This window comes from Pseudomonas sp. GW821-FHT07G06 (assembly GCF_058986625.1).
Genome location: NZ_JBYSVW010000015.1, coordinates 57,672 through 111,754 on the forward strand (window position 1 = coordinate 57,672; position 54,083 = coordinate 111,754).

Sequence of the window (54,083 nt, forward strand, 5' to 3'; positions counted from 1 at the left end):
TCTTTACGCTGCTGGCGATCCGCGACCAGGTCGTGCCGGCGACCCTCAATTTCGAAAACCCGGACCCCGCGACTGAAGGCGTGGACATTGTTCATGGCAACGCACGGCCGATGGCCATCGAATATGCGTTGTCCAACGGCTTCGGATTTGGCGGGGTCAATGCCAGTGTGCTGTTCAAGCGTTGGCAGGGTTAATCCTGCGGGTGTTTGAGGTGTTCGCGTGCGACGTCGAGAATCCGTTGGGCAAACCCGGCGTCGGCCACGCTGCGCGATAACAGCAAGGCGCCGACCAGCGTAGACATGATGACGATGCTACGGTCGGCGGAGCGCTCTCCGTCAAGGGTGTGCCGGATCTGATCGAGTCGCGCCTTGAGTACGACGTCGCTGGTCGGACTCGGTTGACCACGCAGCCCCAGTTCGGAAGAAATGGTCAACAGCGGGCAGCCTTCGTGGGGTGAGGTCTGATGCCATTCGGAAAGGTAAGCGTCGATGAAGGCATCGAGTGGATGCTCCTCGGCGAAGATTTGCGCGCACAATTCGTCGACTTGTGCGCCAGCCTCTTGCAAGGCTTTCTCTACCAGTTCGTCTTTGGACTTGAAGTGCGAGTAAAAGCCACCGTGAGTCAGGCCCAGTGCTTTCATCAGGGGTTGCAGCCCGGTCGCGCCGATACCGTCGCGTCGAAATCGCGCTGAAGCTTCCTTGATTATGCGTTGGTGGGTCTGAGCTTTATGGTCCTGCGAGTAACGCATCTGATATCTCCGCATCAATGCGGCCCATATTACCCAATGAAAATTGCATGGTGACTGTACTTCTACTTCTAAAAAGCATGCAGATGCTTCGATATGGGTACAAAGCGGCATAAGTTCAGGGGAAACCACGCAAAAACAAACCCCGCCGTCGAAGGCGGGGTTTTCATTCAGCGGTCCTGCGCTTCCTTGGCGTCCATTTCCGCATTGCGTTCGGCGACGCGTTTACGTTGCTCTTCGGTCAGTTCGACTTTGTGGGCGGTGTCGCGCAGCATCATCAGACCACCAACGATCGAGCCAATGGCAACGACCAGAATCAACCAGGCATACCAGGGCATAGGACTCTCCTTGAAAAGCAGGCGGGTCGACGAGGGTTCGCCAACCGATCGCGTATAGCACTTTGAGTGACGGGGTTTCATCGCAGTTCCATCGCTATCACCCCCATTCTATGCCTGTTGTTCAAGCTTCACTTGAACGCTTTCAAAGTCCGGTCAGCATTGCATCCGCCGGAGCGTCGGCGCGCAATTGCGCGGTGAGCGTGAAGTACACGAAACCTGCGGCCATGAAGCCCAGGAAGATCAGGCCGATCAAGGTGTTGAACCAGGCCATCGCCACCAGGCACACCACCGCCAGCATCAGCGCAATGAACGGCACCAGCGGGTAGCACGGGGCGCGGAAGGTGCGCTCCAGGTTCGGCTCGGTTTTGCGCAGCTTGAACAGGCTGAGCATGCTCATGATGTACATGACGATGGCGCCGAACACCGCCATGGTGATCATCGCCGCCGTCAGCGTCATGCCGCCGAGGTTGATCAAGCCGTCGCTGTAGATCGCCGCGATGCCGATCACGCCGCCGGCGATGATCGCCCGGTGCGGCGTCTGGAAACGCGACAGTCTGGCCAGGGACGCCGGCAGGTAGCCGGCGCGGGCGAGGGCGAAGAACTGACGTGAATAGCCAAGGATGATCCCGTGGAAACTCGCCACCAGGCCGAACAGGCCGATCCACACCAGCATGTGCAGCCAGCCCGAGCTTTCGCCGACCACGGTTTTCATCGCCTGGGGCAGTGGGTCGTTGATGTTCGACAGGGTGCGCCAGTCGCCGACACCACCGGCGAAGAACATCACGCCCATCGCCAGCAGCACCAGGGTCAAAATACCGCTGATGTAGGCCTTGGGAATGGTGCGTTTCGGGTCCTTGGCTTCTTCGGCGGCCATGGCGGCGCCTTCGATGGCCAGGAAGAACCAGATGGCAAAGGGGATCGCCGCGAACATGCCGGCAATCGCCGGAGCACCGAACACGTCGGTGCCGGCCCAGCCATTGAGGGCGAAGTTGCTGAAGCTGAACGCCGGCGCGACCACGCCCATGAACACCAGCAGTTCAGCGACCGCCAACACGCAGACCACAAACTCGAAGGTCGCCGCCAGTTTCACGCCGAGGATGTTGAGCCCCATGAACAGGAGATAGGCACCGACTGCCGCGTGTTTCGGGTCCAGGGCTGGAAACTGGACATTGAGATAGGCGCCGATGGCCAGGGCAATCGCCGGTGGGGCGAAGACGAATTCGATCAATGTCGCCAGGCCGGCGATCAATCCGCCTTTTTCCCCAAACGCGCGACGACTGTAGGCAAAGGGACCTCCAGCGTGAGGAATGGCAGTGGTCAGCTCGGTGAAACTGAAGATGAAGCAGGTGTACATGGTGGCGACCATGAAAGAGGTCACCAGAAAGCCCAAGGTCCCGGCCACGCCCCAGCCATAACTCCAGCCGAAATACTCCCCGGAAATCACCAGCCCGACGGCAATGCCCCACAGATGCAACGTGCCCAGCGTGGGTTTGAGTTGTGTGTTCATGCGCTTGCTCCCTGAGTGGTTTGGAACGCTCGGGGGGAGGCCTGTGCAGTGGGCGTGCCATTTCGCGAGGGTGCGTCGTAATGGGCTGAAAGGCGTCGTATCGGAGATGTTCGCGACTGATTGTGCGAATTTTGTGCGTCAGTCAGGGGCGTCGTTGCTACAAATGCCGCTTTCGCGAGCAAGCCCGCCTGTCTGCTACACGACGCCGCTGCGATGCGGGTACGTCGTATTTCAAAGCAGGTGCGGGCTGCCGTTGATGTTCAGGTCTGTTCGGACAGGCACTCGCGCAGTGCCGTCTGCCAGTCAGGTTGACTGACGCCCCAATCGCGTTGCAGGCGACTGCAATCCAGGCGCGAGTTGAGCGGCCGGGCGGCAGGCGTCGGGTAGTCGCTGGACGGGATCGGTAACAGGGCGGCGCAGGGTTTGCCCTGTTGTCGCAATGCTTCGCCGATTGCCTGGGCGAAGCCGAACCAGGAGGTCTCACCTTGAGCGCTCAGGTGATAAGTACCCCAGTTGGCCACTTCGTTCGCCTGCCAGTGTTCAATCAGGGCAAGGGTGCTGTTGGCGATTGTACCGGCCCAGGTAGGGGCTCCGATTTGATCGGCGACTACACGCAACTCCGGTTTCTCTTGCAGCAAGCGCTGCATCGTCAGCAGAAAGTTGCGGCCATGGGTTGAATAGACCCAACTGGTTCGCAGGATCAGGTATTTGCCTTGCACGTCCCTGATGGCCTGTTCACCGGCCAGCTTGCTCTTGCCGTATACCCCGAGCGGATTGGGCGTGTCGTCCTCGTTGTACGGTCCGGCTTTCAACCCGTCGAAAACATAGTCCGTGGAGTAATGTATCAACGGGATGTCCAGAGCCAGCGCCTCTTCGGCGAGGATGCCGGGAGCGATCGCATTGATGGCAAAGGCTGCTTGCGGCTCGCTTTCTGCAAGGTCGACCGCTGTATGGGCTGCCGCGTTGATGATCAGGTCGGGCCTGACGTTTTGCACCTGGCGGCGAATCTGATCGGGTTGCGCGAGATCGAGCTGATCGCGACCCAATACGATCAGTTCGCCGACAACCCCCAGCCGCCCTTGCAGCTCATGCGAGACCTGACCGTTGCGACCATTGATGAGTATTTTCATGGCTGCAGTCCAGTCTCTTCACGAGGCAAATCGGGCTCACACAGGTTCACTGCTCTTCCCCTGCCAGTTTGGCCAGGTACTGGCCATAACCGGTCTTGCCAAAGTACCGGGCGCGCTCCAGCAGTTGTTCGCGGTCGATCCAGCCATTTTCATAGGCTATTTCTTCGAGACAGGCGACTTTGAGACCTTGGCGGTGTTCGATGGTCTGCACGTATTGAGAGGCTTCGAGCAAGCTGTCGTGGGTGCCGGTGTCGAGCCAGGCGAAACCTCGACCAAAACGCTCGACCTGCAGGTCGCCACGTTGCAGATAGGCGTTGTTGACGTCGGTGATTTCCAGCTCGCCGCGAGGCGAAGGTTTCACCGCCTTGGCAATCTCGATCACGTCGTTGTCATAGAAATACAGGCCGGTAACGGCATAGCTGGATTTCGGTTTTTTCGGTTTTTCCTCGATCGACAGCGCACGGCCATCGCTGTCGAAGTCGATGACGCCGAAGCGCTCGGGGTCCTTGACCCAGTAACCGAACACGGTGGCGCCGGAGCAGCGTTTTGCCGCGTTCTGCAATTGTTCGCCAAAGTGCTGACCATGGAAGATGTTGTCGCCCAGGATCAGGCACACAGGGTCATCACCGATGAACTCCTCGCCAATCAGGAAAGCCTGGGCCAGACCGTCCGGTGAGGGCTGTTCGGCAAAGTTGAAGTTCACCCCGAACTGGCTGCCGTCACCCAGCAGATTGCGATACTGCGGCAGATCCTGCGGGGTGGAGATCAGCAGGATGTCCTTGATGCCGGCCAGCATCAGCACCGAGATCGGATAGTAGATCATGGGCTTGTCGTAGACCGGCAACAGTTGCTTCGACACGCCGAGCGTAATCGGGTGCAGGCGCGTGCCCGAGCCACCCGCCAAAACGATGCCTTTCATCATGCGAGCAGCTCCTTGGGATTGATGGCGCCAAGGCGTTCACCTTGATAGCTGCCGTCCTGGACACGGCGGCACCACTCCAGGTTATCCAGGTACCATTGAACGGTTTTGCGCAGGCCGGTTTCGAAGGTCTCTTCGGGCACCCAGCCCAGTTCGCGTTCAATCTTGCCGGCGTCGATTGCGTAGCGTAAGTCATGACCAGGACGATCCTGGACAAACGTGATCAGATCGGCGTAATGCGCAACGCCTTCCGGTTTGTGCGGTGCCAGTTCTTCGAGCAGGGCGCAGATGCCACGCACCACGTCGATGTTCTTTTGCTCGTTGTGCCCGCCGATGTTGTAGGTCTCGCCGACGGTGCCGGTGGTCACTACCTTGAGCAGTGCCCGGGCGTGATCTTCGACGAACAGCCAGTCGCGCACTTGCAGGCCGTTGCCATACACCGGCAGCGGCTTGCCGGCCAGGGCATTGAGGATGACCAGCGGAATCAGTTTCTCGGGGAAGTGGAAAGGCCCGTAATTGTTCGAACAATTGGTCAGCAGCACCGGCAAGCCATAGGTTCGCTGCCAGGCGCGGACCAGATGGTCGGACGCGGCCTTGCTGGCGGAGTAGGGCGAGCTGGGGGCGTAGGGCGTCGTTTCCGTAAACAGGTCGTCGACACCGTGCAGGTCGCCGTAAACCTCGTCAGTGGAAATGTGATGAAAGCGGAACGCGCTTTTCTCGGGCGCCGGGAGGGCTTGCCAATACGCGCGGGCGGCTTCGAGCAGGCTGTAGGTGCCGACGATGTTGGTCTGGATGAATTCCGATGGTCCGTCGATGGAACGATCGACGTGGGACTCCGCTGCCAGGTGCATGATCGCGTGAGGCTGGAAACGGGCCAGCACGGCACTGACGGTGGCCTGGTCGACAATATCGGCCTGAACGAACTCGTAGCGCGTGTCGTTGGCGATGCTGGTCAGCGATTCGAGATTGCCGGCATACGTCAGTTTGTCCAGGTTGAGCACTTCATGCCCGGTGTGTTGAATCAGCTCGCGAACAAGGGCCGAGCCGATGAAGCCGGCTCCGCCGGTAATGAGGATACGCACGTTGGGCCAGCCTTTTTCAGTAATGCGAATGGCGGTAGCTTGCAGGCGCGAGCGGGGAGGTGCAAGAGTTCTTGATCCATTTGGTTGCGTCGCGCCGTTCAGGCTCGATTATCCATGAGTTGCAGCCGTCACTCACTACCCTCGCGCGCAATTTGGAGCTCTGCGTACGACCCTCGCGGTTTTCTGCGTACCGGAACGCTTTCCATCACCCCGTAACCCCAGCGTAAACCCACTCTTTACGCTTTCTTTATGCCCGGCCCGCACCCTCGGTCTCGTTCCTTTACAGCCTCTTTTCCGACAATGACTCCACACGCGGCAATACGCCGTAATACGGAGAACTTCCATGAGCGTTCTGGACGGGGTGTCACTGCTGTTGGCAGTGGGGCTGTTCATTTATCTGTTGGTTGCGCTGTTGCGCGCGGACCGGAACTAGGAGCGGCTATGCACAGTTATGACTATTGGCTGATCCTCGGGTTTTTCGCCCTGGTATTGGTCCCGGCGCCGTTTCTCGGGCGCTTCTACTACAAGGTAATGGAGGGGCAGCGCACGTGGCTGTCGCCGGTCCTCGGCCCGGTCGAACGCGGATGCTATCGCCTGGCCGGTGTCGATCCGCACGCCGAACAGAGCTGGCAGAAGTACACGCTGGCCTTGCTCGCCTTCAACCTTGCGGGTTTCCTGCTGCTGTTCGCGATCCTGTTGTTCCAGGACCATTTGCCGCTGAACCCGCAAAACCTGCCGGGCCAGGAGTGGACGCTGGCGTTCAACACCGCCGTCAGTTTCATGACCAACACCAACTGGCAGGCTTACAGCGGCGAAGCGTCCTTGAGCTACTTGAGCCAGATGGCCGGCCTCACCGTGCAGAACTTCGTCAGCGCCGCCACCGGCCTGGCCGTACTGGTTGCGCTGTGCCGCGGCATCGGCCGCAAATCCACGACGTCGCTTGGCAACTTCTGGGTCGACATGACCCGCGCCACCCTCTACGGCCTGCTGCCGCTGTGCCTGTTGCTGGCGCTGTATCTGGTCTGGCAGGGCGTGCCGCAAACCTTCGCGCAGTACGTGAATTCGGTGACGGTGCAAGGCGTCGACCAGGTCATTCCACTGGGCCCGGCTGCCAGCCAGATTGCGATCAAGCAATTGGGTACCAACGGTGGCGGCTTCTTCGGCGTCAACTCGGCGCATCCGTTCGAGAACCCGACGGCCTGGAGCAACCTGTTCGAAGTGGCCTCGATCATCCTGATCCCGGTGGCGTTGGTGTTCACCTTCGGCCACTACGTGAAGGACCTGCGTCAGAGCCGCGCGATCATCGCCTGCATGCTGGCACTGTTCCTGATCGGCGGCGCGACCTCGCTATGGGCTGAATACCAGCCGAACCCGACCCTGAACAACGTAGCCGTCGAGCAGACTGCGCCGCTGGAAGGCAAGGAAGCGCGTTTCGGCACTACCGCCACGGTGCTCTGGTCGGTAACCACCACGGCGGCGTCCAACGGTTCGGTCAACGGTATGCACGACAGCCTCAATCCGCTGAGCGGCATGGTCGCGCTGGTCAACATGATGGTTGGCGAGGTGATCTTCGGCGGTGTCGGTGCCGGGCTCTACGGCATGTTGCTCAACGTGCTGATCGCGGTGTTCCTCGCCGGCCTGATGATCGGTCGGACGCCGGAGTACCTCGGCAAGAAACTGCAAGCCAGGGAAGTGCAATTGCTGGTGGTGACCCTGATGGTCATGCCGATTGGCGTACTGGTGCTCGGCGCGATTGCCGCCAGCCTGCCAGGCCCGGTGGCCTCGGTAAGCAACCCGGGCGCCCACGGTTTCAGTCAGTTGCTCTACGCCTACACCTCGGCCAGTGCCAACAACGGTTCCGCGTTCGGTGGTTTCGGTGCCAACACGCCGTTCCACAACCTGATGCTGGGCCTGGGCATGTTGATTGGTCGCTTCGGTTACATCCTCCCGGTCCTGGCCCTGGCCGGCAGCCTGGCAATGAAGAAAACCGCACCGATCGGCCAGAACAGCTTCCCGACCCACGGCCCGCTGTTCGTGACCCTGCTGACCGTGACCATTTTGCTGGTGGGCGGCCTGACATTCCTGCCGACCTTGGCGCTGGGCCCGATTGCTGAACATCTGAGCATGGCCTTCTGAGGAAGTTGAAGATGAATATGCCCGTATCCAAAACCGTCGCCGTCAAGGCGTCGGAACAACCGAAAACCGCAATCTCGGCCCTGTGGCGCCCGGCGCTGGTGCAAGCCTTCGTCAAGCTCGACCCACGGCAATTGCAGCGTGCGCCGGTGATGCTGGTGGTCGAACTGACCGCGATCCTGACCACCGTGCTGTGCTTCATTCCCGATACGGCCGTACCGACCTTCGTCGCCGCGCAAATTGCCGTGTGGCTGTGGTTCACCGTGCTGTTCGCCAACTTCGCCGAAGCCTTGGCCGAAGGTCGTGGCAAGGCCCGCGCCGACAGCCTCAAGGCCGGTAGCGAAGGCCTCAGCGCCCGGCGCAAAACCAGCAATGGCACCTTTCAGGTAGTGCCGGCCACCAGTCTGCGCAAGGGCGATGTGGTGCGTGTCGAAGCCGGGGAGATGATCCCCGGTGACGGCGAAGTGCTCGAAGGCATCGCAGCGGTCAACGAAGCGGCGATTACCGGTGAGTCGGCACCGGTGATTCGTGAGTCCGGCGGCGACCGCTCGGCCGTCACCGGCAACACACGGCTGGTGTCCGACTGGCTGTTGGTGAAGATCACCGCCAACCCTGGCGAGTCGACCCTGGACCGCATGATCGCCCTGGTCGAAGGCGCCAAACGCCAGAAAACCCCGAACGAAGTGGCGCTCGACATCCTGCTGATCGGCTTGACCCTGATCTTCCTGCTGGTGGTCGTGACCCTGCAACCGTTCGCTCACTTCGCCAACGGCAGCCTGCCGCTGGTGTTTCTGGTGGCGCTGTTGGTCACGTTGATTCCGACCACCATCGGCGGTTTGCTGTCGGCCATCGGTATCGCCGGCATGGATCGTCTGGTACGGCTGAACGTGATCGCCAAGTCCGGTCGTGCGGTGGAAGCGGCGGGGGACGTGCACGTCCTGCTGCTGGACAAGACCGGCACCATCACCTTCGGTAACCGTCGTTGCTCGGCGGTGTATGCCGCGCCAGGCGTGACAGCCAGGGAATTGGCCGAAGGCGCGTTGCTGGCGTCGCTGGCCGACGACACCGCTGAAGGCAAGTCGATCGTCGAGTACCTGCGTGGCACTCATCCGCAACCGGAACCGTCCGCCGACGTGCTGACAGCCGTGCCATTCAGTGCCGAAACCCGCTTGTCCGGTGTTGACTATCAAGGGCGCGTGTACCGCAAGGGCGCGGTGGATTCGTTGCTGGCCTTCGTCGGCCTGAAACGTGCTGACCTGGCACCGGCCCTGTCCCGCGAAATCGACAAGATCGCGCAAAGCGGCGGCACCCCCTTGCTGGTCTGCGCCGAGGGCAAGTTGCTCGGCGCGATCCACCTCAAGGACGTGGTCAAGCCCGGTATCCGCGAGCGTTTCGCCGAGTTGCGCAAGCTGGGTATTCGCACGGTCATGGTCACCGGTGACAACCCGTTGACTGCAGCCGCCATCGCCGCTGAAGCAGGTGTGGACGATGTGCTGGCGGAAGCCACGCCGGAGAAAAAACTGGCGCGCATTCGTCACGAGCAAAACGACGGGCGTCTGGTCGCCATGTGCGGCGACGGCGCCAACGACGCCCCGGCACTGGCCCAGGCGGACGTCGGCATGGCGATGAACGACGGCACGCAGGCGGCACGTGAAGCGGCCAACATGGTCGACCTCGACAGCGACCCGACCAAGTTGCTGGATGTGGTGCAGATCGGCAAGGAATTGCTGGTCACCCGCGGTGCGCTGACGACCTTTTCCATCGCCAACGACGTGGCCAAGTACTTCGCGATCCTGCCGGCGCTGTTCGCCGCGATCTACCCGCAACTGGGCGTGCTCAACGTGATGCACTTGAGCAGTCCGCAGAGCGCGATTCTGTCGGCGATCGTTTTCAACGCGTTGATCATCGTGGTGCTGATTCCCCTGGCATTGCGCGGCGTGCGCGTGCAGGCGGCGAGTGCGGCGGCGCTGTTGCGACGCAATCTGCTGATCTATGGCCTGGGCGGGATCCTGGTGCCGTTCGTGGGCATCAAGGCGATCGACATGCTGTTGACGGCGTTGCATCTGGTTTGACCTGCGCGGGGTGCCAGATGCACCGCCTTCGCGAGCAGGCTCGCTCCCACATTTGAAATGCTTTCGCCCTGTGGGAGCGAGCCTGCTCGCGAAGAATGCGACACGGTCCAATTGATTGAATTACGAATTCGAGGATTTTGAAATGTCCACATTGATACGCCCGGCCCTGAGCCTGCTGGTCCTGATGACGCTGATCACCGGCGTCGCCTATCCACTGGTGGTTACCGGCGTGGCCCAGGTCGTGTTCCCGGATCAGGCCAACGGCAGTCTGGTGCGCGATGCCGAAGGCAAGGTCCGTGGTTCCTCGCTGATCGCCCAGGATTTCGTCGGCGACGCCTGGTTCCACCCGCGTCCTTCGGCCGGTGCCTTTGCCACCGTATCGAGCAGCGCCAGCAACCTGTCGCCGAGCAACCCGGCCCTGGCCACGCGGGTGATCGACGAAGCCGGCAAGCTGCTGGTGCCCGGCCAGGGGCCGGTGCCGTTGGCGTTGGTCACGACGTCGGGCAGCGGTCTCGATCCGCACTTGCCACCGACGGCGATTGCCTATCAACTGGCGCGTGTCGCGGCGGCGCGCAACCTGCCGGTCGCCTCACTGCAACAGCTGCTGGACGCGCACATCGAGCAGCCATTGGTAGGCCCGCCGGTGGTGAATGTGCTTGAGTTGAATCTGGCGCTGGAAAAGCTGTAGATCAAAAGACCGCCAGCTCCTACAGGATCCACGCCAACCCCTGTAGGAGCTGCCGAAGGCTGCGATCTTTAAAGGCAACACCCCCAATTCAAAGTCAAACAAGGCAATTACAGATGAGCAACTCCGGCCGCGCCGACGCGCTGTTAGCAGACCTGCCCCGCGATGGCCGTGGCCGGCTCAAGGTATTTCTCGGCGCCGCCCCCGGAGTCGGCAAGACCTACGCCATGCTCCAGGCGGCCCACACCCAACTGCGTCAAGGCGTGAAGGTCATTGCAGGCGTCGTCGAAACCCACGGCCGCGCCGAAACCGAAGTACTGCTCAGCGGCTTGCCGCAGCAGCCGTTGGTACGCTCGGAATACCGTGGTGTATTGCTCGAAGAAATGGACCTGGACGGTCTGCTCCTCGCCAAACCGAAGCTGGTGCTGGTCGACGAGCTGGCGCACACCAACGCACCCGGCAGCCGTCACGAAAAACGCTGGCAGGACATTCAGGAACTGCTCGCCGCCGGCATTGATGTCTACACAACGGTCAACGTCCAGCACCTGGAAAGCCTCAACGATCAGGTGCGTGGCATCACCGGCGTGCAGGTCCGTGAAACCTTGCCGGACTGGGTGCTGCAAGAAGCCTACGAACTGCTGCTCATCGACTTGCCGCCACGGGAACTGCTCGAGCGCCTGCGCGACGGCAAGGTCTATGTGCCGGAGCAGGCGCGGGCGGCCATCGACGCGTTCTTTTCCCAGACCAACCTGACAGCCCTGCGCGAACTGGCGATGCAAACCGCGGCGGCTCAGGTCGATAACGATCTGGCCCTGGGCTATCGCCAACTCGGACAAGCGGCGCCAGCCGTGCGCGGGCGTTTGCTGGTAGGGGTGGACGGCGATGCCCAGGCCGAGCGTCTGGTACGGCATGCCAGTCGCGTGGCCCAACGGCGGCACCTGCCCTGGAGCCTGGTGCACGTGGACAACGGCCGCGTGCGTGACGAACAGTCCCGCCTGCGCCTGCAGAGCGCCCAGCAACTGGCCGAACGCCTGGGCGGCGAAGTGGTGTTGCTGCGCGCCGGTGAAGTGGCGAAAACCCTGATCCAGCATGCCGCCGAGCGTCGTGCCAGCCTGGTGCTGGTCGGCCAGTCCCGGCCGAGATTGCGCCGCCGCCTGTTCGGTGGCGGGTTGGCGGCGCGGCTGCTGCGCAATGCGCGCGGACTGGAAATCAACGTTCTCGATAGCGATCACGAACAGCATCAACCCCATCAGCGGTCGATGGGGTCACTGGTCTGGTTCGACTACGCGCTGGCCGTGGTCGCGACGGTTCTGGCCAGCGCCCTGGCCTGGGCCGTGGCGAGCGTTCTGCCACTGCCCAATATTTCACTGGTGTTCCTCGCCGCCGTGCTGCTGGTGGCGGTGCGCAGCAGTCTCGGGCCGGCGCTGGCCTGTGCGGCGCTGTCGTTTCTGACCTATGACTTCCTGTTCATTCCACCGACTTTTTCTTTGAGCATCCAGCGCGAAGAAGACGTGCTGACCTTGCTGTTTTTCCTGTTGATGGCAGCCCTCACCGGCAACCTCGCGGCGCGCCAGCGCAGGCAATTGCAGGCGCTGCGCGATACCCAGGAAGAAACCACTGAATTGCTCGACCTGTCACGCAAACTGACTGCTGCCACCGACCGCCAGGCCGTGGTCAGTGCGGCCGCCCAGCACCTCAACGGTTGGAGCGATGTGCAACTGTGCCTGCTCAATCGCGACGGGCAGAGTGGTTGGAAAGTCGAAACCGGTGGCCCGCTGGAGTTTACCGAAGCTGAGCGTGCCGCCGCCGATTGGGCCTGGCAGCACGATCAACCGGCGGGTGCGGGCACCGGCACCTTGCCGTTCGGCCGCTGGTGGTGGTGGCCGTTATCGGTCGAGGACGGCCCGCTCGCGCTGCTTGGCGTGTGCGCCAAGGAAGGCCAGACCCTGAGCGGCCAGCGCCGTCGTTTGTTGACCGCGCTGAGCCAGCCGCTGGCCCAGGCGCTGGCCCGGGCGCAACTGGCCGATGATCTGGAAGCGGCGCGGCTGCACGGTGAAACCGAGCAGTTGCGCAGTGCCTTGCTGGCTTCGGTGTCCCACGATTTGCGCACACCCTTGACGTCCATGCGCGGCAGTATCGATAGCCTGCTGGCCCTAGGTGAAGCGATCCCGCTGGAGGACCGGCGGGAACTGCTCGAAGGTACCCGCGATGAAGCCGAGCGCCTTGATCGATATATCCAGAATCTGCTCGACATGACCCGCCTCGGCCACGGAGCCCTGAAGCTGGCGCGGGACTGGGTGTCACCGGCCGATATCGTCGGCAGTGCGCTCAATCGCCTGCGCGCAGTCCTTGCGCCGCTGCAAGTCAGCACCGACGTGACGGCCGAGTTACCGCTGCTGTATGTGCACGCCGCGCTGATCGAACAGGCATTGGTCAACGTGCTGGAAAACGCCGCGCGGTTTTCGCCGCCCCACGGGCGTTTGCAGTTGCGCGCCGGGACCGACGACGGTGAGCTGTTCTTTTCGGTCAGCGATGAGGGGCCGGGGATTCCGGAGGAGGATCGGGCGAAGATTTTCGACATGTTCTACACCGCGGCGCGAGGTGATCGTGGCGGGCAGGGCACCGGACTGGGGCTGGCGATCTGTCAGGGCATGGTCGGTGCCCATGGTGGACGCATCAGCGTCGCCGACGGCATCGAGGGGCGCGGCACCAGCATCACGTTGCACCTGCCGCTACAGGCTCAGCCGGGATACGAGAGTGAAGCCTGATCGTGCTTGCGCTACTCTCTTGCCACTTCTTTTTGTTGATGTGAATTCATGAGCCAGACTGCGACCATCCTGGTCATCGACGACGAACCGCAGATCCGCAAATTCCTGCGCATCAGCCTCGCTTCCCAAGGCTACAAAGTGCTGGAGGCCGGCACGGGTAGTGAAGGATTGGCCCAGGCAGCATTGAACAAACCGGACTTGCTGGTGCTCGACCTCGGCTTGCCGGACATGGACGGCCAACAGGTATTGCGCGATTTTCGCGAGTGGTCGACGGTGCCGGTGCTGGTGCTCTCCGTTCGCGCCGGTGAAGGGCAGAAAGTCGAGGCCCTGGATGGCGGCGCCAACGACTACGTGACCAAGCCGTTCGGCATCCAGGAATTCCTGGCGCGGATTCGTGCGTTGCTGCGCCAGGCGCCTGTGGGCGAAGCCCAGCCAGCGGCGCTGAGCTTCGGTCCATTGACGGTCGACCTGGCGTATCGCCGGGTGTTGCTCGACGGTATCGAAGTCGCGTTGACTCGCAAGGAATACGCCGTGCTGGCGCAACTGGCGCGGCATCCCGGGCGGGTGATCACCCAGCAGCAATTGCTCAAGGACATCTGGGGGCCGACGCACACCGAAGACACTCATTACTTGCGAATCGTGGTCGGGCACTTGCGCCAGAAACTGGCGGATGACCCGACCCGGCCAAGATTCATCGTGACCGAGGCGGGGGTGGGGTATCGGTTGTTGAGTGAGGGTAGCCTTTAGATTTGTGCTGAATGTTCCTGCCCCATCGCGAGCAGGCTCGCTCCCACATGGGGTCCTGGTCAGACACAAACCTTGTGTACACCAAAGATTCACTGTGGGAGCGAGCCTGCTCGCGAAGGGGCCCTTACATTCGTTTGAGAACTTTCAGACGTTCAATTCTGCTCATTCTCATACCGATCCAGCGTATCCCGCGCAATCTCCCGTCCCAGCGCGATCAGCTCCGGCGCCTTGTAGAACTCGAAAAACCGGCACACGCGCTTGGGCACGTTGATCAGGATGTCCGGCGGATACCCGGCAATCTTGTATTGCGCCAGCGACGTCTGCATCACTTCGAAGCTCTGGTTGATCAAGTCGAGCAAGGACGCCGGTCCGACGTTGTCGATGATGAACGAACCGGTGGCGGAGCGGGGCGCGCCACTGGCTTCCGGCGCAGCAGCGGGTTGCTGGGCTTCGGGTTCGGCGGACTCGATCCACGGGTTGAAATCCGCACCTTCGGCTTTCAACGCTTCCTGCTCGAGGATCAACAATTGTTCCGCCTGTTTACGCCGGAACGGCAACTTCGAGCCGACAGAGCTGATCAGGTTGTCGAAGCGGGTCTTGAACGCGGCGGGGCGCTGGATCACCGGCAATTGGTAGTGGCGCTGGTTGGTGGAGTTGAGGTTGACCGCGATGATCAGGTCGCAATGGCTCGACACTACCGGCACGATCGGCAGCGGGTTGAGAATGCCGCCATCGACCAGCATGCGGTTGCCCTGCATCACCGGGGTGAACAGGCTGGGAATCGCTGCCGAGGCGCGCATCGCCTGGTGCAGGCAACCTTCCTGGAACCAGATTTCCTGCTGGTTGGTCAGGTCGGCGGCAACGGCGGTATAGGGGATGCGCAAGTCTTCGATGTTGATCTCGCCGACGATCTTGCGAATCTGCCCGAACACCTTCTCGCCACGAATCGCCCCCAAACGAAAACTGACGTCCACCAGGCGCAACACGTCGAGATAATCCAGGCTCTCGATCCAGTCGCGGTAATCGTTGAGTTTGCCGGCGGCATAGATCCCGCCCACCACTGCGCCCATGGAGCAACCGGCGATACAGGCAATGTCATAGCCGCGCCGTTCGATCTCTTCAATGACCCCAATATGTGCGTAACCCCGGGCTCCACCCGATCCCAATACCAGTGCGACACGCTTTTTCATGAATCGCCCTCGTTTGAATGCTTCAACAATGCACCCATCGAGGGTCATGCTTCAACGGTCATGGTCGTTCGAGGGGGCAAGAGCGTCGTATTTTCGACACTCCATGGCGGCACAGGGTTGTTCTCATCAGCGTTATAGTTCGCATAGCGGACCAACGGCACTTTTCAGGTGTCACACCGTCTTACCTGCATGACTGTTGACCTATTTTTGAGGAGTAAGTGATGAAAGCCTGGATCTGCGTGCCATTGATTGCCCTGGCGCTCGCCGGTTGTGCCGGAAAGACCGCCTACCGCGACAGTTGCGGTAGTAACCTGGATGCGGCATGGCATGAACTGGACCTGGCCAAAGCCGAAGGTTTCGCCGGGACCGTCAGCTACTCCAAGGCCCTGTCGCTGTTGACCGCGGCCAAGACGCAACAGCAATTCGAAGGGTTCGAAGGCTGCACCAGGAAAGCCGAGAAGGCTCGTTTCTATATCCGTGAATCGCGCGCGGGGCGTTGAAGGCAAAAAGCAGCTGCAGCCTCTAAGCTACGAGTTGCAAGACTCTTCGGGCTTGCAGCTCGCAGCTTGCAGCCTGGCGCTGTTTACGGAGTAAACCCCCATGATCGATCGGCTGGTGGCTCATGTCCTGGGCCTGGAAGTTCGTCTGCTGGCCTGTCAGGCCCGCTTGAAAGAGCATACTGACCCTGAAGCTTTACACGATCTGCGCACCACCATGCGTCGGTTACGCAGCCTGTTGCGGCCTTTGCGCGGGTTGCCCGGTGTCGAACAACTGGAAGCGGCCGCCTCGCGGGTGGGTGATCTGACCACGCCTTTGCGTGATCGCGAAGTGCTGGCGGCGTACCTGCTTGAGCACGGTCAACCTCACGCTGCACAGTGGCGCATGGCGCAAATGGCCGAAGCCTATCCGGCCGTAGCGGCCAGTCCCGAGCTCGCGCAATTGCTGATCGTCCTCGATGCGTTTCCGCGTTTTCTGCGCGCTGCCCAGCGCCAGGGATTGCTCAAGGGCCTGCGCAAGCGCATCGAAAAACGCTTGGGCAAACAGTGGAAAAAACTCGACGAAGCACTGCACGACCCGGCCCACGACCGTCATCGGCTACGCCTGCTGATCAAGCGCGTACGCTATGGCATCGACGCTTACCCCGAGCTGGACCGTTTGCCGAAAGCGGCCATGCCCCGATTGAAATCAGCCCAGGGAGCGCTGGGTGACTGGCACGATTGCGTGCAATGGCTGGCCATGGCTGAGCAGGAAGCGGATTTGCAGCCCTGTATCGCGATCTGGACAGCCACCATGGCCGAGGCAGAAAGCCGTGCGGACCGGGTGCTGGAAAAGCTCAGTCGCGATTGCTTCAAATCCTGAGACCCCTCGAGATCCACTGTGGGAGCGAGCCTGCTCGCCATAGCGGATTAACATTCAGCACACATCGTGACTGTTACACCGTTTTCGCGAGCAGGCTCGCTCCCACATGGGCTCAATGTTGGCCATGGATTTTGTGTTCGAGCCGAGCACGACTTATCTGTCAGTCAATTTGTCCGGAATAGGCGATGTATCCATCTCGCCAGATGGTTAACATCCCCCTCATCTTTTTCCGATCCCTGAGGTTTTCATGCGTTTTTCCGAACTGCTTGACGCTGTCCGTAGCCAGCCGCTGGAGCTGTCCATTCCGGCCTCCTGGGGCCAGGGGCGCGCCAGTTTCGGTGGCGTGGTGGCGGCTTTGCAGTACGAAGCCATGCGTGCCCGGGTGCCAGCGGATCGCCCGGTGCGCTCATTGGCGATCACCTTTGTCGGCCCGGTTGAGCCCGAGGTTCCAGTCAGCTTTGAAGTCGACGTATTGCGCGAAGGCAAGGCGGTCAGCCAGGTGTTGGGCCGGGTGATGCAGAAGGGCCAGGTGGTGACGTTGATCCAGGGGAGCTTCGGCGCTTCACGCCCTTCGGTGGTGGCCGTGGCCGCTGAACCGGCACCTGAAATGAAGCACTGGGAAGAGTGCCAGGAATTGCCTTTTGTCGAAGGCGTCATCCCGGAGTTCATGCGGCACCTGGCGATGCGCTGGAGTGTTGGCGGGCTGCCGTTCAGCGGTAGCACATCGCGGCAAATGGGTGGTTGGGTGCGCTTGCGCGGCGATGTCAAGGAAGAGGCCATCAGCGAGGCGCATATCCTCGCACTGGTGGACGCCTGGCCGCCGGCCCTGATGCCGTTTTTGAAGAAGCCGGCGATGGGCAGCACGCTGACCTGGACCATCGAGTTCGTGCAACCGCTGCTGGAATTGACCACCCTGGACTGGTGCAAATATCTCGTCGAGACCGAGTACGCCGCGGATGGCTACGGGCATGCCGCCGCGAAAATGTGGAGCGCCGATGGCCGGTTGATCGCCATGAGCCGCCAGACGGTGACGGTGTTCGCCTGATCAGTGACGACGGTGGCGTTCGCGCCAGGCGCGCCACCAGCCACCGCTGAGGAAGAACCGCGGAAAGGTCAGAAACTGCTCGACCAACAGGCGCGATACCGCATCCTTGCGGTCACTGAACGGCTCGGCGGCTTGCGTTTCCATGCTGTGGCCGTGGCGTTGCAAGGCCATCGCCGCAATCACGCCGATCACGCCAATGGCGATGTTGGCCAGGCTCAGGCTGAAGACCCCGGATACGATCAGCAGAAACGCAACGATGAACAGCGGCACCGCGATCAGGTGCAACACCAGATTGGTCGGGTGCTGATGATTGTTCGGGTACGCTCGCCATTGCCAGGCGGGAAGGTTGGGGTGACGTTTGCCCATGATGCTGATCCTCGATCCATGTTGAACACATGTAATGAAGAATAGGCCCGGTCAATGCCGGCGGCGAATCAAGGCTGGCTATTGGCTTGATAGGCGTCATGTTCAAGTTTGATGTAGGTTCGGCTGACGCCTTCGCGAGCAGGCTCGCTCCCACAGGGGAATGCATTTCAACTGTGGGAGCGAGCCTGCTCGCGAAAGGGGCCTCAAAGTTTGAGCTGACCTATCGCCTTGCTCAACTCCCCGGCCAGCGCCGCCAGCTCATTGCTGGTAGTCGCCGAAGACACCGTCTGCTGCACCGTGTTCTCAGTCACGTCACGGATGCTCACCACCGCCCGGTTCATCTCTTCCGCGACCTGGCTCTGCTGCTCGGCCGCCACGGCGATCTGTGTGTTGCTTTCACGCATCTGTGCCACTGCGCCAGTGATTTCGGCCAGGGCTGCGCCGGCCTCTTGCGCTTGTCGTACGCAGTCATCGGCCTTGAACGAGCTCTCTTGCATGAAATCCACGGCGTCCCGCGTCCCGGCCTGCAACGCCGAGACCATGATCGTGATTTCGTCCGTGGAGGCCTGCACGCGTTTGGCGAGGTTACGTACTTCATCGGCGACTACCGCAAAGCCGCGCCCCATCTCGCCGGCCCGGGCCGCTTCGATGGCGGCGTTGAGCGCCAGCAGGTTGGTCTGTTCGGCGATGCTGTGAATCACGTTGACCACGCCGTTGATCTTCTGGCTGTCCTCGGCCAGGCGTTGAATCATCTCGGCGGTCTGCTGCACGCCGGTGGACAGCCCGGCAATCGAGCGCTGCACCCGCGTCACCACTTCCTGCCCGCTACCGGCGAGGGTATCGGCCGATTGTGAAAGGTCACGGGTGGCGCCCGCGTGCTGGGCGATGTGATAGACCGTGGCGGTCATTTCATTGATCGCCGTGGCGGCCTGATCGGTTTCGCTTTGCTGACCGAGCATGCCGTGGCGCACTTCATTCATGCTCGCCGCCAGCCGCGCGGCGCCGGTGTCCAGTTGACGGGCGGTGCTGGCGACGGTGTTGACCACTCGTTGATAACCGGCCTGCATGGCGTTGAAGGCGTTGGCCATCTGCCCGACTTCGTCGCTGCAAGCCAATGGCACGCGGGCCGACAGGTCGCCGGTTTTCTCCACGTGCAACATGACGTCTTTCAAGGTGTTGAGCTGGCTGAGCAGAAAGCGGATCAACAACTGCGATGCGCCGAGCATGGCCAGCATCAGGATGAACACCGCCACCGCGTAGTGGGCGAAGCGCTCGCCGAACACCTGGCTCAGGCTTGGACCGTGGGCGATCACGGCGACCCGCTGCCCGTCGGCGCGCGCGAATACTTCGGCGCCCATCAACGGGTTGTCACCGAACAGCGGCATCACGTTGATCTCGACCCAGCCGTTTGCATTGATGAGCTCGGGAATGGGTTGTTCAAACAGCGAAGGTGCTTGTCCGCGATTGAATGTCAGCAGGTTATCGATTTTGGGCAGAGGTTGCCCGGCGGGCCAGGCTTCGAGCAATCGCGCCTGGGCCTGGGCCGAAGCCTGGGACGCGTGACTGCGGGCCTGCTGCTCAAGCTGCACCGCGTACAGCACCAACAACAGGGTGGTGACGAAGGCGACGGCGTTGACCGCCCAGAATTTGTATTTCAGCGAGATATTGCTAAGCCAGGCACCCATGGAGGTCTTCTCTGATAGCGGAAACAGTTTTGGCAAGGTGCCATCATTGTGCCGCTACTCAGGTGGCTGGTTCTTGATGCAGATCAATTTCAAACCTGTGGGAGCGAGCTTGCTCGCGATTGCGGTTTGTCAGTCACATCCGTACCGAATGTGTTGCCGCCATCGCGAGCAAGCTCGCTCCCACAGGGATTTATGGTGAACAGGAGATCAATGGCAGGCCATAAAACGCGCGTGCACAGGCTGTGGTGTGTGCCGCCAGGTCCTCCTGGCTTTCTCCGCGATGCAGTGCCACTTCGCGCAATACTTCGGTCAGGTAGGCCGGCTCGTTTCGCCCGTTTTTCGGCTTGGGGCGCAGGCTGCGCGGCAGCAGGTACGGTGCATCGCTTTCGAGCATCAGGCGTCCGCGCTTGATCTCCTTGACCAGCGGATGCAAATGCGTGCCCCGGCGCTCGTCGCAGATCCAGCCGGTAATGCCGATGTGCAAGTCGAGGTCGAGGTAGCTGAACAGCGCCTTCTGCTCCCCGGTGAAACAGTGCACCACCGCGGCCGGCAATTGGTCGCGGAAGTCGCGCAGGATCTCCAGCAAACGCTGGCTGGCGTCACGTTCGTGCAGAAAAACCGGCAGCTGCAATTCGACGGCCAAGGCCAGATGTTCTTCGAGGACCTTTTCCTGCTGCGGGCGCGGCGAGAAATCACGGTTGAAATCCAGCCCGCATTCACCCACGGCCACCACATTCGGTTCGTTGAGCAAGCTGCGCAGACGGCGGGCGCTGTCGGCGTTCCAGTCGCTGGCGCAGTGAGGGTGAATACCGGCGGTGGCAAACAGGCGCTGATTGCTTGCGTCCAGTTGCTGGCACAGCTCAAGGGCCTGTTCGCTGCCCTCGACACTGGTGCCGGTCAGCACCAGTTGGCACACGCCGGCCGCGTAGGCGCGGTCGAGTACGGCCTGGTGTTTGTCGGCAAAACTGGCGTTGGTCAGGTTGACGCCGATATCGATGAGTTGCATGGTGCTACCTCGGCTCAAAGGCCGGAAAGCATATCAGAGCCGTGGATTTATAAGAAAAGCCAAGAACTACAACGGGTTAACGCTGTCTCTTGAGCCGCGGACCAGGCTGGGTTGGTAGTTTTGCCATCATTGTGCCAGTCTTTCGCACGTTGTCAGCGCCCTGGGCGCCCTGTTTTTGTCGCCGCGCTTCATTGAAGCGGCCCCCGTATTCTTTCCGGAGAGTGGATGATTCGTCCCTCGGTTTTGCTACTGCTGTGTTGTTCGCTGCTATTGCCGATGACGGCGGTCGCGCGTCTGCCCGGGCCGCTGCAAGCCGTACCGGCCAGCGAGGTGCGCGACCTGGCGCAGATCCGCAGCAGTCGTGTGCTGCGGGTGCTGGTCAACCAGAGTCGCAACAGTTCCGGCGAAGTCCAGGGGCAGGCGATCGGGGTTGAATACCATCGCCTGAGAGCGTTCGAGCAATACCTCAACGGCCACGCCCGTGACGGTCAGGAAATCACCCTCAAGATCATTCCCAAGGCCAAGGATCAACTGCTCGGCGCCTTGCAGCGCGGGGAGGGCGATCTGGTGGCGCCAGGCGAGTTGCTCGATCTGCAACCGGGCTTCGCCGTCAGCACCAGTGAGCCGGTTGCCAGCAACATCCCGTTGGTCCTGGTGGGCATCAAGGGCGAACGTCGCTACACCCGGCTTGAACAGCTCTCCGGCAAGACCCTGGCGCTACCCGCCGGCAGCGCCGCCGGGGATGCCGTCAGCCAGATCAATCAAAAGCTCGCCCTGCACAAACTGCCACCGGTCAACGTCGAGTGGGTCGATCCGAGCCTTGCTGTCGAGGACGTACTGGAGATGGTCCAGGGCGGTATCTTTCACCTGACCATCGTCGAGCAGCCGATTGCCGAACGCTGGGGCAAGATCCTGCCCAAGCTGCGTTTCGACAAGCAGGTCGTCATCAGTGAGCCGGGCGAAGAGTTCTGGTTCGTGCGCCGCGATGCGTCGATGCTGCGGGCCAGCATTAATCGCTTCCTCACCGTCTACAAAAAACCATCGGATCAGGACGCTGCATTCCTGCGCATCTATCGTCGTCTCTATCAAGTGCACTATCCACTGGCCAAGGCGGACCGGCAGCGCCTGGAAAAACTGCGCCCGGTGCTGCAGAAACACGCCGATGCCCAAGGCATGGACTGGCTGAACCTGGCGGCGCTGGCCTTCAAGGAGTCAGCGTTGCAGCCCACCGCCCGCAGTGGCGGCAGCCCGACCGGCCTGATGCAGATCACGCCTTCTGCGGCGCAGCGGGTGGGGGTCAGCAATATTCAGGACGTAGACGGCAATGTGCAGGCCGGTGCCAAGTACCTGGCGATGATCCGGCGCAAGTTCTTTGCCAGCCCGAAACTCAACGAGCGCGAACGCATGGCCTTCGTGCTGGCGGCCTACAACATCGGACCGGAGCGGGTTCAGGGCATGCGCACCGAAGCCCGGCGGCGAGGCTTGAATCCCAACCAGTGGTTCTTCCAGGTCGAACGCGTGGCCATGGAGCAGGTGGGGATGGGGCCCGTCAGCTATGTTAATAGCGTGAACAAGTATTACTTGGCGTTCGACCGGGAGCGGGAGTCGTTGGAGCCCCAGGGACAAAAGGTTGTTTCTCGCAAATGATCAACTAATCTGATTGTAATGGTGGGTTTTTTACGCTTTTAACATGTGATTTATTGATTAATATGGCGACCAACCAACACACACTGACAAGGAATGAAACAGCATGAGCACTCTGATCAACAAGGTACTGTTTACCCGCGCCGGCTACGGCCTGACCGTTCTGCGCATCGTGGTCGGCATTGTTTTCTCCGCTCACGGCGCGCAAAAACTCTTCGGGGCATTCGGTGGTTATGGTCTGGCCGGAACCGCGCAGTACATGGAAAGCCTCGGATTGACGCCGGGTTACCTGATGGCGGCACTGGCGGGCGGCACCGAATTCTTCGCCGGCCTGGCGCTGATCATCGGCCTGCTGGTTCGCCCGGCTGCATTGGGCTTGATCTTCCTGTCGCTGGTCGCGATTTTCACGGTGCACATCAGCAACGGTCTGTTCATGGCCAACAACGGATATGAATTCGCCCTGGCCCTGCTCGGTGGCAGTATCGCGGTATTGATCGAAGGTGCGGGCAAACTCTCGGCGGACCGTGTCATCGCCGGTTGACCGCTCTGGCTCAACAAAAAAGGCCCGCATCATGCGGGCCTTTTTTGTTGAGCGTCATTCTTGACACTGTCCAGTCAGCTTCTCTAGGATGTTGCTCATGCGCCGATTTAAACAGCTACTTGCGGGGCGCCAGGTGACTCATCCAGTTGCCGATAGAAGCCGGAACAGGCTTCGAAATACCGCTAAAGCGCTGGTTCGGTGTTGCCTCTCACCTGCCATGCAGACTTTTGAGGCAGAGACACGACACAATGAATGCACTAAACCCGGTTGTACGTCCCGCGCCGATCACGGCACATCTCACCCAGCGCAATCCAAAAATCCTGCTTGGCGGCAAACATCAGCCGACGCTCTTGCGTTATCTCGATGGCTGGCCCCGTCGTACCGGCGGTCCCGCTGCCTTTCTGATCCAGTTTGTCGAAGACGGTGAGTCGCTCGCGCGTTTCGCCGACGACAGTTTTGATCTGGCAGTGATTCAATCCCCCAGCCTCGAAGACGCTCCCGAGGTGATCAGGCAACTGACCCGCGTTGCCCGGCAAGGGCTGATCACCCGCCCTTGAGTTTTACGGGTAGTCGATCGCCACGATATAAACACATTGCTCACCGGTCGGTGTCTGGACCCGGACTTCGGCGTCCAGTGCCTTGCCGATCAGGGCTCGGGCCAATGGCGAGTCAATGCTGATCAGGCCTTGTTTGAGGTCCAGTTCATCCGGCCCGACAATGCGGTAGCGCGACTCCTTGCCATCCTCATCCTCGATCGTGACCCAGGCGCCGAAATAGACCTTGTTGGGATCGCTGGGTTTTTCGCTGACAACCTTGAGCGCTTCCAGGCGTTTGGTGAGAAAACGCACGCGGCTGTCGATCTCTCGCAGCATCTTTTTGCCGTAGGTGTACTCGGCGTTCTCCGAGCGATCACCCTGTGCCGCGGCTTCGCTGACAGCCTGGGTCACCTGGGGGCGACGCACATGCCACAGCTCATGGAATTCGGCGCGCATCCGCGCTTCACCCTCGGGGGTGATCAGCGCGGTGCCGGCGGTGCGGGGAGGGCGGTAACGGCTCATGGCAACTTCTTGTGGTGGAGACGGCTGGAGTCTATCAACCCTCGCGCAAGACTGTCAGCGGGCTGGCGTTCAATGCCCGACGGGTGCCGAACACCCCGGCACCGCCGATCAGCACCGCGCCCAGCAGTGGCAGCAGCAACAGCCAGGGATGCGGATGCCATGGCAGGTCAAAGGCATAACGGTAGAGCACCAGGCTCACCAGTTCCGAGCCCAATGCCGCCAGCAAACCGCTGACCGCCCCCAGCAAACCGAACTCGATGCGTCGCGCCTTGACCAGCAGTTGCCGTTCAGCCCCCAGTGCGCGCAGCAGCGCGCCCTGGCGAATGCGTTCGTCCAGTGTCGCCTGCAGGCCGGAAAACAGCACCGCCATCCCCGCCGCCAACACAAACAGCAATACGTACTCCACCGCCAGGGTGACCTGGGCGAGGATGCTGCGCAGTTGTTCCAGCAAGGCTTCGACCTGCAGGATCGTCACCGCCGGGAAGGCTCTGGACAGGTCGACGATCTGTTGGTCATGACCCGGTGCCAGATAGAAGCTGGTCAGGTAAGTCGCCGGCAGATCCTTGAGGGTGCCGGGTTGGAAGATCATGAAAAAGTTCGGCTGGAAGTTGTCCCAGTTGATCTCCCGCAGGCTGGTGACCTTCGCCTCGCGATTGACCCCGCCCACGCTGAAGACCAGGTGGTCGCCGAGCTTGAGTTTCAGGCTTTCAGCGACCTTGCCTTCCACCGACACGCCGGGAACATCGTCTGGCGTTTGTTCGTTCCACCAATTGCCCGCCGTGAGCTTGTTGCCCTCCGGCAGGTCCGCGGCCCAGGTCAGGCTCAGGTCGCGCTGGATCGCCCGGTCGCCGGCTGATTCCTTGGTGACGATCTGCTGCACCGGTTCGCCGTTGATACTGATCAAGCGCCCCGGCACCACCGGGTACAAGGGTGCCGATTTTGCCGACACGGCGATCAGGTGATCGGTGAAGGCCTGTTTATCCGCAGGCAGGATGTTCAGGGCGAAGTAATTGGGGGCGTTTTTCGGCAGCTGGTTCTGCCAGGTATCCAGCAGTTCGCCGCGCAGCAGTGCAATCAGCGCCATCGACAGCAGGATCAGGCCGAACGCCAGGGACTGGCCCGCGGCAGCGAGCGGATGACGTAGCAATTGCCCGAGTCCCAGGCGCCAGGGCAAGGACGCACGCGCGAGCAAGCGCCGCAGACTCTTCAACAGCAGCAGTAACAAGCCGCCCAGCACCAGCGCTGCAATCACGCCACCGCCGAGCAGGGCAAAGGTCAGCACCAGGTCCAGGCTCAGGCGCCACATGATCAGGGCGAGGGCGCCCAGCGCTGCACCGTAGACCATCCAGGTGCTGGAAGGGATTGGCAGCATGTCCCGGCGCAGCACGCGCAATGGCGGAACCCGGCCCAGCGCCGCCAGCGGCGGCAGGGCGAAACCGGCCAGGGCCACCAGTCCGGTGCCGATCCCGGCGACGGCCGGAAACAGTCCGCCCGGAGGTACGTCGGTCGGCAGCAAGTCGTGCAGCAGGGCAAACAACCCCAGCTGCGCGAGCCAGCCGAGGAGGGCGCCGCTGATGCTGGCCAGCAACCCGAGCACAGTCAGTTGCAGGCTGAACAAGACCAGGGTTTCCCGGCGCGACAGTCCGAGGCAGCGCAGCAAGGCACTGGCATCGAATCGGCGGGTGGCGAAGCGGGTCGCCGACAACGCCACCGCCACGCCGGACAGCAACACTGCCACCAGGCTGGCCATGTTCAGGTAGCGTTCGGCCTTGCCCAGGGCGCCGCCGATCTGCCGGTTGCCATCCCGGGCGTCCTGCAAGCGCTGGTTGGCGGCGAGTCCCGGTTTGATCAGTTGCCGATACGTCTCGAGTGCCTGGGCATTGCCTCGCCATAATTCGCGATAGCTGACCCGGCTGCCGGGTTGCACCACGCCGGTTGCCTCAAGGTCGCCGAGATTGATCAGCACCCGCGGCGTCAGACTGTAGAAATTGCCGGCGCGGTCGGGTTCGTACGTCAGCACCCGCGCCAGTTTCAAGGTTTTCATGCCGACATCGATGCTGTCGCCGATCTTCAGGTCCAGGGCGGTCAGCAGGCGTGCCTCGACCCAGGCTTCACCGGGTAGCGGTCCGCCACCGGCGCTTTCCGTGGCGAACGGGGCGGACGCGCTTTTCAGTTCGCCGCGTAGCGGGTAGGTGTCATCGGCCGCCTTGATGCTGGACAACTGGATGCCGTTGTCGGTGGCGATAACGCTGGAAAACTCCACCACCTGCGCATGTTGCAGTCCCAGCTCGGTGCCGCTTCTTATCTGTTCGGGGCGTGCGGGCGAACTGCCTTCGAGGAGCAGGTCGGCGCCGAGAAACTCAGTGGCGCGCAGCATCATGGCGCCATTCAGGCGGGCGCCGAAATAGCCAATGGCAGTGCTCGCGGCCACGGCCACCAGCAAGGCAAAAAACAATACGCGCAATTCACCGGCGCGGGCGTCGCGCAGCAATTGGCGGATGGCGAGACTGAACAGGCGCAACAGCGGCAGGCGTACCATCAAGGCTCCACAGGGGCGACCAGCAGGCCGGCTTCAAGACGGATCAGGCGCCGGCACCGATGGGCCAGGCGTTCATCGTGGGTCACCAGCACCAGGGTCGTGCCGCGTTCCTTGTTGAGTTCGAACAGCAGGTCGCTGATGCGCTCGCCGGTGTGGCTGTCGAGGTTGCCGGTCGGTTCGTCGGCGAACAGCACATCGGGTTCGGCGGCAAACGCGCGGGCAATCGCCACGCGTTGTTGCTCGCCCCCGGAGAGCTGGCGCGGCGAATGCGTCAGGCGTTGGCCCAGGCCTACACGTTGGAGCAATTGGGTGGCGCGTTCGCGGGCGTCTTTGCGACCATCGAGTTCCAGCGGCAGCATGACGTTTTCCAGGGCATTGAGACTGTCGAGCAGCTGAAACGATTGAAAGACAAAACCCACGTGCTCGGCGCGGATGCGCGCACGCTGGTCCTCATCGAGGTTGCTCAGGCCTTGCCCGGCGAGGGTGACTTCGCCGCTGCTCGGCAGGTCGAGACCGGCGAGCAGGCCCAGCAGGGTGGATTTGCCGGAACCGGAAGCGCCGACGATGGCCAGGCTGTCGCCCTTGTTCAGTTCCAGGCTGAGTTCGTGCAGGATGGTCAGTTCACCTTCCGCGCTGGGAACCACTTTGCTAAGGTCCTTCGCGATGAGAATGCTTGCGCCCATGGAGAGTCCGATGCGTGTCTGGTTTTTGAGTGCTGGCCTGGCCTTGATGTGCATGGCCCAAAACGCAGCGGCGGGTACAGTCCTGATCGTTGGCGATAGTATCAGCGCCGGTTTCGGGCTGGATACCCGGCTGGGGTGGGTGTCGCTGCTTGAACAGCGTCTCAGGCGCGAAGGTTTTGACGACAAGGTGATCAATGCGTCCATCAGTGGCGACACCAGTGCCGGAGGCCAGGCGCGCCTGCCCGCGCTGCTTGCAGAGCATAAACCGGAACTGGTGATCCTCGAGTTGGGGGGGAATGACGGCCTGCGCGGCTTGCTGCCAACTCAATTGCAACAAAATCTTGCCTCGATGATCGACAGCTCCCGGGCCAGCGGTGCCAAGGTGCTGTTGCTCGGCATGCAATTGCCACCCAATTACGGTGCGCGATACACCAAGGCGTTCGCCGAGGTCTACAGCAACCTGGCCGATGAGAAAAAGATCCCGCTGGTGCCGTTTTTCCTCGATGGCGTGGGCGGTCATCCGGAGTTGATGCAGGCCGATGGCATACACCCGGCGGCCGGGGCCCAGGACAAGTTGCTGGAAAATGTCTGGCCTACTCTAAAACCGCTGTTATGACACTTTTCTAGACGCAGGCTTTCGGCTAAGGTGGCGCCCCCGATTTGGAGCCCCCGATGCCGCGTCCCGCCTGGTCACTCTTTGCCTATCAACTGATCGAGCCTGACGAACAGCTGGATCTGTTCGCCTGCCAGGAAGTGCGGGTGCATCTGGTGACCCGTCAGCTGGAGTTGGGCGGCTCGGCCGACCGGACCCTGTGCGGCAGCCTGTTGCCGGCGCAACCGCGCTGGTCGAGTGTTGATCGCCGGGTGTTTCAGGATCAGCGGCTGTGTTCGTTGTGCCGGGCGATTCTTGAGTCGCAGAAGCGGGGGACGTCGCCGATCTGGCCTGAATTGCGGTTTGAGCTTTGATCCGTAGTTGTGCGCTTGTCTTTTACTGACTGTGTACATATCCGTTTTTTAGGTAACGGCGGCTTATGGTTTCGCCCTTACGGCGACTCCCTTTTTTACAAGCGCCTAAAAAAGGAAGCAAAAAACGCTCGCCCCGAACGTACGGCCCCTCGCTGAGGCTCGGGGTACCTTCGCTGCGGTATTCATCCGGGGGCATTGCCCTCCGGTCGGCTTCGCTTCGACCTACATGCAATGAGTTCGACTGCGTCGAACGGCGCTGCGCGCCCATCCCCGGATGAACACCTCCGCTCAGCCTGCCGAGGGGGCGGGTGGATCAAGATCAAGAGCTGCAGGCGAGCTAACGCTCGGCCTGTTGGATGGTGGGGCTGTATGTGGGCCGACCAATCTCTTTCGGCTAAACGCATTCCCCCTGTAGGAGCTGCCGAAGGCTGCGATCTTTTGATCTTGATCTTGATATTGCGCCTCTTCGACATTGTCACAAATCAAAATCAAAAGATCGCAGCCTGCGGCAGCTCCTACAGGGAAACACGCACGCATCAGGACCACGTTCCGAGTGGCCATTACCGCCTTGCATTGCCTGCAATCGGGCCATCTCCCCGAAATAACGGACGGCAGTGTACAATCGCGTTCTTATACCCTCTGTTGATCATGCGAAGGATTTTCCGGATGTTGCCGCGCTTTCCTGCCGTCACCCGCTGCCTGACTCTTGCCGCCCTTTTTGTGGCCGGTCCTGTTGCAGCATTGGAGTTTCCCCTGCCACCGCCCGGTGAGGACATCATCGGCCAGGTGCAGGTGATCAAGGCCAAGTACGAAGACACGTTCGCCGACCTTGGTACTGCCTATGACCTGGGCTACACGGAAATGGTCGCGGCCAACCCGGGTGTCGATGCATGGTTGCCGGGCGCCGGCACGGAAATCATTCTGCCGACCCGCTTCATCCTGCCACCAGGCCCGCGTGAAGGCATCGTGATCAACCTGGCCGAGTACCGTCTCTACTACTTCCCGAAAGGCAAGAACGTGGTGTACACGTTCCCGCTGGGCATCGGTCGTGAAGGCTGGGGCTCGCCGATTGCCCACACCAGCATCACCGCCAAGACGCCTAACCCGACCTGGACGCCTCCGGCCTCGATCAAGGCCGAGCACGCGGCAGACGGTGATCCGCTGCCCAACGTCGTGCCGGCAGGCCCAGACAACCCGCTGGGCCCGTTCAAGTTCACCCTGGGCACACCGGGCTACCTGATCCACGGTTCGAACAAGAAATTCGGTATCGGCATGCGCACCAGCCACGGTTGCTTCCGCATGTTCAACAACAACGTGCTGGAAATGGCCGGCATGGTGCCGGTCGGTACCTCGGTACGGATCATCAACGACCCGTACAAGTTCGGCATGAGTGGCGGCAAGGTCTATCTGGAGGCGCATACGCCGCTGGACGACAAGGGCAACCCGTCGGTGGTCGACAAGCACACAGCGGTCATCAATGCGATGCTCAAGCGTGAAGACATCACCAACAACCTGCGCATGAACTGGGATGTGGTGCGGGACGTGGTGGCCGCTGAAGACGGCCTGCCGGTAGAGATCGCTGTGCCGGGCAACGGCGTCGCGCCGATGGTGTCGAGCACGCCGATCGATCCGCTGCAGTAACGCGGGTCAGGAGCCCGTCGACGCAAGCCGCGTCGACGGGTTTTTTATTGCCTGGAGAAACGTCGGGCAATAAAAAAGCCGACCCAAAAAATGGGTCGGCTTGATAACAATCCCGAAGGATTATTACTTGCGGCTAGCTTTGTCCAGCATGCGCAGAGCACGCTCGTTAGCTTCGTCAGCAGTCTGTTGTGCTTTTTGAGCAGCAGCCAGAGCTTCATCAGCTTTACGGTAAGCTTCGTCTGCACGAGCCTGGGAGCGAGCAGCTGCGTCTTCAGTAGCGGTCAGACGTGCTTCGGTTTCTTTCGATGCGCTGCTGCAACCGGTAGCCAGAACTGCGGCCAGAGCCAGAGCAGAGAATTTCAGAACGTTGTTCATCGTGTTCCCCTTCAAGGACTTTCTATTAAGTAGCTATCTCCTCCGATTGAGGAAATAGCCGGCGTACATACTACCCATTACTTGTAGTAAGTAAAACTGACGTGAAGCAAGAAGCAAAAAAAATTGTAGGCGTTGATTCTTTTTCGAGCAACTTTTAACTGAACTGTTTAAAAAATATCCAGCTGCAAGGCCCGTGGCTGAGCGAACTGCCGAGAAAAAGTTCCTTCGGCACAGCGCTCTTTTTCCCCGGCTGGCTAAAGTCCGCCTATATGGATTCGTCTACACTTTTGTTCGGCTTTTGCGTGGCGCCTCTCACTATCTTTCTCGATGTTCAGGTGACTTTAACAACGGGCGCTCGTCTTAAGTCTCAACATCCGGCAATGTTCAGGCTATCGACCCGGAGTGACCTTCGGTCGAGCCATTCCTGCGTGATTACGGAGCAGCACCCGCCAACCGGCATGATGACGAGCGCACCTTGAGCATTTCTGCCAATGGTGCCTACTATTTGTACGTGCTCGGTAGCGCGAGATCGGTGCGGTTCTTCTCGGTGTCCATTCAGGCACGGGGTGGCGTAGATGTTCCTTCGCCGGAAAAACATCGGTAAGGTAGGGGTCGGAATTCCAGACCCGCGAGGAGTAGTGATGAGCGAGGCGTTGTCCATCCACCATGACCAGGCTGGTCATCAGTTCGAGACCAATGTGGACGGTCATCGTGCCTATCTGACCTATATGGATCTGGGGAAACAGACCCTGGATATCTATCGCACCTTCGTGCCCAACGCATTGCGTGGTCGCGGTATTGCGGCAGCCTTGACCGAGAAGGCGCTGGAGTACGCTGACGAAATGGGCTACACCGTCATTCCATCGTGCTCCTACGTCGAGCGCTACATGGAGCGTCACCAGCGGCATGCGGCCAAGCTGAGTCAGTGACCTTCAGTCAATCGAATGCACAAAAAAACGCCGGGTTCTACCCGGCGTTTTTTTGTGTGCGCTTTTTGATCAGGCCGACAGGCGATCAGCTGCGATCGCGTTTCGGCAGCACATCCTTGAGCTTGGCATGCATGCTGCGCAAGGTGTTTTCGGTCGCGGTCCAGTCGATGCAGGCGTCGGTGATCGACACGCCGTACTGCAGGTCGGCGAGGTCTTTCGGGATCGCCTGGGCACCCCAGTTCAGGTGGCTTTCAACCATCAGGCCGATGATCGACTTGTTGCCTTCGAGGATCTGGTTGGCGACATTCTCCATCACCAGCGGTTGCAGGGCCGGATCCTTGTTGGAGTTGGCGTGGCTGCAATCGACCATGATGTTCGGCTTGATCTTCGCCTTGTTCAGTGCCTGCTCGCAAAGCGCAACGCTGACCGAGTCATAGTTCGGCTTGCCGTTGCCGCCACGCAGCACCACGTGACCGTAGGCGTTGCCCTTGGTCGTCACGATGGAGACGCCACCTTCCTGGTTGATGCCCAGGAAGCGGTGCGGGCTGGAAACCGACTGCAGGGCGTTGATCGCCACCGTCAGGCCGCCATCGGTACCGTTCTTGAAGCCGACGGCCGAGGACAGGCCGGACGCCATTTCACGGTGAGTCTGGGATTCGGTGGTGCGCGCGCCGATGGCCGACCAGCTGATCAGGTCCTGCAGGTACTGCGGGGAGATCGGGTCGAGGGCTTCGGTGGCGGTTGGCAGGCCTTTTTCGGCCAGGTCCAGCAGCAACTGGCGACCGATGTGCAAGCCATCCTGGATCTTGAACGAGTCGTCCAGGTACGGGTCGTTGATCAAGCCTTTCCAGCCGACGGTGGTACGTGGCTTCTCGAAATACACGCGCATGACCAGATACAGGGTATCGGACACGTCGGCAGCGAGAACCTTCAGGCGCTCGGCATATTCGTGGGCGGCCTTGATGTCGTGGATCGAGCAAGGCCCGATGACGACGAACAGGCGGTGGTCGGTGCCATCCAGGATGTTGCGAATGACTTCGCGGCCCTTGGTGACGGTGCGCAGTGCGGCGTCGCTCAGGGGAATATCGCGCTTGAGCTGATCGGGAGTGATCAGCGTCTCGTTGGAGGCGACGTTTAGGTCGTTGATCGGTAAATCAGCCATCGTTTACTCGTCAGGTCACGGGTGCCGGCCGCCAGCGAACCCGCGCGGCGGAGCACAGCAAATTAAGCGCGTCGGGGAGCCGAACCTTAGCGCGTTACACCGTGGCTCGACAATGGGCAGACGCCGGTTTGGTGGGCTTTCGCAGTCAGTTTCCCTGCCGTGAGGGGCAAACCGATCAAGTACGCCCCTATTCCGGCACAGGTTGCGCAAAAGCCTTGCGCACCGATTCGTGGGAGAACTCGTCGGCATGCTCCTGGACCCATTCGAGCGCCAGGGCCTGAACATCCTGCAAGTCTTCGTGGGACTCATGCAGGCGGCAGTAGCGTTCGATCTGGCACACCTGCTCACCCATTCGGGCGCTGAACAGCGTTTGTTCGTCAACGAAGGCGATGCCCACCAGATAACCGCGTTTGCGCCGCAGGCACCAGGCGACATAGCCCAGATAGCGCATGTCCGGATTAAAGGTCGGCATGCGTACTTCCAGTGCCGTGCCGTAGCGCCACGCGCGGTGATAATTGCAAGCCATGCCCCCGAGGCTGATAGTGTGCAGCTGCCGTCGCGAAATACACTCAGGTTTCAGCAACGTTAATTCGACGGGCACATCGTCAGGGTGAGGAATGAATCGTCCCATGAACACAGACTCCATGTGTCGGCCATCTGACATTGTTCTCCCCAGTATAGTGGTCGAATTGGAACTGACCGATTTTGACGCCGACCAACGGCTGCTGGCGATGAGCGGTGTTTCACTGGTCATTTTCACCAGTGTCGGCTGCGCCAGCTGCCGTTTTGCCCGCGAGCAATTGCCGACACTCGATCTGGCCGTCGATCGACTGTGCTGGATCGATGCTGGCAATAACGGCGGGGTGGTCGAGCGTTATCAGGTCTTTCATTTGCCGGCGCTGTTTGTCGTTCGCGACGGCGAGTTTTTCGGAGCACTGAAATCGCGCCTGACCGCCACAGAGCTCAATCGAGCCGTGCGCCAGGCGTTGAGTCGAACAGCAGAGGAGTTGCCATGATGGGGACAGTTGCCAGGCCGACAATCGGCATTATCGGGACCGGCGCAATCGGCGGTTTCTACGGGGTGATGCTGGCGCGTGCCGGTTTTGATGTGCATTTTCTGCTGCGCAGCGAGTTTTCCGCCGTGGCCGAGCACGGGTTGCAAGTCGATAGCGCGCCCCACGGTGCGCTGAAGCTGAATCCGGTACAGGCTTACTCGAAGGCTGAAGACATGCCGCCCTGCGACTGGCTGCTGGTGGGCGCGAAAACCACCAGCAACGCAGATCTGGCACCGGCCATCCTGCAGGCGGCGGCACCGAATGCCAAAGTACTGTTGTTGCAGAATGGTCTGGACGTGGAAGACAGCCTGCGCGAGTTGCTCCCCGATTCGCTGCATGTGCTCGGCGGACTCTGCTACATCTGCGTCCATCGCGAGGCGCCGGGCGTCATCACCCATCAGGCGCTGGGTGCGGTGCACGTGGGTTATCACAGCGGTCCCGCCGACGAGCCGACACGCACTGCGATAGTCGAGGAGGGCGTCGGTCTGTTCCGCGGTGCCGGCCTCGATTCCCAGGCCATGGCGAATTTGCATCAGGCGCGCTGGCAAAAACTGGTCTGGAATATCCCTTACAACGGTCTCTCGGTTTTGCTCGGGGCGAGCACCACACCGTTGATGGCCGATGCCGACAGTCGCGAACTGATCAAGGCGCTGATGGCAGAAGTGGTGCAAGGCGCAATTGCCTGCGGGCACGATGTACCGGCAGGGTATGCCGAGCACCTGTTCATGGTGACCGAAAAAATGCCCGACTACTGGCCGAGCATGTACCACGATTTCCTGCACAAGCGGCCGCTGGAACTGTCGGCGATCTACGCTCGACCACTGGCGGCCGCCAGGGCCGCGGGATGTGAAATGCCGCGCATCGAGGCTTTGTATCGCAGCTTGAGTTTCATTGATCGACGCAACACCTGAGTCGACCGACCTGAGGGGGAAGGGCATGCCAAAGGCAATTGACGACAAGCTGGTGCTGGCGATTTCTTCGCGGGCGCTGTTTGATTTGAGCGAAAGCCACAAGGTCTATCTGTCGAGCGGCGTTGAAGCCTACCGGCAATATCAGATCGAACACGAAGACGAAATCCTTTCGCCCGGCGATGCTTTTCCATTGGTGCAGAAACTCCTGAACCTCAACAATAGCCTGGGCCGCGCCCGGGTCGAGGTGATTCTGGTGTCGCGCAACAGCGCCGACACCGGGCTGCGGGTATTCAATTCGATCGACCACTACGGACTGGCGATTTCCCGTGCGGCATTTGTCGGCGGACGTAGTCCGTATCCCTACCTCAAGGCCTTTGACTGTGATCTGTTTCTCTCGACCCACGCCGAAGACGTACGCAATGCCCTGGACGCCGGATTCGCCGCGGCGACCATTCTGTCTGGCGGTGCCAGCCGTGCGGCCAGCGACGAGCTGCGCATTGCCTTCGACGGAGACGCGGTGCTGTTTTCCGATGAGTCGGAGCGCATTTATCAGGCCGGTGGTCTGGAGGCATTCCAGGCCAGCGAGCGTGAGGCTGCTCGCGAGCCGTTGCGCGGTGGGCCGTTCAAGGGCTTTCTCGCGGCCCTGAACCTGTTGCAACGCGAGTTCCCGGAGGACGCCTGTCCGATCCGTACCGCGCTGGTCACGGCGCGCTCGGCGCCCGCCCATGAGCGGGTGATTCGCACGTTGCGCGAGTGGGACATCCGTCTCGACGAATCGCTGTTCCTCGGCGGCCTGACCAAGTCCGCCTTTCTCGAAGCCTTCGCCGCCGATGTGTTTTTCGATGATCAGGCCGGCCACTGCGAATTGGCCCGTGAAGTCGTCGCCACCGGTCATGTGCCCCATGGCATAAGCAACGAGCAAAAGGTTTAAGCCCGCCGTTCAATGTGTTGCGCCGGACGTCGTAGTCGCCAAGGCACTGCTAAGCTGAATCAAATCTCCGCCATGTTGGCAGTCGAGGAGGTCATATGATTCGTTCGATGCTGTACGCCACTGACCTTGGCCTGTACGCGCCTGTGGTGATGCAGCATGCCCTGGAGCTGGCCCGCACCTTCAATGCCAATTTGTACGTCGTGCATGCGGTGGAGCCCATGGGGTTGTTTGCCGAATCGGTTCTGCAAAGTTATCTCGATGAACAGGCGCTGAACGAGTTTCACAGCCAGGGCCTGAATACGGTGATTGCCAGTATCGAGCAGCGGGTGCTCGACAGTTTTCGTGAGGAACTGGGGGATGAAGGGGAGCACGATCTGGAGCGGATTCAGGCAGTAAGGGTGCTGCAGGGCGACCCATCGCAGGTGATTCTGGACCAGGCGCAGAAACTCTCCGTGGATTTGTTGATCGTAGGAAGTCACAGCCACGGTGCGGGTGCGGAAACGCCTTTGGGCCGGACCGCCGCCCGTGTGTTGCAACTGTCCAAGGTGCCGGTCTATCTGGTGCCGCTGGTGCAACGTCGTCGTCAAGGGGACCGCTAGGACACGAATAATGGCAATCTGATAAAAAAGTTCTAGATTTATTCTTCGAGCCATTAATATAGTTATATATCGTCGCTGATGCCCGTGGCGTCTACCTGCTTTGAGGGATTCATATGAAGCTTCAACAATTGCGCTACATCTGGGAAGTGGCGCACCACGACCTCAACGTTTCCGCTACAGCCCAAAGCCTTTACACCTCTCAACCGGGCATCAGCAAACAGATCCGTCTGCTGGAAGATGAACTGGGCGTCGAAGTCTTTGCCCGCAGCGGCAAGCACTTGACCCGGGTCACCCCGGCCGGTGAGCGCATCATCACCACCGCTGGCGAGATCCTGCGCAAGGTTGAAAGCATCAAGCAGATCGCCCAGGAATTCTCCAACGAGAAGAAAGGCACCCTGTCGATTGCCACCACTCACACCCAGGCACGTTATGCGTTGCCGCCGGTGATCAGCAATTTCATCAAGCAATACCCGGATGTTGCCCTGCATATGCACCAGGGATCGCCGATGCAAATCGCCGAAATGGCCGCTGATGGCACCGTGGATTTCGCCATTGCCACCGAAGCGCTCGAACTGTTCGGCGATCTGGTGATGATGCCGTGCTACCGCTGGAACCGCTGCGTGGTCGTGCCTCAGGGCCACCCGCTGACCAAACTGTCGAAACTGACCCTCGAAGCGCTGGCCGAATACCCGATCGTGACCTACGTGTTCGGTTTTACCGGCCGTTCGAAACTCGACGAAGCGTTCAGCCATCGAGGCCTGACGCCGAAAGTGGTGTTCACCGCCGCCGACGCCGACGTGATCAAGACCTATGTTCGCCTGGGCCTGGGCGTGGGCATCGTGGCGAAAATGGCCGTCGACACCAAACTCGACAGCGACCTGGTCGTACTTGATGCCAGCGAACTGTTCGAGTCCAGCGTGACCAAGATCGGCTTCCGTCGCGGCACCTTCCTGCGTGGCTTCATGTGCGACTTCATCGAGAAGTTCGCGCCGCACCTGACCCGCGAAGTCATGGCCAAGGCCATTCAATGCCACAACAAGCAGGAACTGGAAGAGCTGTTCGAAGGTGTCGAACTGCCAGTCCATTAAGCCCGTTTAAACGACCTCGGTGACAGCGAACTGTTGCCGGGCGCCCGCCACCGTAATTTCCACCTCGTCACCCTCGAACTTGCCCAGCAGGCTTTTGCCCAGCGGTGAGCGCGGGGTGATGACGGTGATCAGTTGCCCTACCAGGTCGACTTTCAACCCGGCTGCATCAGGGGCGAGGAACAGCCATTGTTCGCGCCCCTTTTCGTCTTCGAGCCCGAGCAGCGCGCCTACTTCGATGCCCCGCTGTTCGTCATACGGGCGCAGGGCCAGGTTCTGGCAGAGGCTCAGTGACTGGCGGATTTCCTCGACCCTTTTGGCTTGCCCGGCCGCGAGATAGGACGCTTCCAGCCCCAGGGTGTCGTACTTGTTCTCGGCGATGTTTTCTTCATGGGTTGCCGTTTCGTAGGCGGTTTGCGCCGCCCGTTCGGCGATGTCGAGATCGATCTGCAGCTTGTCGAGAATCAGTTGGTGGACGGTGTGCTTATTCATGATCAATCGCAGAATTGCAGGACGTTGGCGCGGCTTTTTTCGCTGGGTGCAGTCCGGTCCTGTTGCAGCCAGAACTGACAGTTCGGGTTGGCCAGGTTGCGAGTGCTGCTGCGTGCCTGATCGAGCCGTTGTGCCTGCTCGTTCTTGCGCAGGTTTTCTTCATACTGCTCGAACAGCGGGCTCTGTGGCGGGATGTCCGGCATCGGTTGAGTCGCCACCGGTGGTTTGGCCAATTGCTCCACAGCGGCCGCCACGGGTGCCAATTGTTCGCTGAAAAGCAGGCGTGAAGCGAGCCAGCAGGTCAGCACAATGGCAATGAATCCCAGCCACATGCCGAGGGCGATGCTGCCGGTCAGTTGCAGGGCATTGAGGCTGATCGGGAAGGATCGGCGCGGAGCGGGGCGGTGGGGCATGGTTGCCTCCTGGCGAAAGGTCACTGGCGAGCGGCGATTGTCGCATGAAGAATAATCGTCGTCGGCTCTTCTGCGCAGGGTAATTTATGCGGACAATCGGCGCCTTTGCCAACGGGAGCCTGGAATGCCTGAACTGAAAACCCGCTGGGATATTTTTTGCACCGTGGTCGACAACTTCGGCGACATTGGCGTGACCTGGCGACTGGCCCGGCAACTGGTGGCCGAACATGGGCTGGCGGTGCGTCTATGGGTCGATGATCTGCGAGCGTTCGAGCGCCTGTGTCCGCAAATCGATATCCACGCTGCACAGCAATGGCAGCAAGGCGTCGAAGTGCGCCAATGGCCAGCCGAGTGGCAACGGACCGAAGCCGCCGATGTGGTGATTGCTGCATTTGCCTGCCAATTGCCGAGCGCCTACATGGACGCCTTGGTCGAACGGGAAAAGACTCCGCTGTGGATGAACCTCGACTACCTGAGTGCCGAGGACTGGGTGACCGGCTGTCACGGTTTGCCCTCGGTGAAGTACAAAAGCGTACAGAAGTTCTTTTTCTTCCCGGGTTTCCAGAAGGGCACTGGCGGATTGTTGCGTGAGCGCGGGTTGCTTGAGCGTCGTCGGCAATTTCAGCAGGACCCGCAAGCCCAAAGAGAATTCCTGCACGGTTTAGGGATTGATCCTGCACCCGGCGCGCAGTTGATCTCATTGTTTGCCTACGAAAACACCGGTCTGGCCAGTTGGCTCGATGCGATGGCTGGCGATTCGAAGGCCACTCACCTGCTGGTGCCGGAAGGGCGGATTCTCGGCGACGTCGAGCGTTGGCTCGGTGTGCAGGGCTTGGCGGCCGGTGCCTTGCATGTGCGTGACGCCTTGACCGTGCAAGTGCTGCCATTCGTCCGCCAGGACCAATACGACGGGTTGCTGTGGTGCTGCGATTTCAATGCCGTGCGTGGCGAAGATTCCTTTGTGCGCGCTCAATGGGCGGGCCGGCCATTTCTCTGGCACATCTACCGGCAGGAGGAAGATATCCATCTGGACAAGCTCGAGGCCTTCCTCGAACTCTATGTGAAGGGGCTATCGGACCCGGCGCGGGAGGCGATCAGCGGTCTCTGGCGGGCCTGGAACGCCGGTGAAAAAATGCCCGACCACTGGCAATCCACCCGTAAACACTGGCCAGAGCTGGAAAAACACGCCGAGGCGTGGTGTCTGGAACAGGCCTTGCAGGCCGATCTTGCCACGGCGCTGGTACAGTTTTATGGAAATTGGATATGATACGCGGCCTAGATTTTTGTAAATCCCATCCAAATTCGGATATTCGCAATGAAAACTGGTAAAGAACTCAAACCCGGTACCGTGATCCGTATCGACAACGATCCTTGGCTGGTTCAGAAAGCTGAATTCACCAAGTCCGGTCGTAACAGCGCGATCATGAAGACCAAGCTGAAGAACCTGCTGACCGGCTACAAGACCGAAACCGTATACGGTGCGGACGACAAGCTGGACGACGTGATCCTCGACCGCAAGGAAGCGACCCTGTCCTTCATCAGCGGCGACTCCTACACGTTCATGGACACCACTGACTACACCATGTACGAGCTGAACGCCGAAGACATCGAAAGCGTTCTGCCATTCGTGGAAGAAGGCATGACCGACGTTTGCGAAGCCGTGTTCTTCGAAGGCCGTCTGGTTTCCGTAGAGCTGCCGACCACCATCGTGCGTCAGGTTGACTACACCGAAGGTTCCGCTCGCGGCGACACTTCCGGCAAGGTCATGAAGCCTGCCAAACTGAAGAACGGTACCGAGCTGTCGGTTGCTGACTTCATCGAAATCGGCGACATGATCGAGATCGATACCCGCGAAGGCGGTTCCTACAAAGGCCGTGCCAAATAAGCACAGCTTGAGGAATGAAAAAGCCCGACCATTGAGTCGGGCTTTTTTGTGCCTGGAGGATCAAAGGATCGCAGCCTGCGACAGCTCCTACAGGTTTGATGTTGCGATGAACACCATCAAGGTAGGAGCTGCCGCAGGCTGCGATCTTTTGCTTCTATTTCAGGTGTTGCTTGAGCTCTTCAGACGCCTGCAACATCGCCGAACGCACCGCTGGCACCTGGCTCACCACGTTGAGCAGACCGTAGTCGTGGATCATGCCGTTGTAGCGCACCGAGGTCACCGGCACGCCGGCTTCATCGAGTTTGCGGGCGTAGGCTTCGCCTTCGTCGCGCAACACGTCGGCACCGGCGGTCTGTACCAGCGCTGGCGGCAATCCTTTCAACTGGGCAGTGGTGGCGCGCAGAGGTGAGGCGTAGATCTCGTTACGCTGGTTGGCGTCGGTGGTGTAGTTGTCCCAGAACCACTTCATCGCATTTTTGCTGAGGAAGTGCCCTTCGGCAAACTGGTTGTAGGACGCGGTTTCGAAGTTGGCATCCGTCACCGGCCACAGCAACACCTGGAACTTGATCGCCGGGGTTCCCTTGTCCTTGGCCATCAGTGCAACCACGGCTGCCATGTTGCCGCCGACACTGTTGCCGGCTACCGCCAGGCGCTTGCCATCGACGTTGATCTCTTTGCCGTGCTCGGCCACCCATTTTGTCGCGGCGTAAGCCTGGTTGATCGCTACCGGATAATGGGCTTCTGGCGACGGCGTGTAGTTCACGAACACGGCCGCTGCCCCCGAACCCGTCACCAGGTCACGCACCAGCCGCTCGTGGGTCGGGAAGTCCCCCAGTACCCAGCCGCCGCCGTGGAAGAACATGAACACGGGCAGCTCACCCTTGACCCCGGCCGGCCGGACGATGGTCAGGTTCAGCGGTTGGCCGTCGACTTGAATGGTCTTCTGGCTGACATCGGCTTTTGGCAGTGTCAGTTTCACCCCTGCCTGCGCGCCCGTCAGCACGGCGCGGGCGTCTTTCGGGCTGAGTTGTTCAAGCGGCTTGCCGGTACCGGCATTCAGCACATCGAGGAACGCCTGGGTGTTGTGTTCAACCCCATCACTTGCGAACGCACCGTTGATCGACAGAGCGAGAAGGGTACCGGTCAAGACTTTGCTGAAAGTGTTCATGTTCGTTTCCTGTTCGGGCCTGGGTAGTCGGCGCTTAGACGGTTACGTGCAGGCGCACATTGACGTTGCCACGGGTGGCATTGGAGTACGGGCAGACCTGGTGGGCGGCGTCGACCAGTGCCTGGGCATCGGCTTGTTCAAGACCCGGCAGGCTGATGTGCAGGTCGATGTCCAGGCCGAAACCGCCAGGGATCTGGCCGATGCCGACATGGGCGGTGATCGAAGCGTCGCTCGGGATGCTGCGCTTGGTCTGGCTGGCGACGAATTTCAGGGCGCCGATGAAGCAGGCGGAGTAGCCGGCGGCGAATAGTTGCTCAGGGTTGGTGGCTGCGCCGCCGGCACCGCCGAGTTCTTTCGGCGTGGCGAGTTTGACGTCGAGGATGTTGTCGCTGGAAACAGCACGACCGTCACGGCCACCGGTGGAAGTTGCGATTGCGGTGTAGAGAGTTTGCATGGTGAAAGCCTCGTTCAGGGGTTTGTTTTGTTTGCGTTAAATGTTTGCGCGCTAAGTAAGTGCGAAATAAATGTATCGCGCAAATGTTTAGTGCGCAAGATAAATTTTCAAAGAAATTTGACAAATACCAAAGGGCACCAAGGCGGTTTTGGTTGGGTGCCTTGAGCTAGAGCTATCGATGGGGGATTTTTGCAGAAGAGATTTTTTTCAGGAGGAGGTGGCGCGCCCGGTTTTTTGGTACAGCGCAAAACAAATGTGGGAGCGAGCCTGCTCGCGAATGCGGTGTGTCAGTCAACGTAGAGGCTGAGTGTGACATTGCAATCGCGAGCAGGCTCGCTCCCACAGGGGGGCTGTGCTGGCCTTGAAGTTACAGGCTGTCTTGCAGGTGACGACGCAGCGTTTGCAACTCCGCTTGCAGGTTTTGCAGGCGCTCCAGTGTCATGCCGCTGGCGCCGAGGATGCATTGGGGAATGTCACGCGCCTTGTCGCGCAACGCCCGGCCCTGTTCGGTGAGCTCGACGATCACCACGCGCTCATCTTCGCGGCTGCGGGTTCGGCTGAGCAGGCCTTCGGCCTCCAGGCGCTTGAGCAGCGGCGTCAAGGATCCAGGGTCGGTCAGCAATCGCGTGCTGATTTCGCCGACCGTCAAACCGTCCTTTTCCCACAACACCATCATTGCCAGGTATTGCGGGTAGGTCAGGCCCAGCGCTTGCAGCAGGGGCTTGTAGACCTTGGTCATCATCAGCGAAGTGGAGTGCAGGGCGAAGCAGGCCTGGTTATCCAGCAGCAGGTTGTCGCAGTTGTCCGGGGTGTTGCGCTCGGTGCTCATGTCGAAGCCTTGATCTGTGATCCTTGGAATCTAGCGGGCGAATCTTTAATGCGCCAGATAATTTTGATCAGTGCCGTTGCAAATGGGTTTGCAACAGCAGATCCCAGGGCGGCACCGGGCTGAAGCGGGTTTTCAGGTACTCCAGCAACAAGCGGCTACGGGAGTTGGGTTGTTGTTCCAGGCGCAAGGCATAGATGCCGGCGTTTTCCGGTTTCGGCAGGCCGCTGTCGCAGAACAGCGGCAGCAACTCACCCCGCAACAGGTACTCGCAGGCCAGCCAGGTCGGCAGGTGCGCGATACCCAATCCGGCCAATGCGCCGCATACCAGCGCCTCGGCATTGTTGGCGCTCATGCGTACCCGCGCCGGCCGATGCAACTGCATTTGCCCGTCCCGTTCGAAACGCCAGGCGAAGGGCGGGGCCAGGCCATCCCAATCGAGTCCGTCGTGTTCAATCAGCTGTGACGGATCGGTCGGTACGCCGCGTCGCCGCAAATAGTCAGGACTGGCGCAGGCAATACGCACCATGCTCGCTAGTGGCGTGGCCACCAGCCGGGTATCGGCCAATTGCCCGGCGCGCAGCACCAGATCGACCTTGCCGAGGTTCTGGCCCTGCATGTCGACGAAACTGTCGATCAGGTGCAGTTGCACATCGAGTCCCGGATAGAGCATGAGGAAATCGGCAATCACCGGTGCCAGGTGTCGGCGCCCAAAGGCTGCTGGCGCATCGATACGAATCAGGCCTTCCGGCGCGCTGCTCAAGGACACGGCCTCGGCCCGGGCCAGGCGCAATTCGGCGACGATCCGCCGAGCTCGCTCGGCGAAGGCCAACCCTGCCGGGGTAGCGCGCACCGCATGCGTGCTGCGGATGAACAGCTGACTGCCGACCGCGTTTTCCAGGCTGTCGATACGCCGTGCCACGGCCGAAGGGGTCATCGGGTGACGGCGCGAGGCGGCGGAAAAGCTGCCGGTTTCCAGTACGTCGAGGAATAAAGCCAGTTGGTCGGTCAGTTGGTTGGGGTTCATGGCAAGTCTGCGCTTGTGCGAATTTGGCACAGCCATTGTGCGTCGCTGTGCGTTTCCGTGCCATAAGCAACTGCGTAGGATCAATGGCGTGATGTGAGGAGAAATCGGCCGTGATTGAGTTTCTGATGTACCTGGTGTTCGGTGCCGCCCTGGGCACGCTTGGCGGTTTGTTCGGCATCGGCGGTGGCCTGATTGCCATTCCGCTGCTGGGCGTGCTGTTCGGGCTCGATCAGCAGATTGCCCAAGGCACGGCATTGGTGATGGTCGTGCCGAACGTGATGCTGGCGCTGTGGCGCTACCATCAGCGCAACCGGATCGAGCTGCGCCACGCGCTACCGTTGGCCCTCATGGGGTTCTGCTTCGCCTGGCTCGGGTCGATCTGGGCGGTGGGCATCGATGCGCGAACCATGCGCATAGGTTTTGTCGCGTTTCTTATCGCACTGTCGGCGTACAACCTTGTTCGCATGTTCGCCGCACGCACCACGGCGGCGTCACAGATGAACTACTCATGGCCCTGGCTGGGCGTGCTTGGCGCTGCATCAGGCACGATGGGCGGGTTGTTCGGCGTGGGGGGCGCGGTGGTGGCGACACCGGTGTTGACCAGTCTGTTCGGCACCAGCCAGGTGGTTGCGCAGGGGTTGTCGTTGGCGCTGGCCCTGCCGAGCACGGGGGTGACGCTGGTGACTTATGCCGTGCACCATCAGGTCAACTGGGGGATCGGCTTACCCTTGGCGGTCGGGGGGCTGATGAGCATCAGTTGGGGCGTGAAGGTTGCCCACGCCTTGCCGGAGCGGCTGCTGCGCGGGCTGTTTTGCGGGTTTCTGGTGTTCTGTGCGGTGACGCTCGCCTTCAAAGTTTGAAGCCATCAATGATGTGGTCGGCCAGGCACTCGGTGATCGGTGACGGGTTATGCAGGTTGCGCACGAGCATGATGCTGGCCTCGGGCAGCAACGGCAGATCCTCGGCTTCACCCAGAATGCGCATGTCCGCGGTGATCAGGCTTTCAAGCTGCGCGGTGACGGCCAGGCCGGCGCTGACCACGGCCATGATCGCCGACAGGCTGTCGCTGTTGTACGCCACCCGGTAATCGCGCCCCCGGGCATCCAGGGCATTGCACGCCCACTGGCGGCAGAAGCAATCGCTGTTGAACATCGCCAGTGGCAGCGGCGTCTGTTCGTGGGCGCTATAGCATTGCGCCTCGGCCCAGACAAAACGTTCCTTGCGCAACAACTGGCCGATTTCGCTGCCCGGTTCGCGGGTCACGATGGACAGGTCCAGGTCCTGGCGCATCAACAGCTGTTTCGATGATTCGCAGTGCACTTCGATCTGGATCAACGGATAGGACTGGGCAAACCGGCGCAGAATCCCCGGGAGAAATCGCATCACATAATCGTCCGGCGTACCGATGCGCACCATGCCGACCATGTCGGGTTCACGCAGGGTATTGAAGACCTCGCTGTGCAGCTTGAGGATCCGCCGCGCATAGCCCAGCAACACCTGGCCTTCGGCCGTCAGCCGTACCTGCCGTCCGTCGCGCTGGAACAACTGACGCTGCAGCACATCTTCTTCCAGTCGTTTCATCTGCATGCTGACGGCTGACTGGGTGCGGTTGACCATTTCGCCGGCGCGGGTAAAGCCGCCCTGGTCGGCGATGGCGACGAAGGTGCGCAGCACTTCGGTATCGATACTCGGGTAGGCCGACATTCATCAATCTCCGAGATATGTGACATCAGAAACATTCGTTGGATTGATCTTAGACCCGGCGCGAAACTGGAGCCATCCAAACGGAGGGCAACAAGATGAAAGGTCAACATGAGTTCCACGGTGCGGAAAAACACTCCATTCACCTGATATCCGATCTGCTGCACAAGGTCGGCCGCTGGTACGAACTGCATCGCGAGCGCGAACTGCTGGCGAGCTTGAGCGACGAAGCGCTCAAGGACATCGGCATGAGTCGTGCGGATGTGGAGAACGAGTCGATCAAACCGTTCTGGAGCGACCCGATGCATAAATGATCCGATCAATAAATGATGAATCCCACGCTACACAAACCCCTTACCGGTGAGGTAGGTTGCGAGCAGACAAGGAGATGCCCATGCCCGCAACATTGTCCTTTACCCTCAAACAGGCTCGGCGTCTGGCGCTGGCCGCCCAAGGGTTCAACGGGCGGCAGTCGCCAGCGGCGATCAAGGCTGTTGCGCTCAACCGACTGATTGAACGGCTGGGCATTTTGCAGATCGATTCCGTCAATGCAGTGGTGCGTTCGCACTACCTTCCGCTGTTTTCCCGCCTCGGCCATTATTCCTCTGACCTGCTCGACCAGGCTGCCTGGAGCCAGGGCCGGCGTCGAACACTCTTTGAGTATTGGGGCCATGAAGCCTCGTTGTTACCTCTTTCCCTGTACCCGCTGATGCGTTGGCGCATGCAGCGAGCGAGCCGTGGCGAAGACATCTATCAGCAACTGGCGCGATTTGGGCGTGAGCAGCAAGACACGATTCGTCGCGTGCTGGCTTCGGTCGAGCAGCAGGGCGCGCTGGGTGCCGGGAGTCTGTCGACTCGTCAGGAGCGTGCCGGGCCCTGGTGGGACTGGAGTGCGGAAAAGCATGCGCTGGAATGGTTGTTCGCTGCCGGTGAAGTGACCGTTGCCGGACGGCGCGGGTTCGAAAGGCTCTACGATTTGCCGGAGCGGGTGATTCCCTCGGCGGTGCTTGCGCAGCCCGTCCTGGATGAAGCTGACGCCCAGCGCGGCCTGTTACGGCATGCGGCAACGGCCTTGGGTGTCGCTACGGAGAAGGACCTGCGCGACTATTTCCGCCTGAACCCTGCGGACAGTCGTCCACGTTTGGCCGAGTTGGTCGAGGCCGGTGAATTGCTGACCTGCGAAGTCCAGGGCTGGCGACAACCGGCCTATTGTCTGCGCGAGCCGAAGGTGCCGCGCAAAGTCTCGGCCAGTGCCTTGCTCTCGCCGTTCGATTCGCTGATCTGGGAGCGCAGCCGTACGGAGCGACTGTTTGATTTCCGTTATCGGCTGGAAATCTACACGCCGCAGGACAAGCGCGTTTACGGCTATTACGTGCTGCCGTTTCTGCACAACGAACGGATTGCCGCACGGGTCGATCTGCGGGCGGAGCGGGCGGCGGGTCGTTTGGCTGTGCATGCGGTGCATGAAGAAGAAACGGGGCTGGATGACGAGGGGATGTTGGCGTTGGCGGTCAATCTGCGGCAGATGGCGGATTGGCTGGGGCTGGCGCAGGTTCAGTTGAACTGCCCACGGGCGAGTGCGGCAAGGTTGCGGGTGGCATTCTCACAATTTGAAGGTGACTGAAGCCCTGCTTTTGTAGGAGCTGCCGCAGGCTGCGATCTTTTGATCTTGAAAAATCAAAAGATCGCAGCCTGCGGCAGCTCCTACAGTTATCGTTTATCGACGAACCTGCTTCAGCGTTTCAGCAATCAAAAACGCCAGTTCCAGCGACTGATCGGCATTCATCCGCGGGTCGCAATGGGTGTGGTAGCGATCCGACAAACCGTCCTCGGTAATCGGCCGCGCACCACCGATGCACTCGGTAACGTTCTGCCCGGTCATTTCGATATGGATACCACCGGCATAACTGCCTTCGGCTTCGTGCACCTGGAAGAACTGCTTCACTTCGCCAAGGATCTGCGCGAAGTCGCGGGTCTTGTAACCGCTGCTGGCCTTGATGGTGTTGCCGTGCATCGGGTCGGAACTCCACAGCACCTGCTTGCCTTCACGCTGGACGGCACGGATCAGTTGCGGCAAGTGATCGCCGACCTTGTTCGCGCCCATCCGTGCGATCAGGTTCAGGCGGCCCGGATCGTTGTCCGGGTTGAGCACGTCGATCAGGCGAATCAGGTCGTCGGGGTTCATGCTCGGGCCGACCTTGACCCCGATCGGGTTGTTCACCCCGCGCAGGAATTCGACGTGGGCGCCGTCGAGCTGGCGGGTGCGGTCGCCGATCCACAGCATGTGCGCCGAGCAATCGTAGTAATCGTTGGTCAGGCTGTCGCGACGCACGAAAGCTTCTTCGTAGTTCAGCAGCAGCGCTTCGTGGGCGGTGAAGAAACTGGTTTCGCGCAGCTGCGGCGAACTGTCCATGCCACAGGCGCGCATGAACGCCAGGGTTTCATCGATGCGATCGGCCAGGTGGCTGTATTTTTCCGCCAGCGCCGAGTTGGCGATGAAGTCCAGGTTCCACTTGTGCACCTGATGCAGATCGGCAAAACCGCCCTGGGCGAACGCGCGCAGCAGGTTCAGGGTGGCGGTGGACTGGTGGTAGGACTGCAACAGGCGCTCGGGGTCCGGCACGCGGCTTTTTTCGTCGAAACCGATGCCGTTGACGATGTCGCCACGGTAGGCGGGCAGCGTCACGCCATCGATGGTTTCGTCGTTGGCCGAACGCGGCTTGGCGAACTGCCCGGCCATGCGCCCGACCTTGACCACCGGGCAGCCGGCGGCAAAAGTCATCACGATGGCCATCTGCAGCAACACCTTGAAGGTGTCACGGATTTTCGCCGCGGAGAACTCGGCGAAGCTTTCGGCGCAGTCGCCACCCTGCAACAGAAACGCGCGGCCCTGGGTCACCTCGGCAAACTGACGGCGCAACTCACGGGCTTCACCGGCAAACACCAGTGGCGGATAGCTGGCCAGGGTCTGCTCGACCTGCTGCAAATGCGCGGCGTCGGGGTATCGGGGTTGTTGCTGGATCGGCAGGGCGCGCCAGCTGTCAGGGCTCCAGGGTTGGCTCATCACGGTCTCTAGTGTTTTCGCTCGGACGTCCATGTTATCAGCAAATTAGTGCGTGACCTGTTCCCGTCGCATCGCTGACAATCTCGCCTTTGCCGCTCTCTACACGCGGTGTTATTGCGTTGCCGGCCCCGGTGACGGCCAGGAGATGAAATGACTGAGGAACGCGTCGAGCATCTGCTCGCCGAGGTACAGGACGAGTTCGGTGTGATTCGTGTGCTGGAAGTGGCCGATTACCGTTTTCTCGAGTTCGGTGATGCCATCGAACAAAGCTGCGTGTTCACCGCCGATCCGAGCTGGCTCGAGTACGACTATACCCGGGCGATGCTGATCGGCGCGCTGTGCCATGAACTACCCGAAAGCGCACTGTTTCTCGGTCTCGGCGCCGGTACGCTGACCCAGGCCTGCCTCAAGTTCCTGCCGCTGGAAGATGTCGAAGCCATCGAGCTGCGCCCGGACGTGCCGCGCCTGGCCATTGAGTATCTGGGGCTGGATGACGATCCACGCCTGTACATTCGCGTTGGCGATGCGCTGGAGTTGCTGGATAGCGCAGAATCGGCGGACCTGATTTTCGTCGACCTTTATACCGATGTCGGCCCGGGTGTCGGACATCTGGCCTGGAATTTCCTGGAAAACTGCCAGAAACGATTGAATCCGGGTGGCTGGCTGGTCATCAATCAGTGGGCTACCGACGATGGCAAACCCCTGGGCGCCGCCTTGTTGCGCGGTTTGTATCACCGGCACTATTGGGAGCTGCCGGTGAAGGAGGGCAACGTGATCCTGATCGTGCCTTCGGAGCTGGATCAGGATCTGGACATGGACGGCCTGATCGCCCGCGCCGAAGCGCTGGCGCCGCGGCTGGGGTATTCGCTGCAGTCGTTGATCAAGGCGATTCGCCCGGCAACCTGAGGCCCCTGTAGGAGCTGCCGAAGGCTGCGATCTTTTGATCTTGAAAAACAAAATCAAAAGATCGCAGCCTGCGGCAGCTCCTACACGGATTTTCAGCAGCCTTTGAAAATACCGGGCCGCCGCTCCACCATCGACCGCACGCCTTCCTTGACGTCCTCGCTAGCCATCAACTTCTTCACCAGCAGCGGCAACGCCTGTGCCGCTGCGGTTTCCCCTTCATAGCGGGCCTGTCGCGCAGACATCAGCGTCGCTTGAACGCCGAGCGGGGCCTGACGGGCGATCCGCTCGGCCAGTTCAATCGCCCGGGGCAGCAAGTCCTCGCTGGCCATGACCTCCTGCACCAGACCCAGGTGCAAGGCGTCACGGGCGTCGAACTCATCCCCGGTCAACAGCCAGCGCATGGCATTGCCCCAACCGGCCACTTGATGCAGGCGCAGGGTGGCACCGCCGAACGGGAAGATCCCGCGTTGCACTTCCATTTGCGCGAACCGGGTGTTGCTGGCGCACAGGTTGATGTCGGCGGCCAGCATCAGCTCGATGCCGATGGTCAGGCAATAACCCTGGGCGGCGACAATCACCGGTTTGCTGACCCTGGGACCGGCGAACACCGCCCACGGATCACAGCCGCCGGGTGGAACCTGCCAGCCATCTGCCAGTGTGACGCTGGCATTGACCAGATCGAGCCCGGCGGTAAAGTGCTCGCCATGAGCGAACACCACCGCCACCCGCGCCTCGCTGTCGGCCTCGAATTCGCCATAGGCCAGGCTCAGCGCGTTGAGCAGGTCGAGATCGAAGGCGTTGCGCTTGGCCACCCGATCCAGACCGATCAGGAACACATGGCCGTGTCGTTCGCGGCTGACTCGACTGGAGCTGGGCTGATTCATGGAGCGGTCCTCGGGGGTGGGAAAGGCGTGCGGGGACCTGCGGTCTGCACGGTAAAGGGTGAACCGTTTTAGCGCCATCACCCGCAAGGCCGGGCCTTTGAAAAATAGACGGCTGACCGATTATTCGCAAAGCCTGTGACACAACGGTGTATCCGGTGGATTTCTGATAAAAAAAGCTCCCTTTTTTGACGAATTCCGGTATAGTGCGCGCCGGCCTTTAACCGGGCCGCGTTTAGGTAGCGCAATTCCCCGAAGCCAGCTTCGGCTGCACGTCCGCCCAGCGGACTCTTCCTTTACGATTCTTTTCATTCATTCGTTTTCGCAAATCCCCGCCGACAAAGCTGCCAGGGCGACTCTTGAGTCTCAACACGGCATGTGCAGCTTTGGAGCATGGGTCTTTGCGGATGCACTTAGAGGCAGACCCATGACCCAGGAAATCGGCGGCTTCGCCGCTCTTGAACTTCATCCAAATATTGTCGCTGCAGTAGTCGCTACCGGCTATGAAGAGCCTTCGGCCATTCAGCAGCAGTCGATCCCGATCATTCTCGCCGGTCACGATATGATTGGTCAGGCGCAAACCGGTACCGGTAAAACCGCTGCCTTTGCCCTGCCAATTCTGCACCGCATTGATCCGTCCAAGCGCGAGCCGCAAGCTCTGATCCTGGCCCCAACTCGTGAGTTGGCGCTACAAGTTGCAACCGCTTTCGAAACCTACGCCAAGCAAATGCCGGGCGTGACTGTTGTGGCTGTCTACGGCGGCGCGCCGATGGGCCCACAACTGAAAGCAATCCGTAATGGCGCACAAATCGTTGTCGCCACTCCGGGCCGTCTGTGCGACCACCTGCGTCGCGACGAAAAAGTACTGGCGACCGTGAACCACCTGGTTCTCGACGAAGCCGACGAAATGCTCAAGCTGGGCTTCATGGACGACCTGGAAGTCATCTTCAAGGCCATGCCGGAAACCCGTCAGACCGTACTGTTCTCGGCAACCCTGCCTCAGTCGATCCGTGCCATCGCCGAACGCCACCTGCGCGATCCGAAGCACGTCAAGATTCAGAGCAAGACCCAGACCGTTACCGCGATCGAGCAGGCTCACCTGCTGGTTCACGCTGACCAGAAGACTTCGGCCGTTCTCAGCTTGCTGGAAGTGGAAGATTTCGACGCACTGATCATGTTCGTGCGCACCAAGCAAGCGACCCTGGACCTGGCCAGTGCCCTGGAAGCCAAAGGCTACAAAGCCGCTGCGCTGAACGGTGACATCGCCCAGAACCAGCGTGAGCGCGTGATCGACTCCCTCAAGGATGGTCGTCTGGACATCGTTGTGGCGACCGACGTTGCCGCTCGTGGCCTGGACGTTCCGCGCATCACTCACGTGTTCAACGTTGACATGCCGTACGATCCGGAGTCCTACGTTCACCGTATCGGTCGTACCGGCCGTGCCGGTCGCGAAGGTCGTGCACTGCTGCTGGTGACTCCGCGTGAGCGCCGCATGCTGCAAGTGATCGAGCGTGTAACCGGTCAGAAGGTTGCTGAAGTTCGCCTGCCGGACGCTCAAGCCGTTCTGGATGCGCGCATCAAGAAACTGACCAACAGCCTGTCGCCGCTGGTGGCCGAGGCCGAATCGACCCACGGTGATCTGCTCGATCGCCTGACCGCCGACATCGGTTGCAGCCCGCGTGCCCTGGCCGCAGCCCTGCTGCGCAAGGCAACCAACGGTCAAGCGCTGAACCTGGCCGCTATCGAGAAAGAGCGTCCACTGGTGCCGAACAATGCACCGCGTGGCGATCGTCCAGAGCGTTCCGGTGATCGTCCTGAGCGTGGCGACCGCGAGCGTCGTGCTCCGATGCCGCTGGGCGAAGGCCGTGCACGTTGCCGTACCGCGCTGGGCGCGCGTGACGGTATTGCCGCCAAGAACCTGCTGGGCGCCATCCTCAACGAAGGTGGCCTGGCGCGTGAAGCGATCGGTCGCATCCAGGTGCGTGACAGCTTCAGCCTCGTCGAGCTGCCGGAAGATGGTCTGGAGAAGTTGCTGACCAAGCTGAAGGACACTCGCGTTGCCGGCAAGCAGTTGAAACTGCGTCGCTACCGCGAAGATTGATCCGCTCTCGGGCTGATTGATCGAACATGAAAAATCCCCGACTGGTTCGGGGATTTTTTTTGCCTGTAAAAAAGATCGCAGCCTGCGGCAGCTCCTACATGGGATCGTATTCCTCTGTAGGAGCTGCCGAAGGCTGCGATCTTTTGCTTTATTGGTTAGCCGAAACGATAGATGTCCATGCCCAGTGCGCCCATGGTGAACCCCTGATGGGCAATGCTGAACGGCCCGCCGGCGGCTCGGGCAAAGAACAGCGGCAACAGATGTTCGTCGCTGGGGTGGTTGCGCACGGCATGCGGTGCCTGCGCGCGGTAGTCATGCAGTGCGGCTTCGTCGTTCGCTGCGAGTTTCTCGATCATCCAGTCGCGAAACGCCAGCGCCCAAGGCTCAACGCTCTCGGGGCCGGCGTGCCAGTCCAGCTCCCGCAGGTTGTGAGTGATGCTGCCGGAGCCGATCAGCAGGACGCCGTGCTCGCGTAGGCTGGCGAGCGCGTGGCCAACGCGGGTCTGTAGAGCGGGGCCGGCCCGGGTGGGCAGCGAAACCTGGACAATCGGGATGTCTGCTTGCGGGTACATCAGCGATAAAGGCACCCAGACGCCATGGTCGAAAGGCCGATTGCTGTCGATGCGCGCAGGAAAGCCAGCGGTTTTCAGTAGCTCGGCAACCTCTGCGGCGAGTCGTGGGTCGCCGGGTGCCGGGTACTGGACCTCGAACAGGGCTTTGGGGAATCCACCGAAGTCATGCCAGGTTTCAGGCTGCGGATTGCCGCTGACCAGCAGCTCATTGCTTTCCCAGTGCGCAGACACGATCACGATGGCTTTGGGCCTGGGTATCTCGGCGGCCAGTCGGGCGAGTGCCGGTCCGCTGGCACCGGGTTCCAGGGCGAGCATGGGGGAGCCGTGGGATATGTACAGGCTGGGGAACATGAATGAGCTCCTGAGAGTTAAGATGCAACATCTTCAGTCAGATCATTAATCTAAATCTAATATAAGTTTTAGGGTGTTTTGATCGAATTTTCGGGGTTATTTATGCAGCCGGAGTTTTGGCACAAGAAATGGGCGGCGAATCAGATCGGCTTTCACCTGCCGCAGGTGAACCCTTATCTGAAACGGTTCTGGCCAGCGTTAAGCCTTGAAGAGGGGGCGCGCGTGTTGGTGCCGTTATGTGGCAAAAGCCTGGATTTGCTTTGGCTCGCCCATCAAGGCCATGAGGTCCTAGGAGTCGAACTGTCGGAAAAGGCCATCGAGGAGTTTTTCAGCGAGCATGGCTTTGATCCGGCCGTCAGTGAGCAGGGGCCGTTCAAGGTCTATCGGGCAGGTTCCATCGAGCTTTGGTGTGGCAATTTTTTTGAGCTGACGGCCGGTGACACAGCTGATTGCTCCGCGCTCTATGATCGCGCCGCGTTGATTGCGTTGCCGGCGGAAATGCGAGAGCGCTATGCCGCTCATTTGAAGCGGATACTGCCGAAGGAGTCCCATGGTCTGGTGATTACCCTGGACTATGACCAGGCGCAGATGCCCGGCCCGCCGTTTGCCGTACTCGATGATGAGGTGCGGCAGTTGTTCGGGGACTCATGGGCGCTGAAGATCCTGGAAGATCAGGATGTGTTGAGCGACAGCGGGAAGTTTCTTGAGGCAGGGGTCACGCGGCTTGAGGAGCGGGTGTATCGGGTTTCCAGTCGATAATGTCTAGGTATTAGCAACGGCCCCTTCGCGAGCAAGCCGGCTCCCACATTTGACCGCGATCCCCTGTGGGAGCGGGCTTGCCCGCGAAGAGGCCCTGAAACACACCGCAGTATTCAAGCAGACAAAAAAAGGCCCGCATCGCTGCGGGCCTTTTCATTTGCGGTGGAACCTCTTAGCCGCGGCGACGAGCCAGGGCGTCGATACGCTCTTCCAGTGGCGGGTGGCTCATGAACATGCGAGCGAACCCTTGCTTGATGCCACCATTGATGCCAAAGGCGTTCAGGGTGTCTGGCATGTGCACCGGCAGGCCTTGTTCCGCCCGCAGGCGTTGCAGGGCGCCAATCATCGCGGCGGTGCCGGCCAGGTTTGCACCGGCTTCGTCGGCACGGAATTCGCGCTTGCGCGAGAACCACATGACGATGGCGCTGGCCAGGATGCCCAGAACCAGTTCGGCGAAGATGGTCGCCACGTAGTAGGCAATGCCTTGGCCTTCTTCGTTCTTGAAGATCACCTTGTCGACGAAATTGCCGATGATCCGGGCGAAGAACATCACGAAGGTGTTCACCACGCCCTGGATCAGCGCCAGG

Annotated in this window: 57 protein-coding genes (2 of these 57 cut by a window edge); 30 read left to right on the top strand and 27 right to left on the bottom strand. The window is 60.7% G+C overall.

Annotation, left to right across the window (positions count from 1 at the left end; all coding sequences use genetic code 11):
• Window positions 1-194, top strand: the 3' portion of a protein-coding gene (gene fabF, locus AC3WJW_RS22400) for a beta-ketoacyl-ACP synthase II (RefSeq protein WP_493727439.1). 1,081 nt of this gene lie to the left of the window's left edge; only the last 194 of its 1,275 coding nucleotides appear in the window; its start codon lies beyond the left edge, outside the window; its stop codon occupies window positions 192-194.
• Here fabF and AC3WJW_RS22405 read toward each other — a convergent pair.
• The 6 genes from AC3WJW_RS22405 to rfbB form a co-directional block, all read right to left on the bottom strand.
• Window positions 191-748 carry a TetR/AcrR family transcriptional regulator gene (locus AC3WJW_RS22405; RefSeq protein WP_493727440.1) on the bottom strand — a complete coding sequence of 186 codons (558 nt, stop codon included), beginning with the start codon at window positions 746-748 and terminating at the stop codon, window positions 191-193. The two genes, fabF and AC3WJW_RS22405, sit on opposite strands and share 4 nt — an antisense overlap.
• Window positions 749-915: 167 nt before the next feature.
• The gene (locus tag AC3WJW_RS22410; RefSeq protein WP_007973599.1) at window positions 916-1,083 is read right to left on the bottom strand and encodes a DUF2897 family protein; all 168 of its coding nucleotides are present in this window, start codon (window positions 1,081-1,083) and stop codon (window positions 916-918) included.
• A gap of 142 nt (window positions 1,084-1,225) precedes the next feature.
• Entirely contained in the window at window positions 1,226-2,590 is a 1,365-nt protein-coding gene (gene eat, locus AC3WJW_RS22415) for an ethanolamine permease (RefSeq protein WP_493727441.1), read from the bottom strand.
• A gap of 260 nt (window positions 2,591-2,850) precedes the next feature.
• Entirely contained in the window at window positions 2,851-3,720 is an 870-nt protein-coding gene (rfbD, locus tag AC3WJW_RS22420; RefSeq protein WP_493727442.1) for a dTDP-4-dehydrorhamnose reductase, read from the bottom strand.
• Between the two features lie 46 nt (window positions 3,721-3,766).
• A complete protein-coding gene (rfbA, locus tag AC3WJW_RS22425) occupies window positions 3,767-4,642 on the bottom strand; it encodes a glucose-1-phosphate thymidylyltransferase RfbA (RefSeq protein WP_493727443.1) in 876 nt (291 codons plus the stop codon).
• Window positions 4,639-5,721, bottom strand: a complete 1,083-nt coding sequence (rfbB, locus tag AC3WJW_RS22430; protein ID WP_429395209.1) for a dTDP-glucose 4,6-dehydratase — start codon at window positions 5,719-5,721, stop codon at window positions 4,639-4,641. Before rfbB ends, rfbA begins: the two co-directional genes overlap by 4 nt.
• A 343-nt stretch (window positions 5,722-6,064) precedes the next feature.
• Here rfbB and kdpF point away from each other — a divergent pair, with 343 nt between their 5' ends.
• From kdpF to AC3WJW_RS22460, 6 genes are all read left to right on the top strand, one after another.
• Window positions 6,065-6,154, top strand: coding sequence for a K(+)-transporting ATPase subunit F (gene kdpF / locus AC3WJW_RS22435; RefSeq protein WP_007899818.1), 90 nt, complete (start codon window positions 6,065-6,067; stop codon window positions 6,152-6,154).
• 8 nt (window positions 6,155-6,162) lie between these two features.
• Entirely contained in the window at window positions 6,163-7,857 is a 1,695-nt protein-coding gene (gene kdpA, locus AC3WJW_RS22440) for a potassium-transporting ATPase subunit KdpA (protein WP_493727444.1), read from the top strand.
• An 11-nt stretch (window positions 7,858-7,868) separates the two neighbouring features.
• Window positions 7,869-9,926, top strand: a complete 2,058-nt coding sequence (gene kdpB / locus AC3WJW_RS22445) for a potassium-transporting ATPase subunit KdpB (RefSeq protein WP_493727445.1) — start codon at window positions 7,869-7,871, stop codon at window positions 9,924-9,926.
• Window positions 9,927-10,068: 142 nt separating this feature from the next.
• On the top strand, window positions 10,069-10,614 hold the full coding sequence (gene kdpC, locus AC3WJW_RS22450; protein WP_493727446.1) for a potassium-transporting ATPase subunit KdpC: 546 nt from the start codon (window positions 10,069-10,071) through the stop codon (window positions 10,612-10,614).
• Between the two features lie 113 nt (window positions 10,615-10,727).
• Window positions 10,728-13,379 (top strand): DUF4118 domain-containing protein, encoded by a 2,652-nt coding sequence (locus AC3WJW_RS22455; RefSeq protein WP_493727447.1) that lies wholly within the window; start codon window positions 10,728-10,730, stop codon window positions 13,377-13,379.
• 48 nt (window positions 13,380-13,427) lie between these two features.
• Entirely contained in the window at window positions 13,428-14,126 is a 699-nt protein-coding gene (locus tag AC3WJW_RS22460; RefSeq protein ID WP_493727448.1) for a response regulator, read from the top strand.
• Window positions 14,127-14,278: 152 nt separating this feature from the next.
• On the opposite strand, the gene AC3WJW_RS22465 is transcribed toward AC3WJW_RS22460, so the two are convergent.
• Complete coding sequence (locus AC3WJW_RS22465; RefSeq protein ID WP_116580055.1) at window positions 14,279-15,316, bottom strand: patatin-like phospholipase family protein; 1,038 nt, start codon at window positions 15,314-15,316, stop codon at window positions 14,279-14,281.
• Window positions 15,317-15,537: 221 nt separating this feature from the next.
• Here AC3WJW_RS22465 and AC3WJW_RS22470 point away from each other — a divergent pair, with 221 nt between their 5' ends.
• The 3 genes from AC3WJW_RS22470 (at window position 15,538) to AC3WJW_RS22480 (ending at window position 17,720) form a co-directional block, all read left to right on the top strand.
• Window positions 15,538-15,816, top strand: coding sequence for a hypothetical protein (locus AC3WJW_RS22470; RefSeq protein ID WP_007973587.1), 279 nt, complete (start codon window positions 15,538-15,540; stop codon window positions 15,814-15,816).
• A 100-nt stretch (window positions 15,817-15,916) separates the two neighbouring features.
• Window positions 15,917-16,675 carry a CHAD domain-containing protein gene (locus AC3WJW_RS22475; RefSeq protein WP_493727449.1) on the top strand — a complete coding sequence of 253 codons (759 nt, stop codon included), beginning with the start codon at window positions 15,917-15,919 and terminating at the stop codon, window positions 16,673-16,675.
• 247 nt (window positions 16,676-16,922) lie between these two features.
• Window positions 16,923-17,720, top strand: a complete 798-nt coding sequence (locus tag AC3WJW_RS22480) for an acyl-CoA thioesterase (protein WP_493727450.1) — start codon at window positions 16,923-16,925, stop codon at window positions 17,718-17,720.
• On the opposite strand, the gene AC3WJW_RS22485 is transcribed toward AC3WJW_RS22480, so the two are convergent.
• The 3 genes from AC3WJW_RS22485 to AC3WJW_RS22495 form a co-directional block, all read right to left on the bottom strand.
• A complete protein-coding gene (locus tag AC3WJW_RS22485; RefSeq protein ID WP_102674251.1) occupies window positions 17,721-18,086 on the bottom strand; it encodes an Mpo1-like protein in 366 nt (121 codons plus the stop codon).
• A 203-nt stretch (window positions 18,087-18,289) separates the two neighbouring features.
• Entirely contained in the window at window positions 18,290-19,771 is a 1,482-nt protein-coding gene (locus tag AC3WJW_RS22490; RefSeq protein WP_493727451.1) for a methyl-accepting chemotaxis protein, read from the bottom strand.
• Between the two features lie 190 nt (window positions 19,772-19,961).
• Window positions 19,962-20,777 (bottom strand): TatD family hydrolase, encoded by an 816-nt coding sequence (locus tag AC3WJW_RS22495; protein WP_493727452.1) that lies wholly within the window; start codon window positions 20,775-20,777, stop codon window positions 19,962-19,964.
• 225 nt (window positions 20,778-21,002) lie between these two features.
• Here AC3WJW_RS22495 and AC3WJW_RS22500 point away from each other — a divergent pair, with 225 nt between their 5' ends.
• The 3 genes from AC3WJW_RS22500 to AC3WJW_RS22510 all read left to right on the top strand — a co-directional run bounded on the left by AC3WJW_RS22500 (window position 21,003) and on the right by AC3WJW_RS22510 (window position 23,519).
• Complete coding sequence (locus AC3WJW_RS22500; RefSeq protein ID WP_493727453.1) at window positions 21,003-22,424, top strand: MltF family protein; 1,422 nt, start codon at window positions 21,003-21,005, stop codon at window positions 22,422-22,424.
• A 103-nt stretch (window positions 22,425-22,527) separates the two neighbouring features.
• Window positions 22,528-22,962 carry a DoxX family protein gene (locus AC3WJW_RS22505; RefSeq protein ID WP_493727454.1) on the top strand — a complete coding sequence of 145 codons (435 nt, stop codon included), beginning with the start codon at window positions 22,528-22,530 and terminating at the stop codon, window positions 22,960-22,962.
• A gap of 248 nt (window positions 22,963-23,210) precedes the next feature.
• A complete protein-coding gene (locus AC3WJW_RS22510; RefSeq protein ID WP_007973571.1) occupies window positions 23,211-23,519 on the top strand; it encodes a hypothetical protein in 309 nt (102 codons plus the stop codon).
• A gap of 3 nt (window positions 23,520-23,522) precedes the next feature.
• Here the strand turns inward: AC3WJW_RS22510 and greB are convergent, their stop codons facing one another.
• Genes greB through AC3WJW_RS22525 form a run of 3 tightly spaced genes read right to left on the bottom strand, consistent with a single transcriptional unit; the run spans window position 23,523 to window position 27,242 of the window.
• Entirely contained in the window at window positions 23,523-24,020 is a 498-nt protein-coding gene (gene greB, locus AC3WJW_RS22515; RefSeq protein ID WP_007973570.1) for a transcription elongation factor GreB, read from the bottom strand.
• Between the two features lie 34 nt (window positions 24,021-24,054).
• The gene (locus AC3WJW_RS22520) at window positions 24,055-26,559 is read right to left on the bottom strand and encodes an ABC transporter permease (RefSeq protein ID WP_493727455.1); all 2,505 of its coding nucleotides are present in this window, start codon (window positions 26,557-26,559) and stop codon (window positions 24,055-24,057) included.
• On the bottom strand, window positions 26,559-27,242 hold the full coding sequence (locus AC3WJW_RS22525; protein WP_218479687.1) for an ABC transporter ATP-binding protein: 684 nt from the start codon (window positions 27,240-27,242) through the stop codon (window positions 26,559-26,561). The genes AC3WJW_RS22520 and AC3WJW_RS22525 overlap by 1 nt, the downstream gene beginning before the upstream one ends.
• Window positions 27,243-27,252: 10 nt before the next feature.
• On the opposite strand from AC3WJW_RS22525, the gene AC3WJW_RS22530 reads away from it, so the two are divergent.
• From AC3WJW_RS22530 to AC3WJW_RS22540, 3 genes are all read left to right on the top strand, one after another.
• Complete coding sequence (locus tag AC3WJW_RS22530; protein WP_007973565.1) at window positions 27,253-27,858, top strand: arylesterase; 606 nt, start codon at window positions 27,253-27,255, stop codon at window positions 27,856-27,858.
• 56 nt (window positions 27,859-27,914) lie between these two features.
• Window positions 27,915-28,208 (top strand): hypothetical protein, encoded by a 294-nt coding sequence (locus AC3WJW_RS22535; RefSeq protein WP_003226812.1) that lies wholly within the window; start codon window positions 27,915-27,917, stop codon window positions 28,206-28,208.
• A gap of 666 nt (window positions 28,209-28,874) precedes the next feature.
• Window positions 28,875-29,849 (top strand): L,D-transpeptidase family protein, encoded by a 975-nt coding sequence (locus AC3WJW_RS22540; RefSeq protein WP_493727456.1) that lies wholly within the window; start codon window positions 28,875-28,877, stop codon window positions 29,847-29,849.
• Window positions 29,850-29,972: 123 nt separating this feature from the next.
• Here the strand turns inward: AC3WJW_RS22540 and oprI are convergent, their stop codons facing one another.
• A complete protein-coding gene (oprI, locus tag AC3WJW_RS22545) occupies window positions 29,973-30,224 on the bottom strand; it encodes an outer membrane lipoprotei OprI (RefSeq protein ID WP_003199355.1) in 252 nt (83 codons plus the stop codon).
• Between the two features lie 641 nt (window positions 30,225-30,865).
• Between oprI and AC3WJW_RS22550 the strand changes: the two genes are divergently transcribed.
• A complete protein-coding gene (locus AC3WJW_RS22550) occupies window positions 30,866-31,153 on the top strand; it encodes a GNAT family N-acetyltransferase (RefSeq protein ID WP_007973562.1) in 288 nt (95 codons plus the stop codon).
• 85 nt (window positions 31,154-31,238) lie between these two features.
• Here AC3WJW_RS22550 and AC3WJW_RS22555 read toward each other — a convergent pair whose 3' ends face one another.
• Both AC3WJW_RS22555 and AC3WJW_RS22560 read right to left on the bottom strand, forming a co-directional pair.
• Window positions 31,239-32,315: a 3-deoxy-7-phosphoheptulonate synthase gene (locus AC3WJW_RS22555; protein ID WP_102700329.1), complete on the bottom strand. Its 1,077-nt coding sequence runs from the start codon at window positions 32,313-32,315 to the stop codon at window positions 31,239-31,241.
• A gap of 187 nt (window positions 32,316-32,502) precedes the next feature.
• Window positions 32,503-32,946, bottom strand: coding sequence for a PilZ domain-containing protein (locus tag AC3WJW_RS22560; RefSeq protein WP_493727457.1), 444 nt, complete (start codon window positions 32,944-32,946; stop codon window positions 32,503-32,505).
• Between AC3WJW_RS22560 and AC3WJW_RS22565 the strand changes: the two genes are divergently transcribed.
• The 5 genes from AC3WJW_RS22565 to cysB all read left to right on the top strand — a co-directional run bounded on the left by AC3WJW_RS22565 (window position 32,945) and on the right by cysB (window position 36,899).
• A complete protein-coding gene (locus tag AC3WJW_RS22565; protein WP_493727517.1) occupies window positions 32,945-33,331 on the top strand; it encodes a thioredoxin family protein in 387 nt (128 codons plus the stop codon). The genes AC3WJW_RS22560 and AC3WJW_RS22565 overlap by 2 nt on opposite strands.
• Entirely contained in the window at window positions 33,328-34,281 is a 954-nt protein-coding gene (locus AC3WJW_RS22570) for a putative 2-dehydropantoate 2-reductase (protein WP_493727458.1), read from the top strand. The genes AC3WJW_RS22565 and AC3WJW_RS22570 overlap by 4 nt, the downstream gene beginning before the upstream one ends.
• A 25-nt stretch (window positions 34,282-34,306) precedes the next feature.
• On the top strand, window positions 34,307-35,212 hold the full coding sequence (locus AC3WJW_RS22575) for a 5'-nucleotidase (RefSeq protein WP_493727459.1): 906 nt from the start codon (window positions 34,307-34,309) through the stop codon (window positions 35,210-35,212).
• Window positions 35,213-35,307: 95 nt separating this feature from the next.
• The gene (locus AC3WJW_RS22580) at window positions 35,308-35,811 is read left to right on the top strand and encodes a universal stress protein (protein WP_007973551.1); all 504 of its coding nucleotides are present in this window, start codon (window positions 35,308-35,310) and stop codon (window positions 35,809-35,811) included.
• A 113-nt stretch (window positions 35,812-35,924) separates the two neighbouring features.
• The gene (cysB, locus tag AC3WJW_RS22585; RefSeq protein WP_015094029.1) at window positions 35,925-36,899 is read left to right on the top strand and encodes an HTH-type transcriptional regulator CysB; all 975 of its coding nucleotides are present in this window, start codon (window positions 35,925-35,927) and stop codon (window positions 36,897-36,899) included.
• Between the two features lie 6 nt (window positions 36,900-36,905).
• Here cysB and AC3WJW_RS22590 read toward each other — a convergent pair whose 3' ends face one another.
• Complete coding sequence (locus AC3WJW_RS22590) at window positions 36,906-37,388, bottom strand: GreA/GreB family elongation factor (protein WP_015094030.1); 483 nt, start codon at window positions 37,386-37,388, stop codon at window positions 36,906-36,908.
• A 2-nt stretch (window positions 37,389-37,390) separates the two neighbouring features.
• On the bottom strand, window positions 37,391-37,801 hold the full coding sequence (locus AC3WJW_RS22595; RefSeq protein WP_493727460.1) for a hypothetical protein: 411 nt from the start codon (window positions 37,799-37,801) through the stop codon (window positions 37,391-37,393).
• A gap of 124 nt (window positions 37,802-37,925) precedes the next feature.
• Here AC3WJW_RS22595 and earP point away from each other — a divergent pair, with 124 nt between their 5' ends.
• On the top strand, window positions 37,926-39,068 hold the full coding sequence (gene earP / locus AC3WJW_RS22600; RefSeq protein WP_493727461.1) for an elongation factor P maturation arginine rhamnosyltransferase EarP: 1,143 nt from the start codon (window positions 37,926-37,928) through the stop codon (window positions 39,066-39,068).
• A 48-nt stretch (window positions 39,069-39,116) separates the two neighbouring features.
• Window positions 39,117-39,686 (top strand): elongation factor P, encoded by a 570-nt coding sequence (locus AC3WJW_RS22605; protein WP_007955690.1) that lies wholly within the window; start codon window positions 39,117-39,119, stop codon window positions 39,684-39,686.
• Between the two features lie 154 nt (window positions 39,687-39,840).
• Here the strand turns inward: AC3WJW_RS22605 and AC3WJW_RS22610 are convergent, their stop codons facing one another.
• From AC3WJW_RS22610 to AC3WJW_RS22625, 4 genes are all read right to left on the bottom strand, one after another.
• Window positions 39,841-40,854, bottom strand: coding sequence for an alpha/beta hydrolase (locus tag AC3WJW_RS22610; protein ID WP_493727462.1), 1,014 nt, complete (start codon window positions 40,852-40,854; stop codon window positions 39,841-39,843).
• Window positions 40,855-40,888: 34 nt separating this feature from the next.
• Window positions 40,889-41,308, bottom strand: coding sequence for an organic hydroperoxide resistance protein (locus AC3WJW_RS22615; protein WP_493727463.1), 420 nt, complete (start codon window positions 41,306-41,308; stop codon window positions 40,889-40,891).
• Window positions 41,309-41,675: 367 nt separating this feature from the next.
• Window positions 41,676-42,137, bottom strand: a complete 462-nt coding sequence (locus tag AC3WJW_RS22620; protein ID WP_218479695.1) for a MarR family winged helix-turn-helix transcriptional regulator — start codon at window positions 42,135-42,137, stop codon at window positions 41,676-41,678.
• Between the two features lie 67 nt (window positions 42,138-42,204).
• The gene (locus tag AC3WJW_RS22625) at window positions 42,205-43,161 is read right to left on the bottom strand and encodes a LysR family transcriptional regulator (protein ID WP_493727464.1); all 957 of its coding nucleotides are present in this window, start codon (window positions 43,159-43,161) and stop codon (window positions 42,205-42,207) included.
• Between the two features lie 125 nt (window positions 43,162-43,286).
• Here AC3WJW_RS22625 and AC3WJW_RS22630 point away from each other — a divergent pair, with 125 nt between their 5' ends.
• On the top strand, window positions 43,287-44,021 hold the full coding sequence (locus AC3WJW_RS22630) for a sulfite exporter TauE/SafE family protein (RefSeq protein WP_104449426.1): 735 nt from the start codon (window positions 43,287-43,289) through the stop codon (window positions 44,019-44,021).
• On the opposite strand, the gene AC3WJW_RS22635 is transcribed toward AC3WJW_RS22630, so the two are convergent.
• Window positions 44,011-44,865, bottom strand: coding sequence for a LysR substrate-binding domain-containing protein (locus AC3WJW_RS22635; protein ID WP_007973533.1), 855 nt, complete (start codon window positions 44,863-44,865; stop codon window positions 44,011-44,013). The two genes, AC3WJW_RS22630 and AC3WJW_RS22635, sit on opposite strands and share 11 nt — an antisense overlap.
• 95 nt (window positions 44,866-44,960) lie before the next feature.
• Between AC3WJW_RS22635 and AC3WJW_RS22640 the strand changes: the two genes are divergently transcribed.
• Entirely contained in the window at window positions 44,961-45,176 is a 216-nt protein-coding gene (locus AC3WJW_RS22640) for a DUF1127 domain-containing protein (protein WP_007973532.1), read from the top strand.
• Between the two features lie 80 nt (window positions 45,177-45,256).
• Window positions 45,257-46,486, top strand: a complete 1,230-nt coding sequence (locus AC3WJW_RS22645) for a winged helix-turn-helix domain-containing protein (protein WP_493727465.1) — start codon at window positions 45,257-45,259, stop codon at window positions 46,484-46,486.
• Window positions 46,487-46,579: 93 nt separating this feature from the next.
• Here the strand turns inward: AC3WJW_RS22645 and AC3WJW_RS22650 are convergent, their stop codons facing one another.
• Complete coding sequence (locus AC3WJW_RS22650; RefSeq protein ID WP_007973530.1) at window positions 46,580-47,926, bottom strand: class II 3-deoxy-7-phosphoheptulonate synthase; 1,347 nt, start codon at window positions 47,924-47,926, stop codon at window positions 46,580-46,582.
• Window positions 47,927-48,076: 150 nt separating this feature from the next.
• Here AC3WJW_RS22650 and AC3WJW_RS22655 point away from each other — a divergent pair, with 150 nt between their 5' ends.
• Window positions 48,077-48,832 carry a spermidine synthase gene (locus AC3WJW_RS22655; RefSeq protein ID WP_493727466.1) on the top strand — a complete coding sequence of 252 codons (756 nt, stop codon included), beginning with the start codon at window positions 48,077-48,079 and terminating at the stop codon, window positions 48,830-48,832.
• 92 nt (window positions 48,833-48,924) lie between these two features.
• Here AC3WJW_RS22655 and AC3WJW_RS22660 read toward each other — a convergent pair whose 3' ends face one another.
• Complete coding sequence (locus tag AC3WJW_RS22660) at window positions 48,925-49,716, bottom strand: crotonase/enoyl-CoA hydratase family protein (RefSeq protein ID WP_493727467.1); 792 nt, start codon at window positions 49,714-49,716, stop codon at window positions 48,925-48,927.
• A gap of 424 nt (window positions 49,717-50,140) precedes the next feature.
• On the opposite strand from AC3WJW_RS22660, the gene AC3WJW_RS22665 reads away from it, so the two are divergent.
• Complete coding sequence (locus tag AC3WJW_RS22665) at window positions 50,141-51,814, top strand: DEAD/DEAH box helicase (RefSeq protein ID WP_007973525.1); 1,674 nt, start codon at window positions 50,141-50,143, stop codon at window positions 51,812-51,814.
• A 155-nt stretch (window positions 51,815-51,969) separates the two neighbouring features.
• On the opposite strand, the gene AC3WJW_RS22670 is transcribed toward AC3WJW_RS22665, so the two are convergent.
• A complete protein-coding gene (locus tag AC3WJW_RS22670; protein ID WP_493727468.1) occupies window positions 51,970-52,737 on the bottom strand; it encodes a DODA-type extradiol aromatic ring-opening family dioxygenase in 768 nt (255 codons plus the stop codon).
• Window positions 52,738-52,839: 102 nt separating this feature from the next.
• Here AC3WJW_RS22670 and AC3WJW_RS22675 point away from each other — a divergent pair, with 102 nt between their 5' ends.
• Window positions 52,840-53,496 (top strand): thiopurine S-methyltransferase, encoded by a 657-nt coding sequence (locus AC3WJW_RS22675; protein ID WP_493727469.1) that lies wholly within the window; start codon window positions 52,840-52,842, stop codon window positions 53,494-53,496.
• 172 nt (window positions 53,497-53,668) lie between these two features.
• Here the strand turns inward: AC3WJW_RS22675 and htpX are convergent, their stop codons facing one another.
• On the bottom strand, window positions 53,669-54,083 hold the 3' portion of the coding sequence (gene htpX, locus AC3WJW_RS22680) for a protease HtpX (protein ID WP_007973520.1). It continues 476 nt past the right edge of the window; 415 of the gene's 891 nt are visible here — the last part of the coding sequence; its start codon lies beyond the right edge, outside the window; the stop codon is at window positions 53,669-53,671.

Bases quoted from the DNA above. Each gene is read 5' to 3' on its own strand.
- AC3WJW_RS22405 (WP_493727440.1), bottom strand. From the start codon at position 748: ATGCGTTACTCGCAGGACCATAAAGCTCAGACCCACCAACGCATAATC.
- AC3WJW_RS22410 (WP_007973599.1), bottom strand. From the start codon at position 1,083: ATGCCCTGGTATGCCTGGTTGATTCTGGTCGTTGCCATTGGCTCGATC.
- eat (WP_493727441.1), bottom strand. From the start codon at position 2,590: ATGAACACACAACTCAAACCCACGCTGGGCACGTTGCATCTGTGGGGC.
- rfbD (WP_493727442.1), bottom strand. From the start codon at position 3,720: ATGAAAATACTCATCAATGGTCGCAACGGTCAGGTCTCGCATGAGCTG.
- rfbA (WP_493727443.1), bottom strand. From the start codon at position 4,642: ATGATGAAAGGCATCGTTTTGGCGGGTGGCTCGGGCACGCGCCTGCAC.
- kdpF (WP_007899818.1), top strand. From the start codon at position 6,065: ATGAGCGTTCTGGACGGGGTGTCACTGCTGTTGGCAGTGGGGCTGTTC.
- kdpA (WP_493727444.1), top strand. From the start codon at position 6,163: ATGCACAGTTATGACTATTGGCTGATCCTCGGGTTTTTCGCCCTGGTA.
- kdpB (WP_493727445.1), top strand. From the start codon at position 7,869: ATGAATATGCCCGTATCCAAAACCGTCGCCGTCAAGGCGTCGGAACAA.
- kdpC (WP_493727446.1), top strand. From the start codon at position 10,069: ATGTCCACATTGATACGCCCGGCCCTGAGCCTGCTGGTCCTGATGACG.
- AC3WJW_RS22455 (WP_493727447.1), top strand. From the start codon at position 10,728: ATGAGCAACTCCGGCCGCGCCGACGCGCTGTTAGCAGACCTGCCCCGC.
- AC3WJW_RS22460 (WP_493727448.1), top strand. From the start codon at position 13,428: ATGAGCCAGACTGCGACCATCCTGGTCATCGACGACGAACCGCAGATC.
- AC3WJW_RS22465 (WP_116580055.1), bottom strand. From the start codon at position 15,316: ATGAAAAAGCGTGTCGCACTGGTATTGGGATCGGGTGGAGCCCGGGGT.
- AC3WJW_RS22470 (WP_007973587.1), top strand. From the start codon at position 15,538: ATGAAAGCCTGGATCTGCGTGCCATTGATTGCCCTGGCGCTCGCCGGT.
- AC3WJW_RS22475 (WP_493727449.1), top strand. From the start codon at position 15,917: ATGATCGATCGGCTGGTGGCTCATGTCCTGGGCCTGGAAGTTCGTCTG.
- AC3WJW_RS22480 (WP_493727450.1), top strand. From the start codon at position 16,923: ATGCGTTTTTCCGAACTGCTTGACGCTGTCCGTAGCCAGCCGCTGGAG.
- AC3WJW_RS22485 (WP_102674251.1), bottom strand. From the start codon at position 18,086: ATGGGCAAACGTCACCCCAACCTTCCCGCCTGGCAATGGCGAGCGTAC.
- AC3WJW_RS22490 (WP_493727451.1), bottom strand. From the start codon at position 19,771: ATGGGTGCCTGGCTTAGCAATATCTCGCTGAAATACAAATTCTGGGCG.
- AC3WJW_RS22495 (WP_493727452.1), bottom strand. From the start codon at position 20,777: ATGCAACTCATCGATATCGGCGTCAACCTGACCAACGCCAGTTTTGCC.
- AC3WJW_RS22500 (WP_493727453.1), top strand. From the start codon at position 21,003: ATGATTCGTCCCTCGGTTTTGCTACTGCTGTGTTGTTCGCTGCTATTG.
- AC3WJW_RS22505 (WP_493727454.1), top strand. From the start codon at position 22,528: ATGAGCACTCTGATCAACAAGGTACTGTTTACCCGCGCCGGCTACGGC.
- AC3WJW_RS22510 (WP_007973571.1), top strand. From the start codon at position 23,211: ATGAATGCACTAAACCCGGTTGTACGTCCCGCGCCGATCACGGCACAT.
- greB (WP_007973570.1), bottom strand. From the start codon at position 24,020: ATGAGCCGTTACCGCCCTCCCCGCACCGCCGGCACCGCGCTGATCACC.
- AC3WJW_RS22520 (WP_493727455.1), bottom strand. From the start codon at position 26,559: ATGGTACGCCTGCCGCTGTTGCGCCTGTTCAGTCTCGCCATCCGCCAA.
- AC3WJW_RS22525 (WP_218479687.1), bottom strand. From the start codon at position 27,242: ATGGGCGCAAGCATTCTCATCGCGAAGGACCTTAGCAAAGTGGTTCCC.
- AC3WJW_RS22530 (WP_007973565.1), top strand. From the start codon at position 27,253: ATGCGTGTCTGGTTTTTGAGTGCTGGCCTGGCCTTGATGTGCATGGCC.
- AC3WJW_RS22535 (WP_003226812.1), top strand. From the start codon at position 27,915: ATGCCGCGTCCCGCCTGGTCACTCTTTGCCTATCAACTGATCGAGCCT.
- AC3WJW_RS22540 (WP_493727456.1), top strand. From the start codon at position 28,875: ATGTTGCCGCGCTTTCCTGCCGTCACCCGCTGCCTGACTCTTGCCGCC.
- oprI (WP_003199355.1), bottom strand. From the start codon at position 30,224: ATGAACAACGTTCTGAAATTCTCTGCTCTGGCTCTGGCCGCAGTTCTG.
- AC3WJW_RS22550 (WP_007973562.1), top strand. From the start codon at position 30,866: ATGAGCGAGGCGTTGTCCATCCACCATGACCAGGCTGGTCATCAGTTC.
- AC3WJW_RS22555 (WP_102700329.1), bottom strand. From the start codon at position 32,315: ATGGCTGATTTACCGATCAACGACCTAAACGTCGCCTCCAACGAGACG.
- AC3WJW_RS22565 (WP_493727517.1), top strand. From the start codon at position 32,945: ATGAACACAGACTCCATGTGTCGGCCATCTGACATTGTTCTCCCCAGT.
- AC3WJW_RS22560 (WP_493727457.1), bottom strand. From the start codon at position 32,946: ATGGGACGATTCATTCCTCACCCTGACGATGTGCCCGTCGAATTAACG.
- AC3WJW_RS22570 (WP_493727458.1), top strand. From the start codon at position 33,328: ATGATGGGGACAGTTGCCAGGCCGACAATCGGCATTATCGGGACCGGC.
- AC3WJW_RS22575 (WP_493727459.1), top strand. From the start codon at position 34,307: ATGCCAAAGGCAATTGACGACAAGCTGGTGCTGGCGATTTCTTCGCGG.
- AC3WJW_RS22580 (WP_007973551.1), top strand. From the start codon at position 35,308: ATGATTCGTTCGATGCTGTACGCCACTGACCTTGGCCTGTACGCGCCT.
- cysB (WP_015094029.1), top strand. From the start codon at position 35,925: ATGAAGCTTCAACAATTGCGCTACATCTGGGAAGTGGCGCACCACGAC.
- AC3WJW_RS22590 (WP_015094030.1), bottom strand. From the start codon at position 37,388: ATGAATAAGCACACCGTCCACCAACTGATTCTCGACAAGCTGCAGATC.
- AC3WJW_RS22595 (WP_493727460.1), bottom strand. From the start codon at position 37,801: ATGCCCCACCGCCCCGCTCCGCGCCGATCCTTCCCGATCAGCCTCAAT.
- earP (WP_493727461.1), top strand. From the start codon at position 37,926: ATGCCTGAACTGAAAACCCGCTGGGATATTTTTTGCACCGTGGTCGAC.
- AC3WJW_RS22605 (WP_007955690.1), top strand. From the start codon at position 39,117: ATGAAAACTGGTAAAGAACTCAAACCCGGTACCGTGATCCGTATCGAC.
- AC3WJW_RS22610 (WP_493727462.1), bottom strand. From the start codon at position 40,854: ATGAACACTTTCAGCAAAGTCTTGACCGGTACCCTTCTCGCTCTGTCG.
- AC3WJW_RS22615 (WP_493727463.1), bottom strand. From the start codon at position 41,308: ATGCAAACTCTCTACACCGCAATCGCAACTTCCACCGGTGGCCGTGAC.
- AC3WJW_RS22620 (WP_218479695.1), bottom strand. From the start codon at position 42,137: ATGAGCACCGAGCGCAACACCCCGGACAACTGCGACAACCTGCTGCTG.
- AC3WJW_RS22625 (WP_493727464.1), bottom strand. From the start codon at position 43,161: ATGAACCCCAACCAACTGACCGACCAACTGGCTTTATTCCTCGACGTA.
- AC3WJW_RS22630 (WP_104449426.1), top strand. From the start codon at position 43,287: ATGTACCTGGTGTTCGGTGCCGCCCTGGGCACGCTTGGCGGTTTGTTC.
- AC3WJW_RS22635 (WP_007973533.1), bottom strand. From the start codon at position 44,865: ATGTCGGCCTACCCGAGTATCGATACCGAAGTGCTGCGCACCTTCGTC.
- AC3WJW_RS22640 (WP_007973532.1), top strand. From the start codon at position 44,961: ATGAAAGGTCAACATGAGTTCCACGGTGCGGAAAAACACTCCATTCAC.
- AC3WJW_RS22645 (WP_493727465.1), top strand. From the start codon at position 45,257: ATGCCCGCAACATTGTCCTTTACCCTCAAACAGGCTCGGCGTCTGGCG.
- AC3WJW_RS22650 (WP_007973530.1), bottom strand. From the start codon at position 47,926: ATGAGCCAACCCTGGAGCCCTGACAGCTGGCGCGCCCTGCCGATCCAG.
- AC3WJW_RS22655 (WP_493727466.1), top strand. From the start codon at position 48,077: ATGACTGAGGAACGCGTCGAGCATCTGCTCGCCGAGGTACAGGACGAG.
- AC3WJW_RS22660 (WP_493727467.1), bottom strand. From the start codon at position 49,716: ATGAATCAGCCCAGCTCCAGTCGAGTCAGCCGCGAACGACACGGCCAT.
- AC3WJW_RS22665 (WP_007973525.1), top strand. From the start codon at position 50,141: ATGACCCAGGAAATCGGCGGCTTCGCCGCTCTTGAACTTCATCCAAAT.
- AC3WJW_RS22670 (WP_493727468.1), bottom strand. From the start codon at position 52,737: ATGTTCCCCAGCCTGTACATATCCCACGGCTCCCCCATGCTCGCCCTG.
- AC3WJW_RS22675 (WP_493727469.1), top strand. From the start codon at position 52,840: ATGCAGCCGGAGTTTTGGCACAAGAAATGGGCGGCGAATCAGATCGGC.